68 protein-coding genes are annotated in these 48,517 nt (G+C 47.8%); 5 read left to right on the top strand and 63 right to left on the bottom strand.

Going from position 1 to position 48,517, the window contains the following annotated elements:
- Positions 1 to 105: 105 nt before the first annotated feature.
- The 10 genes from MXE28_RS06170 to MXE28_RS06125 form a co-directional block, all read right to left on the bottom strand.
- On the bottom strand, positions 106 to 312 hold the full coding sequence (locus MXE28_RS06170) for a hypothetical protein (protein WP_021841191.1): 207 nt from the start codon (positions 310 to 312) through the stop codon (positions 106 to 108).
- Positions 294 to 671 (bottom strand): ParB/RepB/Spo0J family partition protein, encoded by a 378-nt coding sequence (locus MXE28_RS06165; protein ID WP_247239953.1) that lies wholly within the window; start codon positions 669 to 671, stop codon positions 294 to 296. The genes MXE28_RS06170 and MXE28_RS06165 overlap by 19 nt, the downstream gene beginning before the upstream one ends.
- A gap of 25 nt (positions 672 to 696) precedes the next feature.
- Entirely contained in the window at positions 697 to 936 is a 240-nt protein-coding gene (locus tag MXE28_RS06160; protein WP_247239952.1) for a DEAD/DEAH box helicase family protein, read from the bottom strand.
- Positions 926 to 1,291: a hypothetical protein gene (locus MXE28_RS06155; RefSeq protein WP_021841187.1), complete on the bottom strand. Its 366-nt coding sequence runs from the start codon at positions 1,289 to 1,291 to the stop codon at positions 926 to 928. Before MXE28_RS06155 ends, MXE28_RS06160 begins: the two co-directional genes overlap by 11 nt.
- Positions 1,281 to 1,826 carry a hypothetical protein gene (locus MXE28_RS06150; RefSeq protein WP_021841186.1) on the bottom strand — a complete coding sequence of 182 codons (546 nt, stop codon included), beginning with the start codon at positions 1,824 to 1,826 and terminating at the stop codon, positions 1,281 to 1,283. The genes MXE28_RS06155 and MXE28_RS06150 overlap by 11 nt, the downstream gene beginning before the upstream one ends.
- Before the next feature lie 234 nt (positions 1,827 to 2,060).
- Entirely contained in the window at positions 2,061 to 2,483 is a 423-nt protein-coding gene (locus tag MXE28_RS06145; protein WP_156704088.1) for a hypothetical protein, read from the bottom strand.
- A 24-nt stretch (positions 2,484 to 2,507) separates the two neighbouring features.
- A complete protein-coding gene (locus tag MXE28_RS06140; RefSeq protein WP_156704086.1) occupies positions 2,508 to 2,876 on the bottom strand; it encodes a D-Ala-D-Ala carboxypeptidase family metallohydrolase in 369 nt (122 codons plus the stop codon).
- A 10-nt stretch (positions 2,877 to 2,886) separates the two neighbouring features.
- Entirely contained in the window at positions 2,887 to 3,039 is a 153-nt protein-coding gene (locus MXE28_RS06135; RefSeq protein WP_021841183.1) for a hypothetical protein, read from the bottom strand.
- A complete protein-coding gene (locus tag MXE28_RS06130; RefSeq protein ID WP_247239951.1) occupies positions 3,036 to 3,593 on the bottom strand; it encodes a hypothetical protein in 558 nt (185 codons plus the stop codon). Before MXE28_RS06130 ends, MXE28_RS06135 begins: the two co-directional genes overlap by 4 nt.
- A 129-nt stretch (positions 3,594 to 3,722) precedes the next feature.
- Positions 3,723 to 4,166, bottom strand: coding sequence for a hypothetical protein (locus MXE28_RS06125; RefSeq protein ID WP_247239950.1), 444 nt, complete (start codon positions 4,164 to 4,166; stop codon positions 3,723 to 3,725).
- A gap of 39 nt (positions 4,167 to 4,205) precedes the next feature.
- Between MXE28_RS06125 and MXE28_RS06120 the strand changes: the two genes are divergently transcribed.
- Positions 4,206 to 4,400, top strand: a complete 195-nt coding sequence (locus tag MXE28_RS06120; RefSeq protein WP_021841179.1) for a hypothetical protein — start codon at positions 4,206 to 4,208, stop codon at positions 4,398 to 4,400.
- A gap of 172 nt (positions 4,401 to 4,572) precedes the next feature.
- Here MXE28_RS06120 and MXE28_RS06115 read toward each other — a convergent pair whose 3' ends face one another.
- The 53 genes from MXE28_RS06115 to MXE28_RS05860 all read right to left on the bottom strand — a co-directional run bounded on the left by MXE28_RS06115 (position 4,573) and on the right by MXE28_RS05860 (position 44,782).
- Positions 4,573 to 4,842 (bottom strand): hypothetical protein, encoded by a 270-nt coding sequence (locus MXE28_RS06115; protein WP_156704079.1) that lies wholly within the window; start codon positions 4,840 to 4,842, stop codon positions 4,573 to 4,575.
- A complete protein-coding gene (locus tag MXE28_RS06110) occupies positions 4,817 to 5,854 on the bottom strand; it encodes a phage tail protein (protein WP_156704077.1) in 1,038 nt (345 codons plus the stop codon). Before MXE28_RS06110 ends, MXE28_RS06115 begins: the two co-directional genes overlap by 26 nt.
- Positions 5,838 to 6,491, bottom strand: coding sequence for a phage tail protein I (locus MXE28_RS06105; protein WP_156704075.1), 654 nt, complete (start codon positions 6,489 to 6,491; stop codon positions 5,838 to 5,840). The genes MXE28_RS06110 and MXE28_RS06105 overlap by 17 nt, the downstream gene beginning before the upstream one ends.
- Positions 6,484 to 7,383: a baseplate J/gp47 family protein gene (locus MXE28_RS06100; RefSeq protein WP_247239949.1), complete on the bottom strand. Its 900-nt coding sequence runs from the start codon at positions 7,381 to 7,383 to the stop codon at positions 6,484 to 6,486. The genes MXE28_RS06105 and MXE28_RS06100 overlap by 8 nt, the downstream gene beginning before the upstream one ends.
- A gap of 205 nt (positions 7,384 to 7,588) precedes the next feature.
- A complete protein-coding gene (locus MXE28_RS11645; RefSeq protein ID WP_348644761.1) occupies positions 7,589 to 7,861 on the bottom strand; it encodes a GPW/gp25 family protein in 273 nt (90 codons plus the stop codon).
- Between the two features lies 1 nt (position 7,862).
- Positions 7,863 to 8,438, bottom strand: a complete 576-nt coding sequence (locus tag MXE28_RS06095; RefSeq protein ID WP_021841174.1) for a phage tail protein — start codon at positions 8,436 to 8,438, stop codon at positions 7,863 to 7,865.
- 11 nt (positions 8,439 to 8,449) lie between these two features.
- Complete coding sequence (locus MXE28_RS06090) at positions 8,450 to 8,950, bottom strand: phage baseplate assembly protein V (RefSeq protein WP_021841173.1); 501 nt, start codon at positions 8,948 to 8,950, stop codon at positions 8,450 to 8,452.
- Positions 8,940 to 9,986, bottom strand: coding sequence for a contractile injection system protein, VgrG/Pvc8 family (locus MXE28_RS06085; RefSeq protein WP_247239948.1), 1,047 nt, complete (start codon positions 9,984 to 9,986; stop codon positions 8,940 to 8,942). Before MXE28_RS06085 ends, MXE28_RS06090 begins: the two co-directional genes overlap by 11 nt.
- Positions 9,983 to 10,192, bottom strand: coding sequence for a phage tail protein (locus MXE28_RS06080; protein WP_247239947.1), 210 nt, complete (start codon positions 10,190 to 10,192; stop codon positions 9,983 to 9,985). The genes MXE28_RS06085 and MXE28_RS06080 overlap by 4 nt, the downstream gene beginning before the upstream one ends.
- A complete protein-coding gene (locus tag MXE28_RS06075) occupies positions 10,185 to 12,770 on the bottom strand; it encodes a phage tail tape measure protein (protein WP_247239946.1) in 2,586 nt (861 codons plus the stop codon). The genes MXE28_RS06080 and MXE28_RS06075 overlap by 8 nt, the downstream gene beginning before the upstream one ends.
- Positions 12,771 to 12,889: 119 nt before the next feature.
- Positions 12,890 to 13,246 (bottom strand): hypothetical protein, encoded by a 357-nt coding sequence (locus tag MXE28_RS06070; protein ID WP_247239945.1) that lies wholly within the window; start codon positions 13,244 to 13,246, stop codon positions 12,890 to 12,892.
- Between the two features lie 2 nt (positions 13,247 to 13,248).
- Positions 13,249 to 13,770: a phage major tail tube protein gene (locus MXE28_RS06065; protein ID WP_247239944.1), complete on the bottom strand. Its 522-nt coding sequence runs from the start codon at positions 13,768 to 13,770 to the stop codon at positions 13,249 to 13,251.
- A 12-nt stretch (positions 13,771 to 13,782) separates the two neighbouring features.
- Complete coding sequence (locus MXE28_RS06060; protein WP_247239943.1) at positions 13,783 to 15,216, bottom strand: phage tail sheath family protein; 1,434 nt, start codon at positions 15,214 to 15,216, stop codon at positions 13,783 to 13,785.
- Positions 15,216 to 15,533, bottom strand: a complete 318-nt coding sequence (locus tag MXE28_RS06055; protein WP_247239942.1) for a hypothetical protein — start codon at positions 15,531 to 15,533, stop codon at positions 15,216 to 15,218. Before MXE28_RS06055 ends, MXE28_RS06060 begins: the two co-directional genes overlap by 1 nt.
- A complete protein-coding gene (locus MXE28_RS06050) occupies positions 15,533 to 15,991 on the bottom strand; it encodes a hypothetical protein (protein WP_247239941.1) in 459 nt (152 codons plus the stop codon). The genes MXE28_RS06055 and MXE28_RS06050 overlap by 1 nt, the downstream gene beginning before the upstream one ends.
- A gap of 3 nt (positions 15,992 to 15,994) precedes the next feature.
- On the bottom strand, positions 15,995 to 16,552 hold the full coding sequence (locus tag MXE28_RS06045; protein WP_247239940.1) for a phage tail protein: 558 nt from the start codon (positions 16,550 to 16,552) through the stop codon (positions 15,995 to 15,997).
- Entirely contained in the window at positions 16,542 to 16,892 is a 351-nt protein-coding gene (locus tag MXE28_RS06040; RefSeq protein WP_247239939.1) for a hypothetical protein, read from the bottom strand. The genes MXE28_RS06045 and MXE28_RS06040 overlap by 11 nt, the downstream gene beginning before the upstream one ends.
- Before the next feature lie 4 nt (positions 16,893 to 16,896).
- Positions 16,897 to 17,337, bottom strand: coding sequence for a hypothetical protein (locus tag MXE28_RS06035; protein ID WP_247239938.1), 441 nt, complete (start codon positions 17,335 to 17,337; stop codon positions 16,897 to 16,899).
- A gap of 16 nt (positions 17,338 to 17,353) precedes the next feature.
- Positions 17,354 to 18,397, bottom strand: coding sequence for a major capsid protein (locus MXE28_RS06030; protein ID WP_021841160.1), 1,044 nt, complete (start codon positions 18,395 to 18,397; stop codon positions 17,354 to 17,356).
- Positions 18,397 to 18,756: a hypothetical protein gene (locus tag MXE28_RS06025; RefSeq protein WP_156704055.1), complete on the bottom strand. Its 360-nt coding sequence runs from the start codon at positions 18,754 to 18,756 to the stop codon at positions 18,397 to 18,399. The genes MXE28_RS06030 and MXE28_RS06025 overlap by 1 nt, the downstream gene beginning before the upstream one ends.
- Positions 18,756 to 19,811, bottom strand: a complete 1,056-nt coding sequence (locus tag MXE28_RS06020; RefSeq protein ID WP_247239937.1) for a head maturation protease, ClpP-related — start codon at positions 19,809 to 19,811, stop codon at positions 18,756 to 18,758. The genes MXE28_RS06025 and MXE28_RS06020 overlap by 1 nt, the downstream gene beginning before the upstream one ends.
- Positions 19,738 to 21,315 (bottom strand): phage portal protein, encoded by a 1,578-nt coding sequence (locus tag MXE28_RS06015; RefSeq protein WP_247239936.1) that lies wholly within the window; start codon positions 21,313 to 21,315, stop codon positions 19,738 to 19,740. Before MXE28_RS06015 ends, MXE28_RS06020 begins: the two co-directional genes overlap by 74 nt.
- Positions 21,312 to 21,509 carry a DUF6148 family protein gene (locus tag MXE28_RS06010; protein WP_247239935.1) on the bottom strand — a complete coding sequence of 66 codons (198 nt, stop codon included), beginning with the start codon at positions 21,507 to 21,509 and terminating at the stop codon, positions 21,312 to 21,314. Before MXE28_RS06010 ends, MXE28_RS06015 begins: the two co-directional genes overlap by 4 nt.
- A 55-nt stretch (positions 21,510 to 21,564) precedes the next feature.
- On the bottom strand, positions 21,565 to 23,433 hold the full coding sequence (locus MXE28_RS06005; protein WP_021841155.1) for a phage terminase large subunit family protein: 1,869 nt from the start codon (positions 23,431 to 23,433) through the stop codon (positions 21,565 to 21,567).
- Positions 23,426 to 23,962 carry a hypothetical protein gene (locus tag MXE28_RS06000; protein ID WP_156704049.1) on the bottom strand — a complete coding sequence of 179 codons (537 nt, stop codon included), beginning with the start codon at positions 23,960 to 23,962 and terminating at the stop codon, positions 23,426 to 23,428. Before MXE28_RS06000 ends, MXE28_RS06005 begins: the two co-directional genes overlap by 8 nt.
- A 54-nt stretch (positions 23,963 to 24,016) precedes the next feature.
- The gene (locus MXE28_RS05995) at positions 24,017 to 24,466 is read right to left on the bottom strand and encodes a hypothetical protein (RefSeq protein WP_021841153.1); all 450 of its coding nucleotides are present in this window, start codon (positions 24,464 to 24,466) and stop codon (positions 24,017 to 24,019) included.
- Positions 24,463 to 25,674: an N-6 DNA methylase gene (locus tag MXE28_RS05990; RefSeq protein ID WP_247239934.1), complete on the bottom strand. Its 1,212-nt coding sequence runs from the start codon at positions 25,672 to 25,674 to the stop codon at positions 24,463 to 24,465. The genes MXE28_RS05995 and MXE28_RS05990 overlap by 4 nt, the downstream gene beginning before the upstream one ends.
- A 559-nt stretch (positions 25,675 to 26,233) precedes the next feature.
- A complete protein-coding gene (locus tag MXE28_RS05985) occupies positions 26,234 to 26,770 on the bottom strand; it encodes a hypothetical protein (protein WP_021841150.1) in 537 nt (178 codons plus the stop codon).
- Positions 26,763 to 27,104 carry a DUF4406 domain-containing protein gene (locus MXE28_RS05980; RefSeq protein ID WP_021841149.1) on the bottom strand — a complete coding sequence of 114 codons (342 nt, stop codon included), beginning with the start codon at positions 27,102 to 27,104 and terminating at the stop codon, positions 26,763 to 26,765. Before MXE28_RS05980 ends, MXE28_RS05985 begins: the two co-directional genes overlap by 8 nt.
- Positions 27,101 to 28,066 (bottom strand): hypothetical protein, encoded by a 966-nt coding sequence (locus MXE28_RS05975; protein WP_156704042.1) that lies wholly within the window; start codon positions 28,064 to 28,066, stop codon positions 27,101 to 27,103. The genes MXE28_RS05980 and MXE28_RS05975 overlap by 4 nt, the downstream gene beginning before the upstream one ends.
- Positions 28,067 to 28,169: 103 nt before the next feature.
- Positions 28,170 to 28,625: a DNA N-4 cytosine methyltransferase gene (locus tag MXE28_RS05970; RefSeq protein WP_021841146.1), complete on the bottom strand. Its 456-nt coding sequence runs from the start codon at positions 28,623 to 28,625 to the stop codon at positions 28,170 to 28,172.
- Between the two features lie 136 nt (positions 28,626 to 28,761).
- Positions 28,762 to 30,279 carry an N-6 DNA methylase gene (locus MXE28_RS05965; RefSeq protein ID WP_156704040.1) on the bottom strand — a complete coding sequence of 506 codons (1,518 nt, stop codon included), beginning with the start codon at positions 30,277 to 30,279 and terminating at the stop codon, positions 28,762 to 28,764.
- A 138-nt stretch (positions 30,280 to 30,417) separates the two neighbouring features.
- Positions 30,418 to 30,573, bottom strand: a complete 156-nt coding sequence (locus MXE28_RS05960; RefSeq protein ID WP_021841143.1) for a hypothetical protein — start codon at positions 30,571 to 30,573, stop codon at positions 30,418 to 30,420.
- On the bottom strand, positions 30,570 to 30,722 hold the full coding sequence (locus MXE28_RS05955; RefSeq protein ID WP_021841142.1) for a hypothetical protein: 153 nt from the start codon (positions 30,720 to 30,722) through the stop codon (positions 30,570 to 30,572). The genes MXE28_RS05960 and MXE28_RS05955 overlap by 4 nt, the downstream gene beginning before the upstream one ends.
- Complete coding sequence (locus MXE28_RS05950) at positions 30,719 to 32,077, bottom strand: DEAD/DEAH box helicase (RefSeq protein WP_247239933.1); 1,359 nt, start codon at positions 32,075 to 32,077, stop codon at positions 30,719 to 30,721. The genes MXE28_RS05955 and MXE28_RS05950 overlap by 4 nt, the downstream gene beginning before the upstream one ends.
- The gene (locus MXE28_RS05945; protein WP_247239932.1) at positions 32,058 to 32,357 is read right to left on the bottom strand and encodes a VRR-NUC domain-containing protein; all 300 of its coding nucleotides are present in this window, start codon (positions 32,355 to 32,357) and stop codon (positions 32,058 to 32,060) included. The genes MXE28_RS05950 and MXE28_RS05945 overlap by 20 nt, the downstream gene beginning before the upstream one ends.
- Before the next feature lie 373 nt (positions 32,358 to 32,730).
- Complete coding sequence (locus MXE28_RS05940; protein WP_247239931.1) at positions 32,731 to 35,097, bottom strand: virulence-associated E family protein; 2,367 nt, start codon at positions 35,095 to 35,097, stop codon at positions 32,731 to 32,733.
- 3 nt (positions 35,098 to 35,100) lie between these two features.
- The gene (locus MXE28_RS05935) at positions 35,101 to 35,571 is read right to left on the bottom strand and encodes a PcfJ domain-containing protein (protein WP_247239930.1); all 471 of its coding nucleotides are present in this window, start codon (positions 35,569 to 35,571) and stop codon (positions 35,101 to 35,103) included.
- Positions 35,572 to 35,586: 15 nt separating this feature from the next.
- Positions 35,587 to 35,988, bottom strand: a complete 402-nt coding sequence (locus MXE28_RS05930) for a hypothetical protein (RefSeq protein WP_247239929.1) — start codon at positions 35,986 to 35,988, stop codon at positions 35,587 to 35,589.
- A 657-nt stretch (positions 35,989 to 36,645) separates the two neighbouring features.
- Positions 36,646 to 36,885 carry a hypothetical protein gene (locus MXE28_RS05925; RefSeq protein WP_247239928.1) on the bottom strand — a complete coding sequence of 80 codons (240 nt, stop codon included), beginning with the start codon at positions 36,883 to 36,885 and terminating at the stop codon, positions 36,646 to 36,648.
- A gap of 15 nt (positions 36,886 to 36,900) precedes the next feature.
- Positions 36,901 to 38,865, bottom strand: a complete 1,965-nt coding sequence (locus tag MXE28_RS05920) for a DNA polymerase (protein ID WP_226974372.1) — start codon at positions 38,863 to 38,865, stop codon at positions 36,901 to 36,903.
- The gene (locus tag MXE28_RS05915) at positions 38,843 to 39,412 is read right to left on the bottom strand and encodes an ssDNA-binding protein (protein ID WP_247239927.1); all 570 of its coding nucleotides are present in this window, start codon (positions 39,410 to 39,412) and stop codon (positions 38,843 to 38,845) included. Before MXE28_RS05915 ends, MXE28_RS05920 begins: the two co-directional genes overlap by 23 nt.
- A 13-nt stretch (positions 39,413 to 39,425) precedes the next feature.
- Entirely contained in the window at positions 39,426 to 40,559 is a 1,134-nt protein-coding gene (locus MXE28_RS05910; protein ID WP_247239926.1) for a DUF2800 domain-containing protein, read from the bottom strand.
- Positions 40,552 to 41,052 carry a hypothetical protein gene (locus tag MXE28_RS05905; RefSeq protein WP_247239925.1) on the bottom strand — a complete coding sequence of 167 codons (501 nt, stop codon included), beginning with the start codon at positions 41,050 to 41,052 and terminating at the stop codon, positions 40,552 to 40,554. The genes MXE28_RS05910 and MXE28_RS05905 overlap by 8 nt, the downstream gene beginning before the upstream one ends.
- A gap of 102 nt (positions 41,053 to 41,154) precedes the next feature.
- Positions 41,155 to 41,397, bottom strand: coding sequence for a hypothetical protein (locus MXE28_RS05900; RefSeq protein WP_226974365.1), 243 nt, complete (start codon positions 41,395 to 41,397; stop codon positions 41,155 to 41,157).
- A 412-nt stretch (positions 41,398 to 41,809) separates the two neighbouring features.
- Positions 41,810 to 42,145, bottom strand: coding sequence for a hypothetical protein (locus MXE28_RS05895; RefSeq protein ID WP_247239924.1), 336 nt, complete (start codon positions 42,143 to 42,145; stop codon positions 41,810 to 41,812).
- 2 nt (positions 42,146 to 42,147) lie between these two features.
- Positions 42,148 to 42,498: a hypothetical protein gene (locus MXE28_RS05890; RefSeq protein ID WP_021841130.1), complete on the bottom strand. Its 351-nt coding sequence runs from the start codon at positions 42,496 to 42,498 to the stop codon at positions 42,148 to 42,150.
- A complete protein-coding gene (locus MXE28_RS05885; protein WP_021841129.1) occupies positions 42,482 to 42,811 on the bottom strand; it encodes a hypothetical protein in 330 nt (109 codons plus the stop codon). Before MXE28_RS05885 ends, MXE28_RS05890 begins: the two co-directional genes overlap by 17 nt.
- The gene (locus MXE28_RS05880) at positions 42,798 to 43,160 is read right to left on the bottom strand and encodes a hypothetical protein (RefSeq protein WP_021841128.1); all 363 of its coding nucleotides are present in this window, start codon (positions 43,158 to 43,160) and stop codon (positions 42,798 to 42,800) included. The genes MXE28_RS05885 and MXE28_RS05880 overlap by 14 nt, the downstream gene beginning before the upstream one ends.
- Before the next feature lie 18 nt (positions 43,161 to 43,178).
- Entirely contained in the window at positions 43,179 to 43,433 is a 255-nt protein-coding gene (locus tag MXE28_RS05875) for a hypothetical protein (RefSeq protein ID WP_247239923.1), read from the bottom strand.
- Positions 43,434 to 43,446: 13 nt separating this feature from the next.
- A complete protein-coding gene (locus MXE28_RS05870; protein WP_247239922.1) occupies positions 43,447 to 43,905 on the bottom strand; it encodes a hypothetical protein in 459 nt (152 codons plus the stop codon).
- A 9-nt stretch (positions 43,906 to 43,914) separates the two neighbouring features.
- Positions 43,915 to 44,211 (bottom strand): hypothetical protein, encoded by a 297-nt coding sequence (locus tag MXE28_RS05865; RefSeq protein ID WP_247239921.1) that lies wholly within the window; start codon positions 44,209 to 44,211, stop codon positions 43,915 to 43,917.
- Between the two features lie 370 nt (positions 44,212 to 44,581).
- Entirely contained in the window at positions 44,582 to 44,782 is a 201-nt protein-coding gene (locus tag MXE28_RS05860) for a helix-turn-helix transcriptional regulator (protein WP_247239920.1), read from the bottom strand.
- A 160-nt stretch (positions 44,783 to 44,942) separates the two neighbouring features.
- On the opposite strand from MXE28_RS05860, the gene MXE28_RS05855 reads away from it, so the two are divergent.
- The 4 genes from MXE28_RS05855 to MXE28_RS05840 all read left to right on the top strand — a co-directional run bounded on the left by MXE28_RS05855 (position 44,943) and on the right by MXE28_RS05840 (position 48,252).
- The gene (locus MXE28_RS05855; RefSeq protein ID WP_247239919.1) at positions 44,943 to 45,533 is read left to right on the top strand and encodes a helix-turn-helix transcriptional regulator; all 591 of its coding nucleotides are present in this window, start codon (positions 44,943 to 44,945) and stop codon (positions 45,531 to 45,533) included.
- A 128-nt stretch (positions 45,534 to 45,661) separates the two neighbouring features.
- Positions 45,662 to 47,041 carry a tyrosine-type recombinase/integrase gene (locus MXE28_RS05850; RefSeq protein ID WP_247239918.1) on the top strand — a complete coding sequence of 460 codons (1,380 nt, stop codon included), beginning with the start codon at positions 45,662 to 45,664 and terminating at the stop codon, positions 47,039 to 47,041.
- A 380-nt stretch (positions 47,042 to 47,421) separates the two neighbouring features.
- Positions 47,422 to 47,850, top strand: coding sequence for a PPC domain-containing DNA-binding protein (locus MXE28_RS05845; RefSeq protein ID WP_021841116.1), 429 nt, complete (start codon positions 47,422 to 47,424; stop codon positions 47,848 to 47,850).
- Positions 47,851 to 48,009: 159 nt separating this feature from the next.
- Positions 48,010 to 48,252 carry a hypothetical protein gene (locus MXE28_RS05840; RefSeq protein WP_226974693.1) on the top strand — a complete coding sequence of 81 codons (243 nt, stop codon included), beginning with the start codon at positions 48,010 to 48,012 and terminating at the stop codon, positions 48,250 to 48,252.
- Positions 48,253 to 48,517 lie beyond the last annotated feature (265 nt).

Below are 48,517 nucleotides of genomic sequence, written 5' to 3'. Positions count from 1 at the left end.
ACCCTTTATCTTTGTCAAAAAAAGATAAAAGTGCTACAAACCCAGTATTTATCTAAGTTTGCAGCACTTTCTACACACACTTTTTGTCCTATAACTCTCTTTTTATTATTCTTTATTTTCTTCTAAAGTCTTAAACCGAATATATTCTGATTTAGTCATATGCTTAGCATCAGCCAACGAACCGAGCAAGTCCCATTCTTTATCGGACATCTTGATAGACCTGATTTTTTTTACCTCATCTTTTGGCAGAGCCGGTTTGCCGGCCCCGGCGCGTCTCCCGCCCCATGTATTTTTTACTTTTTTTTCGTCCATGATTTGCTAAATTCCCTATCCTTAAATAACGCGGCCAATCCAGTAATTTGCTTTAGTCTTATTACCTCGTCGGCGTCCATTCCTAGATGTTTGCCAATCCAATCATTAGACAACCCCATCTTCACGAGTTCCGCGACTATGTTACTCATCAAATCTACGTTATGCGACCCCCTAGCGCGATTATGCCGAATAGTGCTCGCCATTCTACCGCTAATAGGCTTATCAATTACCGACACAGGTAACCTACCGCCTTCACGCTCTCTTATATTTTTATATTTTAACATAATTGAATAGCGATGAAAACCATCTACAATTTCGTACATGTCGGCGTCCTTATCGTAATAGCACACGATAGGCATAGTATACCCATCTTCTTTTATACTATCATATAGGAGTTTCATACCCCACGATGATATATTTTTTACATAATTGCCATTTATGTATTTCTTGCTCCAGATTACTTTTTGTAGAATAAGGACATAAAAATATAGCTAATTCGCAATCAGTAGAATTTATTAAATCCACCGCAACTCTAGTCTTTCCGGAACCCTGCTTCATGAATAAGGCTCCGACCTTTAGACGCTTGAACTTATCAAACGCCTTTTGCTGATTATCAGATTTCATCACGTACCAACTCCTCAATTTCTCTTACTTCTGCTTCTATCTTAGACGGTTTAGTAACTTTTAAATAACTTGTTTCTTCGTCCATTGGATTTAGTGAAGAATTATCAAAAGCATCTAACATCTCTTCGGCGCCTAATTTATCTACAAGATTGCCCTTTTTATATAATTGAAATTCCCAGTCATCGGTAAAAGAGAAAGAAGAACGATACCCCTTATGCCCCTCCTCTCTGACTAATTTTGAAGGATGGTAAAATGTTAGGCCTTTCCATTTAGACTTATTCGGCATTTTTATAATTGTAGCTTTTGCAGTTTCCCCTATTATGTTTTGTGTATTGAATTTAATTTTATGCCACATTGTGGACCTCCTTATATTTTTTAACTAAATTACTAGCAAGTTTGTACTGTAAATCTCTGTAATATTCCATATCTTTTGCATTTCGGATATGCCCTTGAACTTTAATAACTTTGTGATTCTTATAATCTTCGATACTATATGCGTCCTTCGAATAGTCCAACCCGTATTTTTTGGTAATTTTATTGTTCAATCCATATACAACAAAATTTTTTATTTTCCGACATCCTGTGATTTCTTGCAATGCGTAAATTAATAACATTGTTTCTACTGCGCGCATTAAGGCAGTTACCTTAGAGCCGTGATAACTTTTAATTTCACTAGCCGTTTTTGAGCTTTTATCGTATCCGTCCATTTCGCAGAGAATACCTTTAAAGTCAAGGACTACATTACGCTCGCCAGATACGGGAACTAGTAACTCCATATCATGTCCGATTTGGTGTGTGTATCCTTTTACTATATCGCGGGCGCCCTTTGCTCCCATTTCTTTAATTTCTTCTACCGTAAACTTATTTAGTACCGATTTTCTGATTTTCATTATTCCTGCCTCCATTTTGATATTGGTATATACTCATTTCTTAATTAGAGTATATACCAATATCAAAACGAAGTCAAGCTAAAATTTAAAAATTTTTAACCAAAATAAAAAAAGGGGGCTGTATCTGAAATGTGAGTTAAAACTCAATTTCGATACAGCCCCCTTTTCTAAATCTCACCGGATGCACGCATAACGGAGCGCACGGGCCGAGATAACAGGATCACGCATCCTTTCTCATCGTGTAAACGTGTACACGGCGCCAGCTAGTAGGATATATTGGAGCCATTTAATTTTACGGTCGCGGCTCTGCACCCCGCGCTCGTATGCGTTCAATGATTCCTCTGCTTTCTTCAATGATTCGAGCGTCGCGCTGGAGGATTTCGTCAATCGTTCCACTTCCGCCCGTGATGCGGTCAAGGACTGCACTAATTGCGTCCGCTCGCTCTCCAATAGCGCGAGCTCGGTCTTGGCTGTCGTCAAGTCCTGATTTAATGTTGTTAGCTGCGTCTGTAATGTCTTGTTGTCCTCGGCTAGCGTTGTCAATCTCGTATCTAATCCGTTCAGCTCCGCCTCCGTTATCACGTACGCCGCTGAACAGGTAATATACGCCACCGAGAAGAGCAAGGACAGCGCAAACGATAATACCAATTTTCGCATACTTATTTAACCCTCCCCACAGCATCATAGGTCATCCCACCGAGCCGCATATCCGCGCACGTCAACGTGTACAAAGTCCTGATAGTAATATTTCCCGATGCCATCGGCGCCGCACTCCTCGGCCACTTGGGCGAGCTCATCGACGCTCATATCCTGCACCCAAATATCGCAGGCAAGGCCTTGCGTATGATACGAGTTAGGCACACCGCCCACCTCGTAGTTATGTTCCGGGCAGCGGTAACAGCTGGTTACGTGTACCGGTTTACCTACGGCCGCGCGGATGCGCTCCAGTAAATCGACTAACTTAATATCGATAATATGGTCGAGGCAAGTATGCCGGCCACATTGACACATGAGCTCTAACTCGCTGAAATGCTCGCTTACTTGATACATAGTTGACCTCCTAACTGCGGCTTACTACCGCTTTGCCACCGATAAAACCGATAAGCCCACTACTGATATTAGTAGCGAGCTCGTTATAACCGAACCATACGGCCATCACGTCCACGATGCCCAGAATGGCTATAACAATTAATTCGTTGCGCCCTTCGTTCATTTCTTAATCACCTCCGATATGACCTTAATTACACGATCCAATAGCATAATATTATTCGGGTTAATCTCCCGGAGCTTTTCAACGATGCTCGATAGTTCGCAAAATATCGGAATGTGCATAATTGTAAGGGTGGCCAATATATCCACCCGGAGTCCGAAATACTCATAGTCAGAGATGTACATCAGTGGCAAGGATAATAATAAAAACCACGGGTACTGCTTTATAAATTTAGCAAACAGCGCCTCCCGTAGCCCCTTACTCGCTAAGTAGCGCCGTTGTTTGCCCTTGTGCTCCACGGCACCCCAGCCCCGCCACACGAGGGCCGTAAGAATGTTGATAACCGTACCGGGCTTACCTACGGCCGCGTTATAGTTGCTGGCCTCGATTAAGAGCCTGAGACAGGTATCAATCATCACGAGTAAGATAATCGCCACGATGGCATTACTTAAGTCCTCGAGGATGCCCGGAGTGATAGTCCGGGTCAAACTCTCCGAGGCGCTATTTAGTAAGCGATCAAGGATTGGAGGTGGTGGCGTTGTTATCAGTTCCAGCATTGGCCGCGTCCTCCTTTTGCTTTGCGGCCTCTACCGCTTTAAATACATCACATGTACACTTCCCGTCCTTATTGAGCTTACTTGCACAATAGGGGCATCGTTTGGTAATCTTGAAAAATGACATAGTTATTATACCTCCTTAGTTAGCTCTTGCAACTGTTCCACGTAGGCCGCGTCGAGGTCCGTCGCATCCTGCTGGATAGCTGCGGCCGCCACATTATTTCCATTGAGTAATGCCGTTAAGTATTGCCCTTGTAACTCATCCCGGGCCGCCTGATATTCAGCATCTAAGGTGGCACGCGCCGCCGCTGCCACTTCCTCGGCTGTCGGCTCGATAGGTGACGCCTCGACGATTTTACCGTCTTTGATGACATGTTTAATGTTAACGTCGGTAAATACGGCTTGCTCTTTCTCTTTGCACACGTGGGTATCATGACCCTCATACTCCTTTTTTGCTTTAGCGACTAAACCGTCCATAGTTTTGGCGTGTTGGCCTAGTAAGTATGTCGCGATACGCTCCTGCTCGCCGTTGCGATTTGGAGCGCTTAACACGTTGAGATAAGTATTATCCATCGTATCAATCCTTTCTGTTTCTAAATTTTGGAGGTAAAAATGAGACTACCAAACGGCTACGGCCAAGTCTGTAAACTAGCCGGTAACCGCCGGCGCCCCTATATGACGCGCAAAACAATAAACTATACCGATACAGGTCGCGCCCTGTATCACGTCGTCGGGTATTATGCGACGCGAGCGGATGCGCTGACCGCCCTCGCCGTCTACGATGGCGCTTATGGCCGCATCAATTAACGACTTGACCTGGGCCTCGGTAAGTTGCGACCGGCTGAGGGATTCTATAGAATTTGACAGTTCTGTATCTTTATTTTTCAAATTCTCAATATCCGTTAAGCTATTTCAAAGCTAGACAGACTGTCAATATTGGTCGTAATAATGACATTGCCCTCGGTAAGATATCCTTGGGCTATGAAACTAGCTTACCAAAAGCTATATAATAGCAAGCCGGGGCAACACTATTAGATGTGCGGAATGTACAACTATTAGCCGTTTTATAATCTTTTAAAACGTTGACAGTTAAGCTGAATTTATTATCGCTTGCATCGATAACGCCAACCGGAATAATGGTGTAATCGGTATTATTAAAAGCTATTGCAAAGTTTGTCGTGGCTGCATTATCGGAAGGCCGTCCGGTTGTTCCACCTTGGCTACTAACGGCCAATGGTAAGCCAATCAAAGTTATGAGCCATTAATTGACCGGCTCCACTATAAGTATTTAATTTAAAACTAGCTAAATTAGTTTTTATAGCAGTTAAAAATGTGTAATAACCTTGACCGGCTGCCGTGCCAGTGGCTAACACTTTATATTCTTTTGTATATTGGATAGGTAAAAGGATATTACTATCAGCATTGCCGCCGTTGCTTCCACCTTGGATAATGAGCCCGCCAAAAAGTACCCCGAAGCATATATACCATGCGTTCGGATTGGTAAAGGACCACGTCACACCTAAAGTTGTAAATGTTTTATCGCGGATAGCAATAAGTACCGCCTCCGCGAAATCGGAAATCTGAGACGCCTTGAAATTCTTGTACGCGGCAAGAGCCTCGCTTATTTTGGTGTCTACTGTTTTAAGAGTGTCCGTAATTTTACGAGCTACATACGATTTTACCCACTTCACACGTGCGCCTAACTTACTAATCGCACTATCAGTAGTATCGGAATCCCGATCCGGCGTGCTATCCGTCGTAAATAACACGGAGTGCGCGTCGGTATTGTTATTGTGCGCTGTTAAGTCCCTGAGTTTAAGTAGGCCGTCTGGATCAAGTACAGCCGTAGTGTTGCCGGCGTCATCTACGCCGATAAAAATAGAAAAGTCTACCGAGATGACTGTCGCCCCGCCTTTAGCAGGTAAAAAGTCATAGCTCGGGTCAGTCATAACTAGATATAAAATCTCGCCAAGGTCCGGGTCTTTTGCAAACAGCCCCACCTCGCGCATATTAAATCCGGTAGTCACATCGGTATTAGTAAGAGTCGTACTCACCTCGGTAACGCCCGTCTCAACCGGTTCAATGCTTGTAACACCAACGTTAAGTCGCGGCTCTGCGAGGTCTGTTGCAGTCTCATAACTATCTAGCTGACCCGATCCAAATTTAAACTTTGTAAATTCCATTTTGATGCGCCCGGCGCGCACCTTGGCGTCGAGGTTACGACCTCGCTCCGTAATTACGCTATTACGCCAATCTGCCATCGATTTTAACCTCCTTAAATATACGTACTGTCGTACTTGCCTTAATAGATGCACGCCCGGAACTGTCGCCTATCGTACGCGGTGTTACCTGTATGCGCTTATGCACGTAAGAAGCTGTACTAAGTCGCGCCGCCGCCTTTGGCCGGCGTACAAAGGTAATCCCGTCCAAGTGCGACCGTGTATTTTTGGCGACGTAAATCGCCCGGACTGTAGCATCGATTGTCCTACTCGATACAAGCGGACCTTTAATGTCGCCCACCTTGAAAAAGTAAGGCCGGCCGCCATATTCCCAGTATTCCTGTACCGTTGCCCCGTCGATGAGCGTATCGACGACCTGCTGCACCGCGTCCGGTGTGCCCTTGATGCGATGCCATGCGATAGACGTACGCACGAGCTCACGTTTACGCTCTACCGGCGTATTGGCGTCGTAAAAATCGACTTTAAACTGCTTAGCTAGTAAGTCGATAACGTCCTCCGGTAACTCGTCAATACGGGCCAAAATTAAAACCGTACGCGATAACTGAGTCACCGCCGTAAGCTCCGCGTCTATCGCTTTGGCAGCATTTGAGATAATTGGATCACTGGCAAGGTTAGGCGGCAAGATGTCGAGTAAATGAGTCTCTATCAGCTTAAGCATCCTCTAACCCTCCTAGTGTCAAATTAACGGTCTGTTCTCCGGCGACCTGACTCGCCAAAATCTTAGTAAAGGCCGGCTCTTGGAGCTCTACCCGTTTAGCGCCGGCTTGGATGATGCGGTGTATTAGCTCGGATGGGTTAATATCTCGCCCGAGTTTAGCGCGCTGCCATGCCGTGTAATCATCAACAGCCTGTTGTACTGCCTCTCGAATGGCGGTAGCCCTTGACGCATTATTGGCGTCAATATAAAAAGCCCCTCGCACGTTATACGGAACAACGGCCGGAGCTTTCACAAATACCCTATCAGTAAGGGGGCGGATGCGCTTATCATTACATGTACTATTGACTGCCTCTAAAATTTCAGCAGTGGCAGGCTTGCCGGATTTGAGCAAAACATAAATAAATACTTTACCCTCGTTGCCCTCTGGACTATCTACGGCCACGTCCCCTATACTCGTATGAGCGGACATGGCGTGATATATATAGGCATCATCCGGACCAGCTACGCTAAATTGTCCCGGTGCCACCTTGATGCGTTCGCGATAGTCGTCGTCCGCCTCAGTATCAGCGCCGCCGTTTGTCGTGGTCGTGTTGGCCACGGTAGGCAAGTATGGCAACGGATCAACTAACCGACTTAGTTCGCCCGGTAAATATCCGTTTCCCAATTCCCCGGCTTGCTGACACGCTACTACGACATCGGCAGTTAATTGCCCCGGCGCTATCTGCGCCACCTCAGTAGTGGCGAACATGAGCGCCCCGTCCGGTGTTACCCTCGTACCTTTTGGTATAATAACCGCGCTAGGCTGCGGAGCGGACAGCGTAAAACGCACCGTCGTAACCGCCGCCGACGCCGGTAGGCGCTCCGTGCCGACTAGCATACCGAGAATATCCAAAAAGACACCCTCGGCAAACGCTAGCATGTTTTGCCGTGTTAAATAATCAATTAAATTGCGCTGCTCGCCTATGATGCTAGCGAGCGAGCATAAAAAAAGCCTTACCGGGTCCGCTAATGCTAGCGTCCGACCGGTTAAGGCCTCATAAACTGTTATAATATGCTGTTTAATAGAGTCGGTGTCCGTCTCTATAAATTTGATGTTATTAAGATCCAATTATAGCCACCTCCAATACTGGGCGCAGGATACCGTCTGCCGTGTCGCCCTCTGACTGATTGACATAGGATATCCGCACCACCTTACACCGTGGCTCGTATTTGGCAATTTGTTGGAGGATTGATGCGGACATTTTGGCCTGTGCTACCGGTATCGGTAAGTCGATAAGTTCGCCGTCGAGCCCAAATCCGCGCTCAAGGGGTACGCTATACCGTACTGTCGTAAGTATGGTATAAACATTTTGCAGTACCTCCTCCAGCACGCTAGCCGGCGCTAGATTGACCGTTTTCGGTGTTGTTGTTATTAGCCACGTTTGCACCGCTCACACCTCCCATCGGTAAGTCAGGCGCCTTTTTAATCGTAATACTAAGCGTGGATATTAATATATTCCCCGTCCGGTCGGTATTACTTACCTCGTCGCCTACCTCTGTAATTACCCAAGGCGCCCCACCTAACGGGGTGCCGTTAATAATAAAATATTCGCGCCGGCCCTCCTCGGCCATTTGTCGGATTTTGTCGCTTTCCTCTGCCGGGTTAACCCCTAGCATGGCGTTAAAATGTATAACAAATGAGATTTCCTCCGTGTCCGGTCCTAAGTATTCGAGCACCGGTGCAGAGCCGATAACCTCGTGCGACGCGTATTTATATGACGTTTTCCGGCTGTATCCGTCGTAAGTTAAAACCTTACTACTCGACACCTCAAATACTAAATCGCCATACGTGCCTAGAGCGGAGGTCGGTAAGTACCGGCCGAGCCCTAAGGCGTTGGCTACTTGCTGCGCCTGTACATACATCGAGTGCCCGAGCTCCGTCTTTTTAAAATTATCTAAAAATGCCACGTACTCACCTCCTACTTATTAGGCGGAGCCGTTGAGCCGCCGCCCGGAATAATACCGCCGTGCGTGTGATTTACTAGGCTCACGCCGTTAACTACTACATCGCCGGCGCCGCCGTTAATTGTCACAGTTGGCGCGTTGATTGTCACGCTGCCCGTGGCGTTAACTGTGATATTGCCGTTATCGTTGATAACGCTCGAACCGTCCGCAAACTTGACCGCTCGCACGCCTTGCCCGTTTGCCGGTGGCGTATCCTTGCTATTGTACATAGTGCCTAAGATATACCCCTCTGTGAGGTTGTTATCGTTGGCACTAAATAAGCACACCACCTGCTCGCCTACGTAAGGCAGCCAATACACCTTAGTATCTTGACTACCGGTAGTAATAATATGCAAGTCCGCACTAACTAAGTCGTCACGGTCCGGAAATGTAACACGAGCCGTCATGTCCGCCGGGTTAACACTCGACACAATCCCGACGCGCGCTAAATTGCGTAGTACCTTCTTAATATCCATTTAAGCACCTCCGGAGTTCTACGGATGTCGTATATCCGCCGCCGACCTTATGCGCCGCCTTAGTGATAATGTACTTCCCGTCAAACTTTCTAAATCCTTCAACGGTTACCGTAAGCCCTGCCGACAACCTAATATCACCGGTTAAAGTCATTGCGCCCGTGACTTCGTCCTTGTTCTTTTCCCGTAACTTATTACGGGCGAGCCGTTCCGCCTCTGCGATACTCTCGACTTGTTGGTTAACCTGTAGCACCTTGCCCGTACTCTTATTTGGATCCGTATAGGTGTACTCGATTACAGCTTTAGTCTTGGTATCGGTGTGCTTAACGTGGCACGCCTTGTATATCTCACGTGTGGAGCTTTTAAAATCCCACGATGTGAGAGTTATTACCGGGTCTACCGTTGTCGCCGGCGTCGTCGCTTGCGGATTCCGCAATACCGCCACGGGCTCGGCCTGCTCGTATTTGTACTCCTCAAATATAACGACTTGATTATCGGTAACCTTAAGAGCAAGCCCGGCGTCCTTACAGCATTTTTGTAAAAACGCCAGGTCGGACTCGTCGGACTGCTCTATCCGGTCGTATTTAATTTCCGCCGTGGTGTCGTAGTATAACGTACACCCGGCGGCCGTGGCCAGCTCATTAGCTACCGCTTTTAGTGTGGTCTTTTCCCAACTCCGGGACTTTTCCACTCCTCGGAGGGCTGATGCCTCCGGCACGCTAACCGCGCCTATGCTTACCGTGTGCGGTGGATATTTTAGAGTTACCTCATCAATTTCAAACTCTCCGCAGTCTAGCCGCATCAGGTCTCCTTCAAATCGCCAATGCTCTAGCACAATGGCCGCCCGGAGCTTGGCTCCTTTGTCCGGTAGCCAGTCCCCTAGCCACAACTCCGCCACGTCGTGCAGGTCTACCGAAATGTCGTCAACCTCGCCGCTCATGGCGTCATTAAATGCAAAGCCCGTAACAAACGGCGCAATATCTTGCGAGATATTAACGCCGTCGTACGTGAGCTCTATATAAGATTTAGGCGCTCTCATGTCTTACGCCTCCACGGAGGGGCGTAGGTCACTGCATCGCGTGGTACGTCCGGTATAGTCAAGACTGTACCGGCGCTAAACCTCGACACGCCTACGTGTTGCCGGTTAGCCTGCATAAGTAAATACGTGTATGCTTCGCTACCCATTTGGCGCAAGGCGATCATGTCCCATACGTCGCCCGCTGCCGTTGTGTACTTGCTAGGCATAGCTTCTCCGCCCCCTCCTTGCTTCTAATTCTTGTAATTTCCGCTCCAGCTCATCGAGCACATCGCGCGCGGCTCGCTCGATTTGAGCAACTGTCGAGGCGTCCGCGTTGCCTTGTACGGTAATAGTAATCGGCGCGGACAAGGATACGCCACCGCCGCCAGTGCCTACATCCATTCCCAATAATTGGGCGGTCTTAGTCACGAGCCCCCGACTGCGGGCGCTATTATTGATAGGGATATACGCCTCCGGCGATTCTTCGGCAAACCACGCTAAATGTGCGCCCTTGCCTACGATGTCGCCCTCAGCGTGCCCCGGTAAGTCGACACCGGCGGGCGGACCGCCCATCTGGTTTTGCACCCAGTTAACGGTAGCGCTGATAGGGTTCGCGAGAAAATCCTTAAACCCTTGCCACTTATTCTGCGCCCAACTTACAAAGTCCGCTATTTTAGCCTCTGCGTCGGATATAAATCCGGTCACCGCACCGGACACCGTATCCCATCCGGCTACTAGCTGATTCCATAGCCACGTCGCCTCGTTAGCTATCCAGTCCCAGGCCGCCACCGCTGCTGCGGCTACATCGTCCCAGTAGATAATTAAGATAGCTATCAGGGCTATAATAGCAATAATCGCCAGCGCTGCCGGGTTGGCCGCCATAGCGCCATTAAAGAGCCACTGTGCGGCCGTCATTGCCTTAGTCGCAGCTACACCGGCCCACCGTGCCACGGTTGCCGCTCGTTCAGAGTTTTGTAAGGCTACAATAGCCGCCCGAGTTAACTCAATACCGGCTGATACAACCCTAAACCCTTTATAAGCGAGTACCAAGCCCGCCACAGCTGCGGCCATACTGAGTATGCCCTGCACTACTGCCGGGTGTTCCTGCGCTAATCGAGTTACCCACATTACCTGATTAGCGAGCCAACTCGTGCCGGCCGCGATGCTAGGAATTAAGGCGTCGCCGATAGTTACGGCCATAACACTAACCGCCGCCCTTGCCTGATTAAGTGCAAAAGTCGTTGTCTGCATTTTGGCCTGAAATTCCTTGTCGACACTGCCCGCTCTGCCCTCCTCATTAAGTCGGGCAAAGTTAGCCCGGAGCTTATCAGTACCTGCCGCCAGTTTTGCGATATTGTCCTGATATTCAGCCCCGAACATATTAGTTAAAATCTCAGCTTTGGCCGCGCCGTCGAGCTGATTAATCTGATCCAAAAGTTTTAAAGTCGTCCCTTTGGAGTCCTTGATAAAGTCCTCTTGTAACTGCTTGGCATCCATCCCCATTTGAGCGAGGGCCGCCTGAAACGATTTACCCTGTACCGGAGCCGTGGCGAGTTTTGTCATAAATGCATTTAAACCGGTAGACGCAACCTCTGCGGTATCGCCTAACTCGAGCATAGTCGTACCCATAGCCGCTATCTCGCCATTTGAAAAGCTCGTTTGTGCTGCCGTACCGGAGATACGCTGCATAACATTAATAATCTCGCCGCCTTTTGCGGTTGTTTGATCGTCGAGATAGTTGATAGTATCAGCTAACTCTCTAATCTGCGCCCGACCCTCCGTGGTGTCGATTTTGATACCGCGGATATTCGCAATTTTGGCCATTTGTTCGGCCACGATTTCGCCGTCCGTCTCAAATGCTTCACCCATTTTTACGGAAAGCGTGGTAAACTCTCTCAGTCCTTCGGCGCCTTGTACGCCCATTCGTGCGGATGCCTCCATAGCTCCGGCTACCTTATCCGGAACGATACCGAGCTCCGTCGACATGGATTTTACAGCATCGCTCATTTGGTAGTACGTTTCGGTGTATTGTAGATTTTCATCGCGCGCGCCGTCTACCTGTTTAGCCACGCCGGCCATAGCCTGCTCATAATTAATTGCTTCACGGGCCGCCAATGCTAAGGGCGCCGCTGCTATTGCTATGGTTGCGGCCGTACTTCTAAACCCGGCTACGGCATTAGTAAAATTGGCCTGCGCCGCAACATTGGCCGCCATACTAGCCCTTAGTGCCGCATTCCGAGCTGTCACTCCCTCGATCTCAGTTGCTACCTGCTTAAGGTTTCCGGTGTATTCCCGAGCCTTAGCATTGAGCGCATCCATCTGCGAGCGATACTGCGCTTCGGAAATTCTGCCTCGATTAAAAGCCTCAGTCAGTCGGTTTTGCTCCGCCGTGGTTGTTGCTAATCGCGATTTATACTGCGTAATTTTGGTACTAATGGCCACCATGCCAGTATTATACTGATCCGCCGATATTTTGCCGGCGTTAAATTTAGCAGTTAAAGCCTGCTGTCTTGCTTCAAGGTTGGCAATATTTTGCCGATAACTCGACGTTTTAACGTTTAAATCGGTCATAGCCGCCGAATAGGCCGCCTGTCTTGCCCTACTACCATCCATAGCGGCATTAAGGGCCGCCTGTGACGCTTGCACGTCGGACAGTTGGCCCTTTAGCCCCTTTTGTTTTGCATTTAAACTACTAATCTGCGCCCCGTAAGCCGCTATTTGAGATTTTGCGGAGTCCATGGCGCCGCTAAATCCGCTCGCAATTTGGCCGTTGAGCTTAAATTCGATTTCAAAAATTTTAGCCATTGGACCTCCTCCCTACTTGCCTGCCGCTTCTTCTCGAGCCTCGGCGATAGCCTCTTGCTCTTGCTTCACGACCTCAGTAATATCATCAAGCCAATAGGATAAATCCTCTAGTGTAAGATTCATCCAATATTCTGCGGGTCCGAAGTCTCGGAGTCGGGCTGCGATTCGTCGATAGATACTTCCGACGTCTCCGTCTCCGCTCTCATACTCCTCAGGGTCTCCGAGCCAAGCTGCAAAAAAGAGCCCACCGTCCAACACAACTTGTTATACTCGTACGCAGAGAGCGCTTTAATAATTCCGAGGTCCTCTTTCAGGGCACGCGCGGCAAGGCGCGCCTGGAATGCTTTAGAAAATGCCAAATCCGGCTGATGATTACCGGCACGACGCTCAGCCATTTCGCAGGCGTTAAAATCGTTACCGGTTAACTTTTCCAAACCGGCGATAAGTGTATCGTCATCGTATTTTTTAGTAACCATAATTATTTACCTAATGCCTTTCTGATGTCGGCCCAGTAATCGACGCCGTCAATTACACAAACGCCGTTCATAATGTCGATGTTGTAAAGTTCTTCGCCGTCAACAACGGCCTTAATAGCATTGATAGAAATATCTGTCGTGGAGCCTGTAGTCTCAGTATTAGCAAGTTTACCCATGCTAGTTTTAGTGACCCAACCACCCACCTGAACGGACACAGCGGATACCTGTAAGTCCCCGGTCTCAGTGTTTTCTGTTTGTTGTGCTCCGCGGAACTCTACTTGATGGTAGCGTTGTCGTGCGAATTTGGAGAGCGATTTTTCCACAATCTGCCACGTGATAGTCGCTTTCATGGACTTAAGTTGGCCGAGTGTTGGGACCTCTAACTCCCCGGCAAGCCCGCCGCCTTTGATGGTGCTTGTAATAAACTCGAGGTCTGGCAAGCTGACCTCTGCGACCCCGAACTCCTCGGAGCCATTAGCGTACACGGTAAACGTGATTAATTTGTCTCTTAATTGTTTAGCCATTTGCCCCTCCTATTACCCAAATAAAACGGATAAGTACTCAACGTCGTACTCTAAATCAAATACGATTTCACGCGCCGGGGATGGTGGAGTAAGGTATACCTTAAATCGGATAATACCGTCCATCAAATCCGTTTTAGCGTTGTCCGCCTCGCGGAACTCAACGCGCGCACCTAATAATGCCCCTTGTGCTACTAAGCTATTGAGCCATAACTGCGCGCTATTAACTACAGAGTCGACAAGTCGCAAGTTAGTAGGGTCGTCAATTTTACTCCAGTAGGTAGTAATCAAGGTATTAAGTACAAAGTTGAACATTCTGCGCACCGGGATAAATGTATCCTTCGGGTCTGTTGTGCTAGGGTATGCCGTGGTGCGGTTGCCCCACACACGCCACCCGCCGATAAAGTTCAAGGCTGTAACTACGCCCTGCCCGTTGAGGTAAGCCCCGCTCGCAGAGGTCAAGAAAATTTCTTTGCCGTCTTTAAGCACCGCACTATCGGCCTGGAGACTTTCGTTAGACGGGGACTTATACGGCAAGTTACCATAGTCGGCGTCGGTCTTAGCTAATACGTGCGCAATTTGAGTGGATAAATGATATTGACGGCCGCCAAGGCTAACTTTTGGCCACGCCAAAACTTGACGCGTACTATTAAAGTTATTCTTGTTTTTCCATGCGGAAACGTCCGCATAATTGCGCACTGTTTCGGTATCAACATCCGCGATAGACATTGCACTAAATACGCCGGATACGTTGGTTTCTTTAGCTTTCATAACCGCCGCTACTGCCGGCTTGTGGCTCCAGCCCGGCGCGATAATCGTACAAGGCACGAGCCCAAACTGTGGGAATACCTGATGTACAAGCTCTAAGCCTTTAAGATCGCCCTCGCTGTCGATACCGCCGATAATGTCATCCTCTGTTACCATACTGGCGTCGACGTGGTCATAGCTTACCACTACAGAGGTGGCATCCTCTGTCAAAGCGATAACGAGTTGCTCGTCATCGTTATACGTTGCCGTGTAGTCCTTATCGAGTTGCAACGGTTCCGCCGCTTGTGTTTTGCGCACGACTAACGTATCTAAGAGTACCGGCTTATCGATAGTGCCCATATTATCGGTCAAGGCCAGAGCCTCATTAGTTACTGTTTTTTTGTGCTTTTTAGGGTCAAGCACATTAATAAAAACAGCCGGGTACACCTGGAATAATGCAAACTGAGAGTATACAACCTCAGAGAGGGTATAATCTGCCCAATTTTTACTATTACCGATACGGGTAATAGCCTCGCTGTAGCTTGTCACGAGTAACGGCTTGTTGGTGCCGATTGGGTCTTTAGATAAGTGCACCGGTGCGGTGCCGACTACAACACTAAGCGCTGTATCGACGCGCGTCGGTGGTACAATCGCGGTTGCCGTCTCACGGCCATAGACTCCGTGCCCGTATACATCTGCCATTATTGGTTACCTCCTTTAGTAAGTCGTTCCTTTGCCTGCTCGTATGCGGCTTTTAAGGCGCTCCCCTGTGTATTGAGTTGTGCCTCTGCCTCGCCGACACGATTAAGCGGAATAAATAAAGTTTCAAGTAACGGATACACTGCTTTTACTTGCTTAACGATGGCCGGTACGCCGTCGATATAGACGCTACCGGTAATCAGGCCTAATTCAAATTTGTTAGGCCCTAAGTACATAACTTGCGTCTTATCGGTAGTTTTGGCCGTCGCGGTTTCGATGGTTTCCACGGCTTCGGCCGCTGCCTTTACTTTTGTTGCCATTAGTACTGTAGCTCCTCTCTAATATCTTTAATTGTGTAAGTCGCTGTTATAACTGCCACCCAAACAGGGCGCGGTTGCTCCGATGGTATCGTCGCATCCACCGCACCCTGTAGGCGGTATTTATTGTCGATAGTACGGTGCTTAAGCATCGCCTGCCGGGTAGATTCTACGAGATTCACAATCTCGAGCCACCCGTCCTCATTATCCGTGCAATACGTACCGATGATGATATGGAGCGTCGCGGTAGATTCGCCGCGGGCGTCCGCGTCATCGTGTACCTGATTAATACGGATAGCGATATGCGGAAACGCGGCGTCCTCTTGCCGTGTCCGCTCTTTTAAATATCCAGGCACGCACTGAATAGCGCGGCCGTGAAGTTTTGGATCACTTGGGACAAAGTCCTTGTGCGCATCGGCTAAAAAGTCAGCCATAGCCATGGCTAAGTGTTGCGGCGTCATTTGTTACGCACCTCCTAGCACGTTATCGAGTACGCTCTCCAGTGCGGCCGCTGCGGTACTTTTCATATCATCGATAACCATAAGTCGTATATTATTTGTTCCTAGCATCCCGGTTACCGACGGCCCGTATAAGTCGCGTATATCATTACGCCCCTTACCTGTGCGTTCGACGACGGATAAGTGCCCGCTTTTGTAGCGAACTAAAAAAGCGGACTCAATGAGTCCGCCGCCGCCCTTACGCACCTGAGCCGTGACACCGCCACTCTGGCGTTGCCCGATTGGTACATTAGTCGGATTTATTTTAAATTTTGATAGCGCCATCGGGCTACTGCGTACATGAATGCCCGCCTCTAAATTACTCGCCCCGGCGCGCTTAACTGTCATAGTTTCATATACAGTTGATCGGTCAACATAATAATTCCGGACAATTAGCGCAGTGGCTTTGATTTTACCTTTGGTGGCTGCCTTATTTAAGGCCTTAGCCACCTCATTAGGCGCCTGTGTTGTAATAGATTGTAGTACATCGACTGCAATCTCCAACCCGGTAACGTCAATATTCATAGGTCGTCCCTCCAGCGTTGTGCCCCTCTAGGGTAATCACTAGCACGCCCATATCATCGTCGCAGTTTTTAACCTGAGTTAGGATGCCATCTAAATAAAAGCGCATACCCTGCTCCGGTACGCTCGGGAGTAGGCACTTTTTGACGTGCACTACGTACTCATCGAGAGATAACCCGTCGATGTCCTGCTTAGCAATCTGGATATGTTCCTTATTAGTCCGCCCCTCTACCACGCATAGCACGGTGTCACCGTTTAAATTGTGATAGTCTGCGAACTCGTCAGTATCCGCGATAAAGGCGTCGTCAATATCCCCCGCGGCCGCGTCCTTAAATGTAAGCATAGGCTTATCCCTCCAGTGCGGCGATTAGCTCCTCGCGTGGCATAGTGTCGTCGATGCCCTCATATTTTGCCAATACGGCCAATGCCTCATCGGTTAAAGCCTCGAGGATAACGTCCTCGCCTTTTAACGCATTAACGAGATCCACCTTATTACTGCGGTCGGATAATTTAATACCGAGCGCCGCGCCATAGTGTACAAGCTCTTTTTTGGACATGGCCTCAAACGCTGCCATGATAGCCTCATCATTTTCGGCGCTGTCGGTTTCCTCGATAACATCTGCCACCGTTTCTGCTGCCTCGACCGGCGCCGCCATATTACCGGCCGGACTAGCGGCGCCGAGTGCGATAAGTCGCATTTCTTCTTCGCCGCCGATTCCGTCGATAACCTCGCCCGGACCGTATAGCCCGGTCGAGGTCTTAATATACCAATTACAAATAATAGCCATACGTCGGACCTCCTAATTAGAGAACGGTTGCGATTTGGAACGCGTCAACATCCCAAGGAACATATAACGGGCGAGATTGAATTTCTAAGTACGTGGCGTCTGGGTCCTGCTGGTCAAGACGGCGGAGTACATACTCGCCCTCATACGTTACAAAATCGGAGGTGATGTTTGGTTTTAAAGTAATAGCGCCATACAAGCGGCTAAATTGTGCGTTTTCAGGAATAAAACAAATAGTCTTTTCAGGTACGAGAGACTTTTCGACGCCATCAACCGGATCAACATACCAATTGTCGTAAGCGTACAAATTAACGCCCAAAATACCGGCAAGGTAGCCGTGATATTCGGCGCCGTCTCCGAGGTCCTGAGTGGATGCGCGGCCAAAGTCTACACTGCGGTTGTCTAATAATTCCAAAATACGTTTATTAGTTAAAATCGCATTGATTGTATTAGTATCCGCAATAATGGTATTTGGGCTAAAACCGCTAGCCTTGCGGCAGTTTGCACGCCAGCGGAGTAAGTCACCGATAATATCCGCGTCTGGGTTGCTCCATAATGCGCCACCGGATAAGGTTTCTTTATTAGTAAAGCCAAAGTCGACTACGTCGTCTACATCGTCACCTTTAACATGTAAAGAGCCTGTAAATAACAAGTCGGCCGCCATAGCTTCCTGAGAGCGAATAAGGTTATCTTTTAAGTCCTTAGCGTCCTCTGCTAAATACTGCACAGCACGCTCTGCCGGGGTCACCGCAGAATTAAACGGCTGTTCACCGGCGAGGCGAGTATCAAGATCCAAACCTTGTAATACGGTTTTTTCCTTTTTCATAGCCGGGGTGTATGTCATAGTTTTATAACCGGTACGACCTGCCACCGGTGCTGCTGCCAATGGCGTAACAAATGGAGTAATTGTGCGACGGCCTTTTTTTACATCAAAGGCGATAGACGCAGTGTGAAAGGTTTTCATATTAGAAAAGAATTTGTCTTTCAAGAAAGACGGTAAGTCCGGCGTACGTTGAATTACAGCGCCGAGGGTTTGGGGTGTGTAAAGTGCATCAAATGGCATTATTTGACCTCCTTGTTGGACTGTTTACGAAAATAAATATTTACAGATTTAGCCGCCTCGACTAAAGCGTCGGACGGGCCTTTCTTATCGCTACAAATTACGCCACTGATAAGAAACTCGCCGGTGTAAGCTACCAGCACCTTTTTATCATCGGCGGTAGTATCCTGTAACAATACGGCATCGAGCGCACTGTCGGCGGATGCTACCGGCGCAAAATTACCGGAGCCGTCGTTAGCCAACAACGTACCGAGTACATATTCGCCCGGCGTGATTTTAACTACATCAGTTACTACCGGCTGTTGTGTGCCGGCTAAAAGTGTTTTATAGCTGAGTTCGGACTCATTGAAGTATTTCGCCATTATTTTTTGCCTCCCGCGTAAAATTTATCGACCATCGCCATAGCGCGGTCTTGGTCTGTGACTTCCTTTTCCTTAGCCGTGCTAGTTGGCACAGTCAAAGAGTTAGAGGCGTCCTTTGCGTCTGCCAACATATCCGCTACCGGGTTTGTGGCTTTCAACAATTCTACGGCTACCTCTTGCGCGTTTTGCAAAGTCTCATACTTTGCCTTGTTGATGATTTCGGCGCGGCTTTCCGTGCTGATTTCATCGAGGGCTTGCAAGCGTTCGCGCTCTTGTTTGCGGCCCTCCTCCACGGCCGCGTTATAGATGTCAGCGTGGTCTGTTTTCAAGATTTCGAGTGTAAGTTCCATTTCCTCTCCTTCCGCGGCATCCTCGGCCGCAACATTAATATATTTGTCAACCGGCAAGCCCTTAAGGGCGTCCATGGCCATGGCCACGCCGTTAACAACTAAATCAGCACCGCGGACACATGCGACCATTTCGAGGTCATCGTCCACGGAGTCACAAAAGCCCTTTTCAAGGGCTGCCTTAGAGGTGAGCCACGTCTCAGCGTCCATCATGCCCGAGATGTCCTCGCGAGCTAAGCTTGTACGGGCTTCGTAGATGTCGATAAGTGCTTCTTTTGTGCTGTCGAGCATCTCGGCGGCTCGGCGCATTTCTGCGCTATCACCAATCGCCACCACGGCAGGGTTATGGATCATCATTTGACTGCCGAGTGCCATATGTACCGTATCCCCGGCCATAGCAATAACACTCGCAATACTAGCCGCCAACCCCTCAATAATTACAGTTTTATTATTTGGTAATGCTTTTAAGCGGTTGTAGATTGTTACGCCCTCGCTTACCATGCCGCCTATGCTATTAATATGTAAATTAATAGCTTGTTCAGGTTTTAGCCCCTCTAGGGCCTTAAGTACGGTATCAACGCCGATGCGTTCATCGTCCCAACTGTCATTAGATACGACGCCGTACAGGTCTACATCAATCGCCGGCGCTGTCGCCATCAGATTGGCCGGCGTTCGCACCGCCAACGTTAATTTGTTGTCCTTGCTCAAGTAATAACCCTCCTTCATCCATTGCGTCGTGCTCACGTACGCGCTGTGGTAAAATTTCATTTTCAAAATCCATGCCGGTAATCTGTGCTGCTTCACGGGCGAGTGTACTCATTCCGGCTTTAACTCGGATATTAGCCGCCTCTGCCTCGTCCTTAGGGTTGAGCTGTCCTTGTGCCGGGCCGTACCATTCAGCCCCGAGCCACGCCTCACGTTTTGCCGGGTCATCAAAAAAGCCCGGCGCGCTGATGCGGCCGAGCGTGATAGCTTCCGTGAGCCATTCCTCGTATATTGGGTTACAAAATTGGGTAATAAATTCGGATCGTGCAGCGTCTACCGATTTCCAGTATTCCAAGAGTGCCCCTCTTGATGCGCTGTATGAGCTGCTGAAATGCTTGATAAGTATCTCGTACGGTATCTCGAGCGCCGCGCCGATTTGGCTAGTTAAGGCCGTGACAAATTTATCAAAGTCGCTAGGTATTGGCGACTTCTCGACCGTTTTAACCGTCTCGCCAGGTCCGAGTACGTTAATAGTCCCATTCCCAAGCTCGATAGTGTCCTCGTGTTCGGTGTCTACCTGCTCCGCATAATCAATACCGTCAATCGGCGGCCCCTCGTCCGGTGTCGGAGTCTCAATAAATACGCTCATGAGTGCATTTACTAGTACTTTCACGACCTCCGCGTCGGTATACCGGCCTAAGAGTTTAATATCCTCGATGACTGGTGCCAATAGCGGCACGCCTCGAATTTGGCCGGAACGCTCAATATTAAGCACGTGCACGATGTTACGGCGTCCGGTTTTTTCGCCGTATTTCCGGATATAGGTATAATCCTCGTCTTGGTTATACCCCGTATACGGCGCCGTGAGTACATAATAGCCTACCGCCTCGCCGTACTTGCCGAACTTAACCCCGTGAATAATATCGTTGTCCTTTTCTTCTTCCCTGCCTTGATATTTAGGCGGGGTTGCGACTAAAAGAGACTCGATAACTTGCAGGCGTAAATAATACGGGTCTTTCCGATGCTGTATCATCGGCAGATTTACAAATGCATCACCGTACAGCATTTTTTCAAAAAATACTAAAGCCTGTAGTCCGTAAAAGTCTGTTTGTTGGCGGGCGTCGCAGTTGCGAGCCCACATGGCAAACTCTTGCTCGGTCTTACGTTCCCATTCGGTTTTAGCTTCCACCGATAGCCCGAGGGCCTCAAATCGGATATTAGCCTTTAACCGGAGACCTGGCCCGATAACGTTTGTCTTATTAGTTTTAAGTGCACCGGCCGCAATCGGCACGCCCTGTTGCAAGTCGACCGACCGAGCCCGTAGCATCTTAAAATTATTATCGATGTCATGACGGGCGTCTTTGGAATCCGCAATATAGCCCCTATTGGCTGCCTTGCTTGTATTGGCTCCGTGATTACTGTATCCGGAATTTAAAATCTCGCGACTACTGCGCACCGTGATAGTACGATTCCGGGCGCCTCGTGTGCGCCAACCTCTAGCCCTCATATGTCACGCGGCACAACACGCCACGACCTCCGGAGTCCTCGCTTTCCCTGCTCCAGCGCCTCCAGTTTTGCCACCTCACCGCGCCAAAAGGCGATACGCTCCTTCACAGAGTCCGCATCAGCACGCACGAGCTTACGGTTACCGACCCAGTATTCCTCACCGGTGGCAAGTTTTAAGTCTGCCCGGAGCCACATTGCCAGGTGTTCTCGTGCCTCTTCTAAAGTCCATGTCATCCGCTGTCACCTCCTTTTATAATTTAACTCCACCGCCTACCTTACGCCGGCGATACTTTGCCGGGGCTCGGGCGGTCTTGGTACTGCTATTGTTACCGATGTACGGTGTAAAATCTTCACGGCCGGCACGTTCGGCCAATGCTTCAAAATTTGGATTTAATATATTAATCGCCGCATGGTTGTAGTTCCGCACGTCGAGGGGCTCATTACGTTTTACCCCCGGCCGGAGCACCCATTTCTGGACGTAACGACCGCGGACAAGTTCCTCTGTCTTTATTTCGGCGAGTAGTCCTTCGAAGTACTTTTTACCGTACCCTTTAGACGGATCCAACGGGAAATGACAATACCGAGGCTCTCCCGGTAACTGTCTTAGGTCACTCATAATTAAGTCCTTGCCGGTGTCAACGCCGATTTTAAATAATTTAGCATTGTCATGCTTTTTTAGTTTAGTTGGCAGTCCGTCGATTATATCCTTATTCGCACCGCCCACGCCCTTAATAGCGTATACTCGATGATAGCGACGTTTTGAACAGTACCGATACACGGCTTGCGTCTTATTACCGCCAGAGTCGATGCATGACGCCGATACGCCACGCTTGCGGCCGTCGGCAAACGACCACCGCCCCCGAATGATAATATCGTCTAACGCATTCCACACAGCATCCTGTGCCGGGTCTCCGTATAATCGGTAGTATTGCACTCCGTACTGTTCGCCGTTGAGCCCCCAGCCCATGACCTCGCACTCGAGCCGGTCGTCCTGCGTATCGACTCCGGCCGTAAGTATAAGCACGCCGTCCGGTAAGTCGGCGCCGTACTCTTCTCGACGATCCATGAGCTCGTCTGTCGGTGGCGTTTCCACAGCGTCCTCGTACGGGATGCCCATTTCCGTATTAAAAAACGTCTTAAGCCCGACCGCCCCGAGCGCCTGCGCTGCTTCGTAGGTCTGATATAATTCGGCCCACGAGGTCCACGGACTCGCAAACGCGTTGATGTGGAAACTCCGGCAGTGCTTAGTCTCGAGATTTTCCGGCGCGTTGGCTATCCACCGGCCCTCTGAGTATAGGCGTTTCCACGCCCACTCGTCGGAAAGTGCGCCGCAGTGCTCGCAGCACATATAATATTTATTGGCTTCGGTGTCTGCCTCGAATTTATCCCATGATGGATAGACATACTCCCCGCAGGCCGGGCATTTTAAATGCCACACCTCCTGCGTGCCGTCGTTGTATAACTTTTCTATCCGGCTCGTGCCTTTACCTAATGGTGTCGATGCGTATATATGCTTACGATTGTAAAACGTCTTAGTACGTTTTTCGGCGAGCGACACCGGGTCGCCCTCGGCGCCGGCGGATGCCGGGAAACGGTCTATTTCGTCCGCTAATAGTACGCGAATAGGTCGAGATGCAAGCCCTGCCGGACTATTAGCCCCGACAAAGGTCAAATAACCGCCGGGAAACGTCTTATTTAATAGCGTATTTCCGCTATCTCTGGCCTTTGTATCGGCCATTTTCTCAGATAACACTTTTGTATCCCGAATAAACGGCGCGATACGTGTCTTACTAAATTCTTTGGCCAGGTCCAACGTCGGCACCATAAACATAATCGGAGACGGGTAAAAGTCGATAAAATAGCCCAGAATGTTTTTAATAAGCTGAGTTTTGCCAATTTGAGAGCCCGTCATGTACACGACGTCGGACACATCCGGGTTACTCACCGCGTCGAGCATCTCTTTTTGATATGGCGCCCGGTCTGTAGAGTATTTCCCGGGCTCCGCGCTATCCTCCGTCGATAGTACGACGTGCTTATTAGCCCACTCCGAGGCCGTCAATTTAGGCGGCGGCCGTAAGAGCTGGAATAAGTCACTAAATAACTGTTGAGTGTTATTCATTGTCGCCCTCCTCCACGTCCTCCGCTACGACGATAATGTCGCTATCGTCGTAAAACATAGTCGGCTCGTAGTCGGCTAGCTCGTTGAGTGCCCCGTCCACGCCCTCGGTTATGATGTCCTGTATTACGGGTAATTGAGTTTGTGATAACAATTTAGGGGCGAGGGTTGTCGGTAAGGCTTGCAGTTTGGCCTTGAAATTTAATAACATGCCGGCCATTACGGACTTGACGGTCTCGGAGCGATGCAGTCCGCCCTCCATAATTTGTAGCTTGCGTTCTTCTATCCTGCGCTTGACGTTTGTTAGTTTAATTTTCTCGTCCTCTAGCGGATTTTTGCCGCCCGCGCTTTTAGTTTCCTGTGTTTTAAAAGCGATATAGGCCTGTGTGCACTTGCGTACATCGTATCGGGCTTTACTCTCAACCTCCAAAACTCCGTCCTCACGTAACTGCTGCACCCGTCGCTCGCTAATGCCGAGTATCTTACCCAGTATCTTAGCTGTAACGACCCAAGGGTATGCGTTTACGTCCATGCCCTCACCTCCTTTCTGAAATTAAAAAAGCCAGGGTGTAGTGCCCTGGCTTTTTTAATCTGGAAACATATTAGATAACATGTATTTCTTGCATTCTTTATTTAGTTCTATAACTTTCTTTTCGTACTCGATAGCTTCCTGCGCTTTCCGCTGCATTTCACCGATGGCGTCGCGTGTCGCTTTGTCGGTGTGTATTTCAACTTTGAAATACTTTTGCAGGGCGTCCATTTGTAAATTGATGCCTGTCGCATATCGTGTTAAAAATCTATCGATTTCGCGATCCATAATCGCCGCCAAATAGTGCGGGTGCATGTCGTCCTTAAAAGTAATACACGCAAACCGACTATTTACCTCGCGCGGTTCCATAAGTACCTCGCACACGGCACGATTTACACCGCTGAGCGGTATAATATACGTTCCTGCCGGGTACTCTTTGCCTGGCTGTGCTCGTTCTATGTTACCCGCTTCACTAGCGAGTACTACTTTTCTGGCGTATAATTTCATAAACTCCGTAGCTCCCTATGTAATTCTTTGATTTTTTCGAGTTCTTCCTGACTCTGTGGGGTCGTTCCGACTAAATCATCTAAAAACGCGCCGAGCTCTAGCTCCGCCGCTTTTATTTCCTTATTGATGGCCACCAAGTCGAGCATATCCTGCACCACGTCCACCGGTGGCGGTGGCTCCGTAGTAGCAACGTATCGAGGTATATTGAGGTTAAAGTCGTTATTTTCTATTTCCTCAAATGTGGCCAAGTGCGAGTATTTGTCGACTACCTGCCGCATAATCACCGTTTTAATGAGCTTATTAATCTGTTCATCGGTCATAATATTAATTTTGCCCTGTTTTTCGAAGTCGCGGCTAGCATCCACAAATAACACGGTGTCGTCGGTTTTTTTCCGGTTAAATACTAAAATTGCTACCGGGATTCCGGTATTTAGAAACATGTTCTCCGGTAGTCCGATAACAGCGTCCAACAAATTACGCTCAATAAGCAATTTCCGGACCTTACCCTCTTTTGCACCACGAAATAAAACGCCGTGCGGTATAATTGCCGTCACCGTGTCGCCTATATCCAGGCCACGGAGCATAAATGCATAATCCGCAGTCGTCGGCATCGGTCCGTACCCGTCGTACGCCCTATGATAACGGGGCTTCCATTTGACCGAGTACGGCGGGTTCATGATGACGTGATCCACAGCCGGCGGCTGAAAGTCCTTAATTTCGTCATTCGCGATATTGATACGGCTGTACGTTTCGCTTTTTTCGAGCTTGTACAAGGCCTTAATTTCACCGGTTAAGCTGTCACCGTTGACGACGTAGCCCTCAGCATTCCGGAGGGCTAAATTAGCCAATAAAAACGGTACCGTTCGCTCGGAAAATTCCTCAGCGTAGACTGTGTAGTCTGCCCGGTCTCGCATATTAGCGAGCGTCAGGGCACCCGTGCCGGCGCATATATCGGCGTACCGGTGTCCGTCGCCTACAATGCCCCGAACTACGCGGACTATGCCGTCCGGCGTAAAGTCTTGCTTTAACTTGTCACGGTCTCCGTGTTCGTTTTGGTAGTCATCACGGAGTGAGTCCGCGAACTTATCCGGCGTATGCTCATCTAAATATTTTAGCAGCGCTTCCCGGCCATCGCCGAGCAGTGCATCGGTTAAGAGTTGCGGGATTTTGTACCCCTCTTTTTCGTTGAAATAATCATTTAAAATCAAGGCTCCCGCCTCCTCTCAATATTCTCAGTTTTGAAATAGAAATGAGTTTTAAAATTTCCTGTCACTAGCTTTTTATCTGGCGTCGGGGACCCACGGGCTTTTTATATTGCCGTGGGAGTACCTAAGTATCCCCTCTGTCCTTTTACACTAGACAAGGCGCCTCTCGCTCTTGCGCCACTTACCGGACTGCTTGTGTACAATCGAATGTGTAGAACGCATAGAGCTTCGGGCGTTAGTGGCAGTAGTACAACAGCCTCGCTTGCTCAGGTTAATCACATTAGCGCAACACTTGCCGCGTCGATTATTAAGGCAATCAAGGCGGCTACAGTATATTGTTGTCATGCGATAACCTCTCTTTTATGCACATACCAAAAGAGACGCCTCGCTAATATTCGGGCGTCTCTTTTGGGGTTTGTTAGGTATAAGTTTTAAGGGATAAAAACTATGAACCTGAGATGCATTGCTCATTCGTCAGTATTTGACACTATCATTATAAATCTTTTATACTGTCGCGTCACTGACAACTTACTGACAACTTTTAGCCCATTTTGTCAAGTCCTTACCCTTGCACGGTTGCCAGGGCTGCCGCCCCCCATAACAGTATAGATAAATCCTCGATACCCTTATCAGCATATCGCCACGCCGTGCGCTCCTCTACGCCCACCACGTCGGCTATTTCCGCCATTTTTTCCTTATTGATGTAATAGCGCCACACCACATTGAAGTAAGGCTCGTTGTTATATTCGCACTGCCTTTGATACGCGCTAAGCATAGCATCGACATGCGATAGCATGACCTCCGTACGCTCCTTGCTTTGGGCAATGGCCACGACTTTTATAAATCCTTTGGCATCAAATACCTCAGCGAGTACCGCCTGTAGTTGCGAGGGCATGCTCTCCGTCGTATTACTCACAGCCTCGTCAATGTGCGTCTGCAATTCTCTATAGCCTCGCAGTAGCTTTTTTGTATTATCGATATAGCGCTTGCGGATATACCGTGCCTGCTCTTTGCACTTTTTGTCGTATACCTCTATAGCCGTCTTAGATGCTAACTTTATAATTTCCGCCTGCGTATATGGTCTTTCTTTGTCAGTCATTCGCCCACTCCTTAAATTCTAACCGGTTGTTATTGCTTTGGTATCTAATAGGCAACTCAGCGCCTAAGGCGTACCCATACTCAATCATACAGCCCCGCGACTCGTGCCAATTATGCGCCAGCCATAACTCATCGCAACGGCTTAATAGTTCGAGGCACTTATCCATACCCGGCATATAATCCATAACTCGATACGCCTCTTCCCAGAGCGGCACCGGTGATATAAATACGTAGTCGTCGGGGTAGTCTATAGTTAAGTCATTAATCAATTTTTTAATGTTCTCTAAATTATCAGGGTCACCTCCGTACGGGTGTGCTACATATATTAGTTTCATCGGTAAAATACTCCTTTCCACTGATTAGATTCATCGTCCGAGGCCGCCCTTTTGCGCCATTCCTCGCTACATTTAATACTGCAGTACACCTGTTGCCGGTTTACCGCCCTAAATACCCGGTGGCACTCTTTGCATTTTGTAAAAATAGGGGGATCGGTTTTCGCCTCAGGCACCGCGGGCTTTGGCTTTTTATGCTGTTTTTTCCGCTCCCTGCTGTTGCGCCGATTAGCTTCATAACTACACGCTGCGCTACAGTATTTTCGGCCTTGTGTTGCTTTAAATTCTTTCCCGCACTCTTTGCATATTCTCGTCGGCAGTTCTTTCTGCTGCGGGTTTGCTGCAGATTGGCACTTTTCGCTGCAATATTGGCGCCGTCCGTCCGTCGTTGTAAATTCGGTACCACACACCGCACAAGTTTTGGAATGCATCGGCCGTTTAGCAACACGCGCAGCCTCCCGACAGGCGTTACTACAATACGCGATATAATGGCGGCTCCGGTGGAATTTTTGGCCGCATTGCTTACACGTTACAAGAGCTCCTAATTCAGGAGGTACTTCATCTCGTTGTTTCGCCTTCCATTTAGCATTATTGCGGCGCTTGCCTATCATCATACACAAATCACTACAATACGAGATACTGCCGTGCTCCGCGTCAAATTCCCTCTTACAAGTTTTACAAACTCGCCGCCCGGTTCGCTTTCTCGTTTCTTTTTTGGCTCGTTTTCTGGCCTGTGCCGCCAGTTTTAGCGCCTCTTGCTGTCGATTTTGTATATTGATGGCCACATTAATCGCCATGATAACGTTTTTCTCAGGGCACGCCGTGCCGCCTTGTATATATCGCCATCCGGGGCTCTCCCAATATCCGCCTTTACGCTCCGGTTTTGTCTTATGCACGCACTCCCCGCCTAGCTGGTTACGTGTTACATATTTAAACCCTTGCGCCTTTGCCTCCTCATAATTCACTCGACCTCACCGCCTCATTAATCCAATCTAACTCCCGTTTTACAGATACCTGCTCTCCAGCTACGTCTCTCAAGTCATCAATTAGCATACTTTTTAAGCCTCCTTAATCCTTGTAAAAAATAAACCAGCGACGGTCGCCCTTTTTATCGCCTAAAATCGGCATATGTCCTATGGCCGATAAAACGTCACCCGCGCTAATTTGACAGGTACTCCATTTCATAACCAAAGTGCCCCCGCTATCAAGGCAACGCCAGCACTCCTCAAATCCGGCTTTGATATACTCCTGCCAATCGTTAGGCAGTGTGCCGTATTTTTTGGCCAGCCAGGAGTTTCGGCCCGCCTTAATTAAGTGCGGCGGGTCAAAAATAACAAGTTTAAAACTGCCGGACTTAAAAGGCAGGCTCCTAAAATCGTATTGAGTCCCCGGCTGGATTACTAATCGACGGTCGCTCAGCTCCTCGTCAACCTCGCGGATATCATTAAATAAAATACGCTTGTCGTCCTTGTCAAAATAAAACATCTTGCTACCACAGCAAGCATCTAAAATAGGGTATTGCATTATATCCTCCTTTAGTAATAGCTGTTAGCCAAATTTGACTAACAGTCAAATCCCAAAAGCGCTATAAATTAAGTGCGCTACATACGTAATAAACAACCAAGCCAACCGCACGGTTAGGCATCCTTTATTCATTGTTTCAGCCCTCCAGCTCCGTAGTGTCCACTTTACCGGTCATTAACAATTCCAAAAGTGTATTTTGTAATTCTTTCAAATATTGGCTTTCGCAATTATTCAAATAGCGGATATGCTGCATATATAACGGCAGCATCTGCTCAATAATGGTTGATATATCCTTTTTGTTTTTATTTTCAAACTTAAACTCCCCCGCGTTTCTTGATAATGTCAAATACTTATCACCGGTAAGCTCATCCGCACCGAGATGTCGGAGTAATGAATTGACCTCTTTTAAGTTTGTATTTTCAGTACTTTGTAGTTTAGCCGCTTCTAACAGGTTATACTTCTCTGCTACCGTTATGTTAACCGTCAACTTTAACTTATTTTTTTCTTCATAAATACGGTTTAAATCATTGACAATATCTTTTATATCTCGGCGCTCTATCTCGTACTTTGGTATTTCGATAATATCGTACTTTTTAAAATTACAAGCGATAGCCTTTTCTACCTCAACGGTTTTACAAAATCCCGGTATGTTTTCTCCACTCGCTATAGCTTTGACCACGCGGCCTATACAGGCGTCATCATAAATCTTAAACTCTTTCTTATATACTCGATTAGACATATGATCCTCGCCACGTTGTGCGCGTATTTCAACAGCAAAATTTTCGGCATTATCGACAAAAGACACTTGCTCAGAGTTAGGGGCTATCACTAAACACTGAGTCCGTATTGAGGTACTATCAAACATATCACCGGCATTATATACAACCGCCCTAATTAACCGATTCCGTTCTAATACCGCCCGGCACTCGTGCTCCGTGCTACTATTTGGGTTAAGTGCTCCGGCGGGTAATATAAATATGCCCTGATCTGTATCTGCCTCTATCAAAGATTTAATAATAAACGCATAATTCGCATTACTCGCCGGGGGCGTTACCGTCTCCCCTTTAAACTGAATAGGTACGGCATCCCACTTTAAATTAAACGGTGGATTGGACACGACTAAATCGCATTTAGGCATCACAAGTCCGGTCTCCTTTACAGAACTAAATTGATTTCCTGGGGTCAAGGTATACGATTTATAAATCTCGCCCGCTAATAAATTACCGTGTACTACAATAGCCGACATGTTGCGCAAGGCCAAATTTAATAGCAAAAAACCAATTACGCGCCCATCTAATTCCCAACACACAAATTCTAGATTTTGGTTCATTTCCCAACAAGCAATAGATAATGCCCCACTACCGGCGCACGCATCAAATATAGTTTTTACATCATCTGGCGCAAGTGCGGCGGCCAATCGGCCTAAACTTTTAGGTGTGTAATCTTGTTTTTTGCCTGCTCTATCGGCCAGCCAAAACTGGTAAGCACTTTGCAGCATATCGCGTCCTTCAACGCCCACAATATCAATATATCGACTCAAATACTCGTCTTTATCTTTCTGTATTAATATCTCCGGCAAAACCTCCGATAACTCCGCTACAGAATCAACCTCGAATATATCTAGTATCTGTTTAGCTGTTTCTTTTAATTCCATTACGGTCGCCACCTCCCCCCTGTCTCAGCGATTAACCAAACAAAGGCGCCCGTCGCAACTAAACAGGCCGTTAAAGGGTCGATATAATCAACGACACTGACAAGTATTACCATAATAAATAAATAAATCGCTATGTCCTTAATCATGCTTATCTCCTCGTTTTTTGTAGCCCAACATAACCCCTGCTATACAAAGCATTACCCAGGCAATCAACATAAGCCAGTAAGCGCCTTTTATTAATACCGACAGCCCCGCAAGTATAGGTGCCAATATTAGTAAGAATTTAAGTATCATTCGTCATCCTCCCCGGGAGCGCCGAATATATACACAAATACGGACACGGCCGCATTAGCCAACGCTAAGAAAAATAGCCAACCAATACCGGCTACGTCGTATGCGATAAAGATTAGTACAATATTACATATAGTTAAAGCTAGTTTCATCTATACGAGTCCCTCCTTAATTTAATCGCCTCTAATAAGGCGTTTTGTCCTTTTTCCTTACGTTCAAGTGCTCTCATAACCTGACTATCGATAGTACCGGTAGTCAATAAATGGTAAATCGTGACTAGGTGCGTCTGCCCTTGCCTATTTAAACGGGCGTTAGCTTGTAAATACTGCTCCAAACTCCATGTCATCCCGTACCACACTATGACGTGGCCGCCCTGCTGAAGGTTTAAGCCGTACCCGGCTGATGCGGGATGGGCTAGCAGCATTTTAATTTTGCCGGCGTCCCACGCCTGGAGAGTCTCATCGTCTGAGAGGTCCACAGCATCCGGAAACGCTGCCCTGATAGCTTCCCGGTCGTGCTTAAAATTGTAAAATACTAAGAGGTTGCCCTCTCTTGACGCTATCTCTTTTAATGCATCCACTTTTCGAGTGTGGATGGTTACCACGTCGCCCTCGTCCGTGTATACGGATCCGTTCGCAAGCTGTAGCAGCTTATTAGATAAGGCCGCCGCACTGGCGGCACTGATTACCTCGTCTTGTGGTAATGCAAGTACAAAATCCCGTTCCATATCGTTGTATGTGGCCTCTTCATCCGGCGTAAGGGATACCTTGACTACCCGACTTATATAGCCGTCCTGCATGGTTATTTCGTCCATAACGTCCTGCTTCTTCATGCTTAGGCAGATGTCCCGTATCTTACTATGGATAGCCGTATCCGCTCCTTTTCGCAGCTTGTACGAGTAAACAACGTGGCCATTAGTCATGGCTGGCGTAAAATACTTACTCCGGTAAGCCGTTATAGTCCGGCCGAGGCGTTCGCCGGCATCCAATAAATAGACTTGCGCCCATAGGTCCTCTAGGGTATTCGGCGCCGGGGTACCGGTGAGTAAGACAATCCGGATAAATACGCCCCGCTGCTTTTTGAGAGCCTTAAACCGTTTGGCCTGCGGGTTTTTAAAATTGCTCGACTCATCAATAATCAACATGTCAAAGGGTAGTTGCTTGTATTGCTCGCAAAGCCATACCACCATCTCACGGTTAATTATGTATATATCGGCATCCGCCGCCAGCGCTTGCCGGCGCTTATCCTCGGAGCCCATAACCTTAACGACTCTAAGGTCTTTAGTGTGGTCCCATTTCTGGGACTCCGTCGCCCAGGTGCTATCGGCTACCTTTTTAGGCGCTATGATTAGCACCTTGGCCACTGCCCAGTCGTCAAGTAGTGCCTTGATCGCGGTTAGCGTGATAACAGTCTTACCGAGTCCCATGTCAAGCATCAGGCCATAGTGTGTATGAGTCAGTAAGGCGTCAATCGCTGCCCGTTGATAACTATGCGGTGTGAATTGCATGTCTTACTCTTTCCACGTAGTCATCGGCGCCGGCTAGCCCTACCAAGACGTCGACGTTAGCGCCTTTGCGTTTTAATTTGTCAATCTGCGCCGCTTGCAAAGGCGACAGTCTACCGCTTAATGTTTTAAGCTCAATAAAATCAACCCGGCCGCCGGGATATATGACAATCCTGTCAGGCACCCCGGCGTTATTTGGGGATATAAATTTATAGACTAAGCAGCCTAGCTCTTTTAGCTTAATTGTTAGTCGTTTTTCTATTTCTTTCTCTGTCCACTCCATAAATACACCTCGTACTGATTCTTGAAAAATAATTGCGGGTGTTCCAGTGTATCCAAAAAGCCCCTATATTATATACGGGTATACGTGATATATGCATTTTTACGCGCGCGCGCATATAATAATAAATATTAAAAAATAATATAATTAATATAATAATTGGATACATTGGCTACACTACTACTAAACCCCTTGTAAGTATTACCTTTTCAGGTGTGCCCGATAGCGTAGCCGACAGTGTAGCCAATTCATGAAATGGATACGCCTAAACGTTGCAAATATCACATATCGTTTCTATTTAAATCAGAATCAAATTATTGCGATATATAAAATCTAATGAATTGGCTACACTTGGGCTAATTGGATACACCTTTAATCACGACCGCGGCTCACGGACAAAGGCCTGTTGTGCGCCAAAATATCGACCAAACCGGAGCTTATTTCCTTTAGAACGCCAGCCCGGTAAGTTTTGTAAAATATCGTTGATTTCTCGGGCGGCGGCGTTGGTCAAACTTTGGCGCTTACCTTCAAACAAAACCATCCAAATCTCAAGGGCGCACACCCTATCCCGGTCGACGATTTCCGCTGCTGCGTATTCCTCGTCCACGAGGTCTAGCTCCTCAATATTTCGGTAATAATTAGCCATTACCTCCGGAGATTTAGAGTACCAATTTTCGGGAATTGGGGTATTAAGGTATTCTTCAATAAGCCCGATTTTTTCATAGCCCTCTGTGTGGCGTTGCCGCGTAGTATCTGCATCCCGTTCGATGTCAGGAGGCAGCACAAGCTCCTCACCTTGCAGGTAGTACGTTAATGCTTCGGCCCAAATCTGCCCCACTTCCTCAGGGGTAAGGTCATAATATGGTATCTTAGTTTGTAATTCAGGGTTTCCCTCAACCGGCCAAAACCGACGGTTTCCCGTTCTATCTTTTAAAAACAGCCGGTTGTTAGTAGTGCCTATAAAAGAATTTTGCCGTTGGTACTCTTGCGTCCGTTTGCCGTATGGCGCCCGGAACTTATCCGATGTTCGAGTTAAAAAGGCTTTTACGATTTCGGCATCATTCTTATAGGTTGGCGCCAATTCTGCGAGTTCACAAATCCAGCTCCCCTGTAGCTGCTCCATAGCATCTTTACTCTTGACATCTCCTAGCGAATTATTAAACCACTCACCGCCTAACCGCTCCGCTATTAACGTTTTACCTAATCCCTGAGGCCCAAATAGTACGAGTGTGCCGTCAAATTTTATGCCAGGAATCATTACACGGGCGATAGTGCCGCATAACCATTTACGAGTTACCGCTCTGACATATGGCGTGTCTTTTGCACCGAGGTAATCGATTAAAAGGGTATCAACTCTGCACTCACCGTCCCAGGTTAGGCCATTAAGGTAGTCCCTCACAGGGTGGAATTTATTTTTATTAAATACCTCTATAAGAGCATCATCGATAACGCGCGGAGCGTTAATCTCGTAAGCGATGCTTAAATAATTACGCAGACTAGCGTCGTCGGCGTCCGTCCAGTATTTCCCTTCATCTAAGCCTCGCCACGGTAAGTCCCCGCGTACAGCCATCCGATGCGCAAAATCATCAAGTGCCATACGCCCGTATAATCTGGGGTCATTTTCGAGAATTAACTTCACGTTGAACGTCGTCGGTAAAGGCTTCCCTTCGCGTTTATCACGCTCTAACTTACTTAAATACTCGGTATCCGGCCCGTCGGCGATCAGGTCGTCGTCAAAGTCCGCCATGCGTTCTGCGTCTAATACTTTTAGTACGTTTTTGTCGTTGGTGATAAGCTCCGCCATTTTACCGGTAGAGTCTTTGTCATTGCCAAACTTATGGATCCGCACAAGGTCGTAGGCATTTACGAGTTTACCGGATATAGGGTCGGTACCGTGATGTGAGTAAGCAAACCGCCCCTCATCGTACACGACTAGCCCGGCGCTCGTGCTGCCGGCCTTATAGGTGTAGCGGTTTTCGGTGTCGCAGGCCTCGTACACGTCTGAAAGGTATTCCGCTATGGCATCCTCGATACTGTACGTCCGGCAAAACGCACCGATGAGCCCTTTTTTAGTAAGCGGGTCGCCCTGCTTTTTGGCGGCGTTTAGGCGTATTTCGTCGGCCCGTTTGCTGTTTGGCCAAAGACTCACATCGTGCCAGTCCTCGTACTCGCGGAGTACGGCGTCCACATCTACCGGGGCGCCGTTATTATGGATAAATACGGGCTCCACGTCTGCCGGTGCTGACGGCCAAAACATCAGCCGCTCAACTTCAAAAGTGGTCGGGTCAAAGTTTTCTATGCCGATATTGCCGGCGATTCGCCGTGCTACTGCTTGGTACTCATCGGGCTCCATCGCCCGGCTTACCGGTAATATGATGCGGTACCGCGGTGTTTCCGGAGTGTGGCTGTGTGTCGAGTAAATGACATATTCGAGGTCGCCAATTTCAAAATTGAGCGATCCCAGAAAATTAGGCTCCGGACTGTCTGCATCAAGGGTTAACAGGTATCGCTTTTCTACGGCGCCCTTAACCCGTCGCCCCTTATTCTTGATGTGCCCGCCAACAAAGCCCCCGACGTCCTTTACCTCGGCTTTTTCGTCTTTAGTCATCCGCCTATATTCGGCGGCGGTCTCCTCCGTTATTTTTGATTGGCTTAATTTTTTGACAAGGTCATCCCATGTCATTTTTTTAGCGCGCCACTGCTTAGCGTGGCGGCTACTGCCAATAGATATAATTAGGTCCATTGATTAACTCCTCAGGTCTCCCGACATATCACGGAGGCCTTTAACATCCATATACTGATATATTGCGCTTTTCACCTCCTCGCTTGCTGAGGAGCGTACGCTCTTATTGTCAAATAGTTTCGCTTGCATGATGAGTCCATGCTGTATCTCGATGCACACGACGGGCTTACCGTCCTTAGTGCAGGCTACAATAGCACATTTGCCCTGTGCCACGCGCTTTTTATAACTACCTACACAGTTGCGCATGGCCTCGCCTAAGTCGATAAGCTCGTGCGACGTCTTAGGCATTATAAAGTCGTAGCCGTTTATGTGTGCTTCTAATTCGCCGTCCGGGTTGAGGGGGATGTCCTTATCCCTCTCTTTTCGTACGATTTTAGCGAGCACATCGTGCATGTCGGCCGGCTTTATCTTTTGACGCCACACCGCCTCTTTATCGATAATATCTTCATAACTCCGGGCGGTGTCCGCTATCATTCGCCACGCTTCGCGTTAGTATTCGTAACGGGCTAAGAACTGGAGCGCGTTACGTGGCGACTTATTGGCCACGTAGTCCGCCAAATACCGGTAGAGATATTCCATGCCCAGATACGGCCGTATAGCCTCCATGAGGGCGTCTTGATAGTCCTTATTATCAGTTAGCCCCTCCGCGATATGGATCGCCTCAATATATCGGGCATCGCGCATAATGGCCACACGTTTAGCCTTTGATGGCTGCTTGACGAGCTTATCTTCCACCGCGTCAATATACGACTTGCCCTTTTGGGTGTCGTAAAACACGGCCCGGTAAGTCTCCCACGTGTGGGGCATAATCGTATTATTTCTTAGCTTAGTATCGACTACGTTAAGCGGTGCGTCCGGTGCGTAAGTCTTAAGAATAAGCCGGCGCAGCACATCGTCCCCGAAGAACTGAGTACCTCTTGTATTAATCGCGTGGTGCGTGTATTTGATAGGGTATCCGGCGTACTTTTCCAGCCGTGATACTACCGCCTTACGGAGCGCCGACATGACAGCTTGACACTCCCGCCGGTGCTTGCCGGCGTTAGACTCTCCGTTGAGCGTACTAAATATAGTCTGAGACAAGCCTACCCGGGCAATGGTGGGCACGTCGGCCGCGTCAATGGGCGTATCTATAAACCGGCTCCGAGCGCCTATCTTAAATCGCCGGATAACACGGCGATGTTTGCAGTCAAAACGGATTGTCTCAAATCGGGGTTGCAGGCCCTTGAATAAATCGTCGTAGCCGTCGTTGTACATAACGGCTGTGTATTTAATGTTTAAATCTACAAAGTCCTTGTACTCCTTGACCCATAACTCCACATCTAGGGGCACAGCTGAGCGCGTCTGTGTAAGATTACCGACTGTCCGGTCGTCGGTATGCCCTCTACCGCAATATAACAGGGTTTTGTTTTTAAAATCCCGGTAATATCGCACTACGTCAAATGCTCTAAATTTAACAGGTTGCATCAGTCGAGCCAGTCCTCATCTTCTCCCGTTTCATCGGTTGCGGTGTCTTCGATGAGGGGCTCTTCTTTTGGTTCTTTCTTCTTCTTAGGGGCTGCTTTTTTTCTTAACCGGTACAATAGTCGATTTCTTAGCGTCTTTCTTGTCCTCGGTTTCAGCCTTGCCGGTTGTGAGCCCTTCGAGGGCAACTTCCCAAAGTGCGATAGTAGTATCGCAGTACTCTAGTGCGGCCGCCTGTTTAGCGGTCTCCGGGGCTTTTTCGACTAATTCTTTAGTCACTCTGGTTTCTTCTAAAATTCGCTCAATTTGAGACTTGCTAATGCTCATAGTGTTTTACCTCCCTTAGTCCTTCATATAGTAGTTGGCCTCGAACCCGGCCGCGTCGAGGATTAACCCCTTATTCCACTCGGTCGGCTCTGCCATAATTTTAATTACTTCATCGAGTGAGCCGGTGCCGATAGGCGCCTCGATAACCACCTCATCGTGGATATGTGCGCATATCTTATAACCGGCAAGCGTGAGCCGCTCCATGGCCGCCGCTAAGCAGTCACGGGCAACGGCTTGCACGATGTTTTCTACCAATTTCCCACCGTAGGTCTCCAGTTCGAGCCACTTATTAGCGGTTTGGGACATACCCTTATACACGATAGAGGGGCTCCCGAATCGGTTTGTACCTATGGCCGGCTTAGCGTATGCGAGATACCGACCTGACGGTAATAGGATGAATAAAAAGCCTTTAGTTTTTCTAAATCTTAGCCCGCCCTGCTTGATGCGGGCGCGTCCTTCTTTTATTGCCTGCTTGGCTGCGGCGTCAACGTCGTACCAAAATTTAACAATCTTAGGCGACGCCTTGCGCCACTTTTGCACGATGTCCGGTAATTCGTCCTCCGGTATTCCCCCCTCTAGGGCGCCCATGGCAATAAGGGCGTTCTTGCCGCCGCCATAACCGAGGGCAAGCTCTGCGACTTTCCCCTTTTGGCGTAAGTGGCCGTTTATGCCGTGTTTTTCGACGGGAATACCAAACATCGAGGACGCGGACGCGCAGTATATATCCCCGTTTTTTGCGAATACCTCCTGGCGCCACGACTCACCGGCTAGCCACGCGATAACCCTCGCCTCAATAGCTGAGTAATCAGCTACGATAAAGCGGCATCCGTCGGCCGGTACTAGCGCCGTCCTGATTAACTGACTCAGTACGTCCGGCACGTCATCGTACAAGGCTGATAATAATTCGAGGTTCCCGGATTTAACTATCCGGCGCGCCTCATCGAGTGTATTTAGGTAGTTACGCGGTAAGTTTTGGAGCTGTACCACGCGCCCCGCCCACCGACCGGTACGCATAGCCCCGTAATATTGGAGCATACCGTGGATACGGCCGTCGCTGCATACGGCGTTTTTCATGGCCTCGTATTTCTTGATAGAGGTCTTACCGAGTTGCTGGCGTATCTCTAATACGCGCCGCACGTCATCCGGTAGGCTCTGATTAAGTAGCTCCTTAACGTTGGTCTTGGTGATGCCGGGTATCTCGTGACCGAGGTTATCCTCTACCCACTCCTTAAGCTGTGCCGGACTGTTGGGGTTATCGAGTCCGGTAATCTTACGAGCCTCGGCCATGAGTTGCGCCTTGATGGCTGCGTCAAATGTGATGGCGTTATTAACTAACGTCTTGTCAATGGCTATCCCGTTGCGGTTGATAACGCCGTCAACGAGCCACCACCGGTGTTCAAATTCCGGCGGTTTTAATTTGATAAGTTTGTCCCGTATTGCCTTTTCGACCACTACGTCCTGCCGGTTATACTCGATGTACTCCGCCCATTTCTCCGGGTCATCCGTTGGCCGGTTGCGAGTACGGCCGCCGTTGACCTTTGTAGGTTTGCATGGCATCGAGAAAAACCGTATAAGGTCTTTACCGCGCTTGTCCTTGGTTTCCGATAACCCTAAAACCGTCGCCACTGCATCGAGCGACGTCGGTAAGGATTGATACAAGGCTAGTACTGAGGTGCATTCCCAGTTTTGTAAGTCCATACGCGGGTAGTACTTACGTAGCGCCGTTATTTCAAAGTTGGCGTTAAATGCTGTCTTGGTTATTTCTGGATCGTGTAGCGCCTTGACCACTCTATCCGGTAGTGGGTCGGTGGTCATGTCGACCACCTCCACCGGCTCATCGTCAAAGCTGTACGCGAATAATAAAATTTCAAAGCTGGGGTCGTCGACGTACCTCTGTGCGCTGTGCTTAATTGGCCACTCCGAGTACGTCTCAACGTCTATCGATAACGTTTTAGGCTTAGTCAAACACGTTGTCGTCATCGCCGAAATCGTCGTCGTCAAAATCTGCCTCGGACACAGTAGCGCCGCCTAACTGTTGGCCGTCCTTGATTTTGCGCACAGCGAGCAAGCCAACGCCGAAACCCTTAGATTGATTTTTGAAATTATAAGCGTAGATGTTAACTACCGCCTGCACATAGCAGCCAGAGTATAACTCTTCCTCGATTTCGAAATCGTCCATAGGGTTTTTATCTCGGTCATAACATTTTGGTTTACGGTCGCTTTTTGCACTGATAAAGTACTTGCCGTTGTACACCTCCGGCTGAGCGGTTACAAATTCTGCCTCATCCTCATCACCATCGCGGAGGGGCTCTTTTAAGTCTTTGAATTTTTTATTAAATAAAGAGATAACATCGTCCTCAGCTTTTAGGCGCTTAATGGCGTCCTGGATACGGGCGGTCGTTTTATCGTCTTTATCAAAAATAAATTGCGCGTTGTATGTCTTATTGCCGTTCGGGTCCTCGTTGGGTTCCGCGAGATGCGCATAAGACAAGCGAACTAAACCGGTGGAAATTTTAATACTTTTCATAGTGGATTACCTCCTAAATATCATCATCAAAACTATCAGTTAAATCTAATTCAAGCGGTGGGCGCTTATCCTCTAGCGTCGCCAGTGTAGGCGCGCCCGGGGGTTTGCTGATATGTTGCCCTATCATGGCCTCTAATTTTTTCGCACCGCCTAAGAGTTTTTGGAGCTCCGTCACACCGCGCATCTTAGGCTCTTTAAATATGACATCGTCGCCAATGCCTAAGCTGCGCAGGGTCTCAATAGCAGCCGCATCAATTACACGGTTGGAGCGCCCCTCGACGAGCTTATAACCGGGCCACGTCTTGCCGTAGTCGACGGCTTGCTTTAAGGCGTATTCTCTAACCGCCTCGAGCCAGCTCTTGGCTCTGCTGTAAATATCGAGCACATGGCTAATATCGGCATCCCCTAAAAGCTTAGGGTCTTTAAAATCGGCCATAGCTGCCTGCATATCCTCGGCGAGTCTCCGGCATACGTGCCGGGCTCTGCAAAAATCGCAGTGCGGACCGCTTACACATTCACCGGCGCCCTCATAGGCAAGTTTGGCCGGCGCTTTTACCGTTTCCGCCCAAGCGAGTAAATCGGTAGTGCTTAGCTCGTCGGTAGTTACTGAGTTTAGTCGTGGCTGTACTATCGTCATGCGCACGGTCTTGATGTCGTACACAAAGTCGTACTTTAACAGCGTACCGAGGGCGTATAGTCTAATTTGAGGATTGTTGACGGCACTCACCGGCTTACCTTTGCCGTATTTGAGGTCGATAACCTCTAGCACGCCATCGGCGATAATTACCATATCGGCCGTGCCGAACCCCTCCGGAGCGTACGCGCTGTAGTCCACGCGATCCTCAACCACGACTCGGGCGGCTGATGTAATGGCTCGGGCTGTGTTGATTTTCTCGATACAGAGGTCGACGTACTCCCGGACTGCTGAGTCCATTTCCTCGTTATCCGGCTCAATCGGCCCGGCAGCATCGATAGAAGTACCTAAATAACCATTGAGCAGGTACTCCGCGTAAGCGTGCGCCCGTGTGCCCTCCTCAGCGTAAGAGCTTGACTCGTCCTTAAATTGCTCCTCCATCCGAGCGGACGGCGTACAAACTAACCATCTGTACGCGCCCGACGCGGATAGTACGGCGTGCGCCCTAGCCATTAATAGCCGCCTCTGCTTCGGCGATAATATCGGCGTATTTGGCAGGGTCAACCCCGGAGAGTTTACCGTTGGAGCTGTTCGACTTAACGAGCGCCATAGCTTCGGTTTTATCGCCACCCTTGGCCTCCATTAATTTAGTAAGTGCTTTTGTCACGTCGTCCTTAGTAGGGGCTTTGGCTTCCTCCTTCTTAGGCGCCTCAGCTTTTGCCAGTTCTTCGGTTTTTGGCTCTTCTGTTTTCTTCGGTGCTGCCTTTTTAGTGGCCGGCTTTTTAGCAGGTTCGGCCTTTGCCTGTTCTTCCTGTTTAGGTGTTTCTTCTACCGCATCAGGGGCGGCCGGTTCCGCTTTGGTGGTGCCCTGTTGTAAGTTATTCGTTGCATCGGCTAAATCTGCAAGTGATACGCGTACGCCCTTAGGTTGAGTAATAGCCGCAGCTACTTCGTGCAATGCTTTAATAGTATTTTCTGTAAGGTCGATTTTAATAGTAATATCCATGATATTGGCTCCTTTATGGTATAATTTAGATAGGGTATTTACTCTGCCGTCGGACAGTCTGCAACACTGCCGGCGGTTTTTTCTTTTGTACAATCTTGCAATTTAATCAACCTCCTCAACTAGAATTAAAATACTATTGATACGTTCGAGATCGGGAAACTGCCCGGCTCTTGCGGTATCCTCAATGTATAACGATGTACCCCATGCGTAAGGTTCGAGACTGATACCGTGTATATCATCGTTAGGTGATCGCGTTAATACTTCCAAAACATATTTTGCATGTGCATATCGGAGTGCCCGAAATGCTGCAAGCCACGGTTCATGGTTTTTGTTTGGGGTATCCATGCAGTAGTCCTCGTATCGGTCTTGTAACCGTATAACCGATTTAGACAGCCAGGCGTCTAAACTGTGGATTGCGTAAGAGCTGTACTTCAAATTTTTCATTTTAATCACCTGCCCCAAATTTGATAGTATGTACGCACCGTCTATTAGGTACACGTCCCTCGATTATTGCGTCTTTGATATTGTTACTTGTTATGGATGCCCACACGCTATAATCGATAGCATGCACCGGGTGACCTAAAGGGTATACGCTTAAATCATCGAGATATTGTTGAAATGCATTTCGGAGCGTAGTAGTAGCACCCATTCTGACGTCCTCTGTCACCTTTAACTCCCTACAATAAGCCTTGATTTTATCTGATTCAGTAAGGTACCAATCCCATAGAGTAGATGCTGCGTAAGAGTCTCTTTTCATTTATTCCGCCGCCTTTCTTAAATCTTCCCACCGGGCTACGATGTCCACTATATCGCTCTTGTCCGGTGTTTTTCCGTCTTGTAATTTCTTTTCGATATTGTAGGCGGTGTGGTTAGCAAACGCTGTCAGGTCTACCCGGTGTATCAGGTCATCGAGTGGCCGTTCTAGTATGACCACTTCATACCGTGCCATCGCTAGACTTAATATGCGACACGCCTCATTCCTGACATTCCAGTCGACATCGTGCTCTTGGCAGTATTTACTAATTGCGAGCATCGATTTAAGGTGCCACAGGTGCAAACTATGGAGCCCGAACGAGCCTTGTTTCCAATTCATGATTACCGCACCTCCTTAATTGCCTTTAGGATGGACTGGAATACGTGGCCGAGGTTGTCGACCGCATCAGGTGTAATATAGTGCGCCGCGATCATCTTATACACGGTATCCGTTGACGGTACCACAATCCATAAGATTAAAAAGGCCAAACTGATTTTAAATTTTAGTTTGTATGGTGCATCGGTAGGAAGATCCCGTCGGAGTACCCGGGCCGCTACGCGCTCCTGTTCCGCGTCCATGTACTCAATGGAGGCGCCTAAGAGGACTATACCGGCCGCCATAAAACCGGCCAGCTTAACCCAGTTCGCGAGCTCCGCGAGATAAATGAGCCACGGGTTAATTATTGGATCCATAGAGCACCTCCAACCGACCTGCGATATTAGTAAGTGTTATGTATAATGCTTTTACAAAATGCGACCGTAAGTCACAAGCTAACTCCTCGCCTAAGGCTTCACGTTTTACGCTTAACTGGCCGATAAGCCCTGCGGTCGATGCGGCCATATGCACCATAGCGCGGAGAGTGTCATCGTTACGCGGGATTTGATTTAATCGTTTTAGCAGTCGTTCGTAAGTAACGGAGCTTGAATCTAGGCCGTTTTCTTCGTTTGTTTGGATAACGCCCGCTAGTACGCAGATATTTGTAATAAAAAACTCATTTATCTTCATGGGTGGCCTCCGTTTCCGCTTCTTTACAATGTGTAACGATGGCCTCTAACGTATCGCATAAGTATTCCGTGAGCACAGCTAACGCGCTAGCGCGCATCGGGTGCCCGAGATTGCGCATAGGGCGATTAAGTGCAACTACCATACCGATACAAATTACAGAAGAGACTAAGCAGTCAATTACGGTCTTTGGCTCGATTAAATTGCAGTTGGCCGAGTGGTAATCGATATACATTTCCACCAATTCGGCTATTGTCTTTTTCCGGATGCGGCCTTTTTCGTCTATATCTACGTTGATTAATTCGATAAAATGTTTAGTTAATTCGAGTAATGCTTCTTTATTTTGTTCCATAGTTTTTACATCCTTTCTTTATCTAACTTCACCCGGGCGCCCCTGTTTAGCCCAGTTGTAGGCGTGAGGCTGTGGCACCTCGATAATAACGTCTACCGGTTCGCCGGCAGGTACCTCGATACGCTCCGCAACCATCACCGATGCCGCGCATGTGGCTAGCCCGGCGATCATGTGCGCCGCGCTGTCCGGCAGATACTCTACGGCGTTCAGCCCGTACATCCCAGCAAACGTGCCTAGAATATAGAGCCCTGTTTTGGCTAATTCCTTACTCATCCCTTAGTCCTCCTCACTTATCTATAATTATGCAAACCGTAACCACGGCCACACCGGCGTCGTTATAACCGTAAATTTTCTTATTGTGCACCCGGAAATACTTTAGCGGCTTGAGAAAATCCTTATAGTACTCCTCGCTAACCCACCACTCCGAGCCGTCTGTGCCGTTAAATTTCCGGATTTTAGTACGCCGTTTCCCGTTGTTCAGCTCTTGCACGATACCGGAGTCCGCTACGCCGAGTAGTTGGCTTTCGTCGGGAATATCAAAAAACTTAGGCGCGGACATCGGCGCCGTTTCTCTACCCAGTACCCGCATCATGGCGCCCGTGTCGTAGATGTTATCGGACTCCGGTATGCGGAATAGCCAGTGAGTATCGCTGAAATAGGCGTACCCGTCGCCCGGTGTGACTGATAAGAACTTATTTACCAAGCCATCGTGTTTGGCGAAATATTTCAAAATTGCCTTAAACATGTGCCCTCCTTATTTCTTAGTGTGCCGCGCTTTTAGCGTGGCCAGGTGTTCCGCGACTTGCTCCTCGGTTAAGTAACCGAGGACGTCGCCTCCGAATATGTCGATGTCAACGTCATACGCTGGACACCGGTACTCAGGGTCACGAATAGCCATTTCAAATAGCCCCTCGTCACCGCCATATGATAGCGGTCCTCGGATAACCGACACCTCGTAGCCATCATCAAGAGGCAGAATGTATTGTTCATTAACGAGGTCATCGAATCCGCCGCGTTCTATTTCCTGCATCTCTTGCCCGAATTTCATCATATTATTAGCCCTCCTTTATTAGCTTCTTCCGGACTCCATCCCCCCTCGATGTATTTGAGGAAGGGCGCCGCGTGAATTGTATATTTAAAGCGTTTACCGCTGGCCGATGGTACGGCCGTACCCCATAACGGGTACTTGTTGAGCCGGAGGCTTGCCCTGAGATGTTGGGGCGTGATGCCCATCATTTCGGCCGCCTCGTATATAGTTAGAGTCTTTTTAGTCATAACTCATCGCCCTTTTGTCGTATTTTATTTTTAGCTCTATGTGCTGCATCGGTGGCTCCGGTGCCGGCAATCATGGCTGGTGTGGTAGTGTGGTCCATATTATCTGCCTCCTGTGTTTATAAAATTTCGATAACTTACGCAAGATTTTAGTTAAAAAAAATTCGGTCTATGGTATCTCGGTCAAGTCCGAGATACGCCGCAATATCTTGCACTTCTTTTCGATAAAAATCGCTCTCACCGCTCATTTTGCGGTATAATGTTGCAGGCGTTACGCCGATGGCCGCCGCTACGTCGGCAAGCCTTTTCCCCGACTCCATTACGTAGTATTTGAGTAAATTCGCATTCACCTTATCACCTCCTTCTCGGCGTTTGCAACTTATGAACCTATTATATATCGACAGCTTGCGCAAGTCAATAGTTTTTGTTTCTTTTTTATAAAAAATTATAAAAATCTTGCATTTTTGCAACGCAAGTCTTATAATAATAGTAAATAAAGGAGGTGACAAAATGGACTTTATGGAGCTTATCCGGGAAAAAAGACGCGAGCAAAAAATGACAATGAAAGAGCTTGCTGACAAAGTAGGCGTATCCGAAGGCACGGTCTCCCGTTGGGAATCCGGAAGAATTACAAGCCTGCGCGATAATACCGCTGTGGCATTATCTGAGGCGCTACATATACCTCTTGAGGAATTAGTGGGCCGTAGAGGGCGTAATGAAATAGTACACGGCGGAACCCCTAAACAGGTAATCGCCTTTGACCCGGACTTTGATAAGTACGGCCCTGAGGTCGGCAGGATTCGGCGCGAAATACTGCAAAAATATGTAAGTATGAGCGCTTTTGCCGAAATTATAGACATGCCGTATTCCACGCTACAGTCGATCTTCGGTAATTTTAAAGGAGCAACCCTGAGCAACTTGCAAAAAATTGCTACCGGGCTAAATACCACAATAGACGGCCTGATGGGGATTGCTCCGCAGACGCCGGCTAACTACTCCCCGGTATTAGCAAGGGCTCAAGAGGAATTATCACCGGAGGACTTGGCGAAAGTTGAGGAAATCGCGGCCATGTATTTAAAAATAAAGGAGGATAAAACATAGAAGCACGATACAACGTGGCCACGGGCTTAGCTTGGTCGATGTACAGTCGATACGAGCTAACCGACGCACTCGTCGACCCTAAGAGGCTGCTACGCCTCGAGGGTGTCGACTGTGTATCGTATCAGACTATGGGGCTTGATGACCTCCCCCGGGCTGATGCGTATTATGACCCTCGGCCCGATATAAATGCAGTGTTTTACAACGAGGACGCGCAATTTGAGCGCCTCCGATTTACACTGGCTCACGAATTAGGACACAAGGTCCTAGGTCATCATGATATATATGCGGTAACCCTACCGCGCATAGAGCAGGAACGCGAGGCGAACGCATTCGCGGCAGAGCTGTTGGCACCGTCTCCGTTGATTCATCTTATCGGCATCACGTCAGTCGATGAAATCTGCGCCGCTTTCGACGTGTCTCAGCTCTGCGCGGAGGCCGTGCTTAAGCGTATGTATTTTTTCTCTCCGGAACGCTGGCCGCATCACGTCGATATGTTCCGGCAGGATGAAGAGGGCCGGGTGATCCGTAAGACAATAGGCACATTTACGACAGCAAAAGAAGCCTTACTCGCATTATCCGAATATTGTGTAAATCCGTCAGTTGCTGACTCCCGATTAATTACAGTTCGACAAGTATGGGATTTATTAATCGAGGATTTAAAGCGCCGAAATGTTATGATTACATCGCCTTATAAGATGACAGAAAAAAAGTTAGCCGGATTAATGAACGCCCCTATTCGTGATGTTAGATTAGCGCACTTACAACGAATATTTGACGAGGATATGGGCGACTTGAAAAAATCTACAGTTAGTCAAATAAAATCAAAAATATCTATGCTGTTCAAAATGGCGATAAAAAATGACTATGTCGATAAGAACTACGGAGCTATGGTCGTTATCAACGCCACCGAGGAATCGGACCCGCTACACCGACCTTACACAAGCGACGAAATCGAGACGTTATGGATGAATACCGATGATTATCGAGTAAGAATAATATTAATATATCTATATACCGGCCTGCGATCTTCTGAATTATTGTCTATCAAAATTACAGATGTACATTTGAAAGAAAGATATTTAGTGGGCGGAATGAAAACAAAAGCCGGTAAGAATAGAATAATTCCTATAGCGGACTGTATTATGCCTTTTATTAGAGAATTATACGACAAAAATAAATTTAACCGGAGCGGGCGGCTTTGCCCTAAGGGGACGATGTGGCCCCGATATATTACGGATGCTGCGCTAAAGAATCTCGGAATTGATAGACATACCCCTCATGATACCCGTCATACTTTTATAACATGGCTAACAAATTATGGCGTGTCCGAAAAAATTATAAAGACGATAGTAGGACATAGCCAAACTGGAGATGTCACAAAAGACGTATACACTCACTTAGTCACAGATCAGTTATTAGAGGCGGTTAATAAATTACCACACACAGATAATATAAAACTCTTTCCAGGCGAAAAGAAAAGTTGTACAATGGTTGTGCAACGAGCATAGAATTACACCACTTTAGAGCGAGTATTGAAAAATAAAAATGCAGTAAGTACCATACTTACTGCGTCTGTGGATAGTATCGATAAATTAAATAAAGATTTATCGACATTGCCTTCGGGCGGCTCGGCGTGAGCCATTTATATGAACCTTACTCGACTCCTCGGAGTCGAGTTTTTTATTGCCCGTTTTGATTCATTCATACTGTCTCATCTCCAATACTGCACTTAGTCAAACAATAATTTTAACTTATATTTGGAATTATATTTCTATTTACACATATTAAGCATTACTAATTTGATTATAAACCGTCTTACACTAGAATACAATTTGATATTTCAAAATTACATTAATTTTTAGATTTATTTCATAAAGGAGTCCTACACATGCAATACAAACGTCTTGGCAACACTCACATCGCCTTCCGCCTTAATCCGGGCGAAGAGTTAGTCAGTTCTATCGAAACTATTGCCCGTAAGGAAGGTGTCACTTCAGCTATGATTCAAGGTTTGGGCGCCACCAACGATATCGTACTCGAAACCTATCATGCTGATGAAAAGAAATATTATCATCATCGCTTAACCGGAGATTTTGAAATCACCTCCATCACCGGCACTATCGATCAGCTTAACGATGATTACTATGCACACTTACATATCACAATCGCCGACCAAGAAGGTAATTCTCATGGTGGTCATTTGACCAGTGCCGTAATTAGTGTAACTGCTGAAATGATTCTAACTTTGCTTCCTGAAGATATTCACCGTGGCTACGACAAGGACGCTGATTTAAATTTATGGCAATTAGATAAGTAAGGCAGCTAATATCTCTGCAATAAATTAACCGATAGAGCTGAAATATGTCAGTAAATACGCTTGTTTTTACAAAACGAAAAATAAATCGATTTTTTTGAATTTATTTACTGCATTGAGGCCTCTCCCTATGTTATAATCAACACATAAGGAGGTATCACTATGATCCAAGAAAACTTAATTGAAATGATTAGCTCATACTTCAAACTCGAAGAAGAAAAATTCAAAAATGTAGTAAATAATATTGACGGCATGAACATCAACAGTGTTGATGATATTAAAAACCTCAACTCCGACCAGTTACAAACTTTGTTTGCCAGTCTTAAAGATGCCTATGGCGAACTTAGTGCTAACGAATCTGTCAAAGCCGGTTTGAATGCCATTGCCGGTAAATTTTTCAAATAAGTAAAATAAGGCCTATAGGACATTTTGAGTTGGTTTTTAGACCGATGAGACTAGTATTTATCTAGTCTCATCGGTCTTTTAAATTTTTTATTAGATTTTAAAGGGTGGACAAAATGAGTTGGTAAAAAGTCTGAAACCCCTTGCTATATAAGGGTTAAATAAGGTTATATCTTTCTAGAAAATATATTTTTTAGGAGGTATTACTTTATGAAAAAATTAGATGTCCTTATTGTGGTTTTGACTGTATAAAGTATGGAAAAACTCG

This window comes from Veillonella sp. KGMB01456 (assembly GCF_023051165.1).
GTDB lineage: Bacteria > Bacillota > Negativicutes > Veillonellales > Veillonellaceae > Veillonella_A.
Note: the sequence above shows the minus strand (reverse complement) of the source record. Positions and strands in the feature narration are given on the sequence as shown.

Coding starts and splice junctions, on each gene's coding strand:
- MXE28_RS05870 (WP_247239922.1), bottom strand. CDS start 43,905: ATGTTTAAGGCAATTTTGAAATATTTCGCCAAACACGATGGCTTGGTA.
- MXE28_RS06080 (WP_247239947.1), bottom strand. CDS start 10,192: ATGCCTAGCAAGTACACAACGGCAGCGGGCGACGTATGGGACATGATC.
- MXE28_RS05985 (WP_021841150.1), bottom strand. CDS start 26,770: ATGACTGACAAAGAAAGACCATATACGCAGGCGGAAATTATAAAGTTA.
- MXE28_RS06060 (WP_247239943.1), bottom strand. CDS start 15,216: ATGGCAGATGTATACGGGCACGGAGTCTATGGCCGTGAGACGGCAACC.
- MXE28_RS05925 (WP_247239928.1), bottom strand. CDS start 36,885: ATGAGCATTAGCAAGTCTCAAATTGAGCGAATTTTAGAAGAAACCAGA.
- MXE28_RS06160 (WP_247239952.1), bottom strand. CDS start 936: ATGAAATCTGATAATCAGCAAAAGGCGTTTGATAAGTTCAAGCGTCTA.
- MXE28_RS06110 (WP_156704077.1), bottom strand. CDS start 5,854: ATGGCAGATTGGCGTAATAGCGTAATTACGGAGCGAGGTCGTAACCTC.
- MXE28_RS05955 (WP_021841142.1), bottom strand. CDS start 30,722: ATGAAACTAGCTTTAACTATATGTAATATTGTACTAATCTTTATCGCA.
- MXE28_RS05915 (WP_247239927.1), bottom strand. CDS start 39,412: ATGAAAAGTATTAAAATTTCCACCGGTTTAGTTCGCTTGTCTTATGCG.
- MXE28_RS05865 (WP_247239921.1), bottom strand. CDS start 44,211: ATGATGAAATTCGGGCAAGAGATGCAGGAAATAGAACGCGGCGGATTC.
- MXE28_RS06005 (WP_021841155.1), bottom strand. CDS start 23,433: ATGAATAACACTCAACAGTTATTTAGTGACTTATTCCAGCTCTTACGG.
- MXE28_RS05980 (WP_021841149.1), bottom strand. CDS start 27,104: ATGAAACTAATATATGTAGCACACCCGTACGGAGGTGACCCTGATAAT.
- MXE28_RS05995 (WP_021841153.1), bottom strand. CDS start 24,466: ATGAAATTATACGCCAGAAAAGTAGTACTCGCTAGTGAAGCGGGTAAC.
- MXE28_RS05960 (WP_021841143.1), bottom strand. CDS start 30,573: ATGATACTTAAATTCTTACTAATATTGGCACCTATACTTGCGGGGCTG.
- MXE28_RS05855 (WP_247239919.1), top strand. CDS start 44,943: ATGGACTTTATGGAGCTTATCCGGGAAAAAAGACGCGAGCAAAAAATG.
- MXE28_RS05890 (WP_021841130.1), bottom strand. CDS start 42,498: ATGGATCCAATAATTAACCCGTGGCTCATTTATCTCGCGGAGCTCGCG.
- MXE28_RS06155 (WP_021841187.1), bottom strand. CDS start 1,291: ATGTGGCATAAAATTAAATTCAATACACAAAACATAATAGGGGAAACT.
- MXE28_RS05875 (WP_247239923.1), bottom strand. CDS start 43,433: ATGAGTAAGGAATTAGCCAAAACAGGGCTCTATATTCTAGGCACGTTT.
- MXE28_RS06075 (WP_247239946.1), bottom strand. CDS start 12,770: ATGGCTAAAATTTTTGAAATCGAATTTAAGCTCAACGGCCAAATTGCG.
- MXE28_RS05895 (WP_247239924.1), bottom strand. CDS start 42,145: ATGAATTGGAAACAAGGCTCGTTCGGGCTCCATAGTTTGCACCTGTGG.
- MXE28_RS06000 (WP_156704049.1), bottom strand. CDS start 23,962: ATGGACGTAAACGCATACCCTTGGGTCGTTACAGCTAAGATACTGGGT.
- MXE28_RS06135 (WP_021841183.1), bottom strand. CDS start 3,039: ATGAACGAAGGGCGCAACGAATTAATTGTTATAGCCATTCTGGGCATC.
- MXE28_RS06165 (WP_247239953.1), bottom strand. CDS start 671: ATGCCTATCGTGTGCTATTACGATAAGGACGCCGACATGTACGAAATT.
- MXE28_RS05970 (WP_021841146.1), bottom strand. CDS start 28,625: ATGCAATACCCTATTTTAGATGCTTGCTGTGGTAGCAAGATGTTTTAT.
- MXE28_RS05880 (WP_021841128.1), bottom strand. CDS start 43,160: ATGGAACAAAATAAAGAAGCATTACTCGAATTAACTAAACATTTTATC.
- MXE28_RS06045 (WP_247239940.1), bottom strand. CDS start 16,552: ATGAATATTGACGTTACCGGGTTGGAGATTGCAGTCGATGTACTACAA.
- MXE28_RS06130 (WP_247239951.1), bottom strand. CDS start 3,593: ATGCTGGAACTGATAACAACGCCACCACCTCCAATCCTTGATCGCTTA.
- MXE28_RS06120 (WP_021841179.1), top strand. CDS start 4,206: ATGAGACTACCAAACGGCTACGGCCAAGTCTGTAAACTAGCCGGTAAC.
- MXE28_RS05950 (WP_247239933.1), bottom strand. CDS start 32,077: ATGCAATTCACACCGCATAGTTATCAACGGGCAGCGATTGACGCCTTA.
- MXE28_RS06125 (WP_247239950.1), bottom strand. CDS start 4,166: ATGGATAATACTTATCTCAACGTGTTAAGCGCTCCAAATCGCAACGGC.
- MXE28_RS05910 (WP_247239926.1), bottom strand. CDS start 40,559: ATGGCTAGGGCGCACGCCGTACTATCCGCGTCGGGCGCGTACAGATGG.
- MXE28_RS06065 (WP_247239944.1), bottom strand. CDS start 13,770: ATGGCTAAACAATTAAGAGACAAATTAATCACGTTTACCGTGTACGCT.
- MXE28_RS05900 (WP_226974365.1), bottom strand. CDS start 41,397: ATGGATACCCCAAACAAAAACCATGAACCGTGGCTTGCAGCATTTCGG.
- MXE28_RS05845 (WP_021841116.1), top strand. CDS start 47,422: ATGCAATACAAACGTCTTGGCAACACTCACATCGCCTTCCGCCTTAAT.
- MXE28_RS06025 (WP_156704055.1), bottom strand. CDS start 18,756: ATGGCGAAATACTTCAATGAGTCCGAACTCAGCTATAAAACACTTTTA.
- MXE28_RS06030 (WP_021841160.1), bottom strand. CDS start 18,397: ATGCCATTTGATGCACTTTACACACCCCAAACCCTCGGCGCTGTAATT.
- MXE28_RS06170 (WP_021841191.1), bottom strand. CDS start 312: ATGGACGAAAAAAAAGTAAAAAATACATGGGGCGGGAGACGCGCCGGG.
- MXE28_RS05945 (WP_247239932.1), bottom strand. CDS start 32,357: ATGGAGTGGACAGAGAAAGAAATAGAAAAACGACTAACAATTAAGCTA.
- MXE28_RS06150 (WP_021841186.1), bottom strand. CDS start 1,826: ATGAAAATCAGAAAATCGGTACTAAATAAGTTTACGGTAGAAGAAATT.
- MXE28_RS06055 (WP_247239942.1), bottom strand. CDS start 15,533: ATGGCAACAAAAGTAAAGGCAGCGGCCGAAGCCGTGGAAACCATCGAA.
- MXE28_RS06040 (WP_247239939.1), bottom strand. CDS start 16,892: ATGCTTACATTTAAGGACGCGGCCGCGGGGGATATTGACGACGCCTTT.
- MXE28_RS05935 (WP_247239930.1), bottom strand. CDS start 35,571: ATGATAGCGGACACCGCCCGGAGTTATGAAGATATTATCGATAAAGAG.
- MXE28_RS06105 (WP_156704075.1), bottom strand. CDS start 6,491: ATGCTTAAGCTGATAGAGACTCATTTACTCGACATCTTGCCGCCTAAC.
- MXE28_RS05850 (WP_247239918.1), top strand. CDS start 45,662: ATGGGGCTTGATGACCTCCCCCGGGCTGATGCGTATTATGACCCTCGG.
- MXE28_RS06145 (WP_156704088.1), bottom strand. CDS start 2,483: ATGCGAAAATTGGTATTATCGTTTGCGCTGTCCTTGCTCTTCTCGGTG.
- MXE28_RS05940 (WP_247239931.1), bottom strand. CDS start 35,097: ATGGACCTAATTATATCTATTGGCAGTAGCCGCCACGCTAAGCAGTGG.
- MXE28_RS06010 (WP_247239935.1), bottom strand. CDS start 21,509: ATGTGGCTCCGGGCAGACTTAAAACTTGCCACCGGTGAGGAATACTGG.
- MXE28_RS06090 (WP_021841173.1), bottom strand. CDS start 8,950: ATGGATATTAAGAAGGTACTACGCAATTTAGCGCGCGTCGGGATTGTG.
- MXE28_RS05840 (WP_226974693.1), top strand. CDS start 48,010: ATGATCCAAGAAAACTTAATTGAAATGATTAGCTCATACTTCAAACTC.
- MXE28_RS05885 (WP_021841129.1), bottom strand. CDS start 42,811: ATGAAGATAAATGAGTTTTTTATTACAAATATCTGCGTACTAGCGGGC.
- MXE28_RS06015 (WP_247239936.1), bottom strand. CDS start 21,315: ATGAGGGCTAGAGGTTGGCGCACACGAGGCGCCCGGAATCGTACTATC.
- MXE28_RS05905 (WP_247239925.1), bottom strand. CDS start 41,052: ATGGATATTACTATTAAAATCGACCTTACAGAAAATACTATTAAAGCA.
- MXE28_RS06140 (WP_156704086.1), bottom strand. CDS start 2,876: ATGTATCAAGTAAGCGAGCATTTCAGCGAGTTAGAGCTCATGTGTCAA.
- MXE28_RS06050 (WP_247239941.1), bottom strand. CDS start 15,991: ATGACGCCGCAACACTTAGCCATGGCTATGGCTGACTTTTTAGCCGAT.
- MXE28_RS06035 (WP_247239938.1), bottom strand. CDS start 17,337: ATGGCTATTATTTGTAATTGGTATATTAAGACCTCGACCGGGCTATAC.
- MXE28_RS05920 (WP_226974372.1), bottom strand. CDS start 38,865: ATGACGACAACGTGTTTGACTAAGCCTAAAACGTTATCGATAGACGTT.
- MXE28_RS06085 (WP_247239948.1), bottom strand. CDS start 9,986: ATGAGAGCGCCTAAATCTTATATAGAGCTCACGTACGACGGCGTTAAT.
- MXE28_RS06070 (WP_247239945.1), bottom strand. CDS start 13,246: ATGGTTACTAAAAAATACGATGACGATACACTTATCGCCGGTTTGGAA.
- MXE28_RS05965 (WP_156704040.1), bottom strand. CDS start 30,279: ATGGAATTAAAAGAAACAGCTAAACAGATACTAGATATATTCGAGGTT.